Source organism: Nocardioides sp. NPDC006273 (assembly GCF_040613495.1).
GTDB lineage: Bacteria > Actinomycetota > Actinomycetes > Propionibacteriales > Nocardioidaceae > Nocardioides.
Genome location: NZ_JBEXSD010000004.1, coordinates 57,672 through 113,310, shown reverse-complemented (window position 1 = coordinate 113,310; position 55,639 = coordinate 57,672). Strand labels below are relative to the sequence as shown.

55 protein-coding genes and 1 tRNA gene (2 of these 56 only partly in view) are annotated in these 55,639 nt (G+C 69.3%); 32 read left to right on the top strand and 24 right to left on the bottom strand.

Going from position 1 to position 55,639, the window contains the following annotated elements; translation table 11 throughout:
* On the top strand, positions 1-476 hold the 3' portion of the coding sequence (locus ABZZ22_RS03410; protein WP_354926823.1) for a rhomboid family intramembrane serine protease. 331 nt of this gene lie to the left of the window's left edge; only the last 476 of its 807 coding nucleotides appear in the window; its start codon lies beyond the left edge, outside the window; the stop codon is at positions 474-476.
* 144 nt (positions 477-620) lie between these two features.
* Here the strand turns inward: ABZZ22_RS03410 and ABZZ22_RS03405 are convergent, their stop codons facing one another.
* Entirely contained in the window at positions 621-1,082 is a 462-nt protein-coding gene (locus ABZZ22_RS03405) for a cell division protein CrgA (RefSeq protein ID WP_354926821.1), read from the bottom strand.
* Between the two features lie 50 nt (positions 1,083-1,132).
* Here ABZZ22_RS03405 and ABZZ22_RS03400 point away from each other — a divergent pair, with 50 nt between their 5' ends.
* Positions 1,133-1,912: a DUF881 domain-containing protein gene (locus tag ABZZ22_RS03400; protein WP_354926819.1), complete on the top strand. Its 780-nt coding sequence runs from the start codon at positions 1,133-1,135 to the stop codon at positions 1,910-1,912.
* A 126-nt stretch (positions 1,913-2,038) separates the two neighbouring features.
* Here ABZZ22_RS03400 and pknB read toward each other — a convergent pair whose 3' ends face one another.
* The 7 genes from pknB to ABZZ22_RS03365 all read right to left on the bottom strand — a co-directional run bounded on the left by pknB (position 2,039) and on the right by ABZZ22_RS03365 (position 10,927).
* A complete protein-coding gene (pknB, locus tag ABZZ22_RS03395; protein ID WP_354926817.1) occupies positions 2,039-3,832 on the bottom strand; it encodes a Stk1 family PASTA domain-containing Ser/Thr kinase in 1,794 nt (597 codons plus the stop codon).
* On the bottom strand, positions 3,825-5,390 hold the full coding sequence (locus ABZZ22_RS03390) for a protein kinase (protein WP_354926815.1): 1,566 nt from the start codon (positions 5,388-5,390) through the stop codon (positions 3,825-3,827). The genes pknB and ABZZ22_RS03390 overlap by 8 nt, the downstream gene beginning before the upstream one ends.
* Positions 5,387-6,856, bottom strand: coding sequence for a penicillin-binding protein 2 (locus ABZZ22_RS03385; protein WP_354926813.1), 1,470 nt, complete (start codon positions 6,854-6,856; stop codon positions 5,387-5,389). The genes ABZZ22_RS03390 and ABZZ22_RS03385 overlap by 4 nt, the downstream gene beginning before the upstream one ends.
* Positions 6,853-8,286 (bottom strand): FtsW/RodA/SpoVE family cell cycle protein, encoded by a 1,434-nt coding sequence (locus tag ABZZ22_RS03380; RefSeq protein ID WP_354926811.1) that lies wholly within the window; start codon positions 8,284-8,286, stop codon positions 6,853-6,855. Before ABZZ22_RS03380 ends, ABZZ22_RS03385 begins: the two co-directional genes overlap by 4 nt.
* Positions 8,287-8,329: 43 nt before the next feature.
* Entirely contained in the window at positions 8,330-9,664 is a 1,335-nt protein-coding gene (locus tag ABZZ22_RS03375; protein ID WP_354926809.1) for a protein phosphatase 2C domain-containing protein, read from the bottom strand.
* Positions 9,661-10,140 (bottom strand): FHA domain-containing protein, encoded by a 480-nt coding sequence (locus ABZZ22_RS03370; RefSeq protein WP_292649482.1) that lies wholly within the window; start codon positions 10,138-10,140, stop codon positions 9,661-9,663. Before ABZZ22_RS03370 ends, ABZZ22_RS03375 begins: the two co-directional genes overlap by 4 nt.
* A gap of 79 nt (positions 10,141-10,219) precedes the next feature.
* Complete coding sequence (locus ABZZ22_RS03365; RefSeq protein WP_354926807.1) at positions 10,220-10,927, bottom strand: DUF3662 and FHA domain-containing protein; 708 nt, start codon at positions 10,925-10,927, stop codon at positions 10,220-10,222.
* Positions 10,928-11,168: 241 nt separating this feature from the next.
* Here ABZZ22_RS03365 and ABZZ22_RS03360 point away from each other — a divergent pair.
* Positions 11,169-11,252: transfer RNA gene (locus tag ABZZ22_RS03360), tRNA-Leu, on the top strand.
* Positions 11,253-11,326: 74 nt separating this feature from the next.
* On the opposite strand, the gene ABZZ22_RS03355 is transcribed toward ABZZ22_RS03360, so the two are convergent.
* Complete coding sequence (locus ABZZ22_RS03355) at positions 11,327-11,539, bottom strand: hypothetical protein (RefSeq protein ID WP_354926805.1); 213 nt, start codon at positions 11,537-11,539, stop codon at positions 11,327-11,329.
* Between the two features lie 2 nt (positions 11,540-11,541).
* Between ABZZ22_RS03355 and ABZZ22_RS03350 the strand changes: the two genes are divergently transcribed.
* Complete coding sequence (locus tag ABZZ22_RS03350) at positions 11,542-11,961, top strand: helix-turn-helix domain-containing protein (RefSeq protein WP_354926803.1); 420 nt, start codon at positions 11,542-11,544, stop codon at positions 11,959-11,961.
* The gene (locus ABZZ22_RS03345) at positions 11,864-12,550 is read left to right on the top strand and encodes an MBL fold metallo-hydrolase (protein ID WP_354926801.1); all 687 of its coding nucleotides are present in this window, start codon (positions 11,864-11,866) and stop codon (positions 12,548-12,550) included. The genes ABZZ22_RS03350 and ABZZ22_RS03345 overlap by 98 nt, the downstream gene beginning before the upstream one ends.
* A gap of 27 nt (positions 12,551-12,577) precedes the next feature.
* On the opposite strand, the gene ABZZ22_RS03340 is transcribed toward ABZZ22_RS03345, so the two are convergent.
* Entirely contained in the window at positions 12,578-13,042 is a 465-nt protein-coding gene (locus tag ABZZ22_RS03340; RefSeq protein WP_354926799.1) for a cupin domain-containing protein, read from the bottom strand.
* Between ABZZ22_RS03340 and ABZZ22_RS03335 the strand changes: the two genes are divergently transcribed.
* Positions 13,035-13,352 carry a hypothetical protein gene (locus tag ABZZ22_RS03335; protein ID WP_354926797.1) on the top strand — a complete coding sequence of 106 codons (318 nt, stop codon included), beginning with the start codon at positions 13,035-13,037 and terminating at the stop codon, positions 13,350-13,352. The two genes, ABZZ22_RS03340 and ABZZ22_RS03335, sit on opposite strands and share 8 nt — an antisense overlap.
* A 12-nt stretch (positions 13,353-13,364) precedes the next feature.
* On the opposite strand, the gene ABZZ22_RS03330 is transcribed toward ABZZ22_RS03335, so the two are convergent.
* Positions 13,365-13,844 carry an Rrf2 family transcriptional regulator gene (locus tag ABZZ22_RS03330; protein ID WP_354926795.1) on the bottom strand — a complete coding sequence of 160 codons (480 nt, stop codon included), beginning with the start codon at positions 13,842-13,844 and terminating at the stop codon, positions 13,365-13,367.
* A gap of 83 nt (positions 13,845-13,927) precedes the next feature.
* Between ABZZ22_RS03330 and ABZZ22_RS03325 the strand changes: the two genes are divergently transcribed.
* Positions 13,928-14,857, top strand: a complete 930-nt coding sequence (locus ABZZ22_RS03325) for an NAD(P)H-binding protein (protein WP_354926793.1) — start codon at positions 13,928-13,930, stop codon at positions 14,855-14,857.
* Complete coding sequence (locus tag ABZZ22_RS03320) at positions 14,854-16,380, top strand: helix-turn-helix domain-containing protein (RefSeq protein ID WP_354926791.1); 1,527 nt, start codon at positions 14,854-14,856, stop codon at positions 16,378-16,380. Before ABZZ22_RS03325 ends, ABZZ22_RS03320 begins: the two co-directional genes overlap by 4 nt.
* 7 nt (positions 16,381-16,387) lie before the next feature.
* Here ABZZ22_RS03320 and ABZZ22_RS03315 read toward each other — a convergent pair whose 3' ends face one another.
* The 3 genes from ABZZ22_RS03315 to ABZZ22_RS03305 form a co-directional block, all read right to left on the bottom strand.
* Positions 16,388-17,635 carry an FAD-dependent oxidoreductase gene (locus tag ABZZ22_RS03315; protein WP_354926789.1) on the bottom strand — a complete coding sequence of 416 codons (1,248 nt, stop codon included), beginning with the start codon at positions 17,633-17,635 and terminating at the stop codon, positions 16,388-16,390.
* Positions 17,636-17,815: 180 nt separating this feature from the next.
* Entirely contained in the window at positions 17,816-17,947 is a 132-nt protein-coding gene (locus ABZZ22_RS03310; RefSeq protein ID WP_292649456.1) for a methionine/alanine import family NSS transporter small subunit, read from the bottom strand.
* Positions 17,944-19,497 carry a sodium-dependent transporter gene (locus tag ABZZ22_RS03305; RefSeq protein ID WP_354926787.1) on the bottom strand — a complete coding sequence of 518 codons (1,554 nt, stop codon included), beginning with the start codon at positions 19,495-19,497 and terminating at the stop codon, positions 17,944-17,946. The genes ABZZ22_RS03310 and ABZZ22_RS03305 overlap by 4 nt, the downstream gene beginning before the upstream one ends.
* Before the next feature lie 227 nt (positions 19,498-19,724).
* Between ABZZ22_RS03305 and ABZZ22_RS03300 the strand changes: the two genes are divergently transcribed.
* Positions 19,725-21,086: a zinc-binding dehydrogenase gene (locus ABZZ22_RS03300; protein WP_354926785.1), complete on the top strand. Its 1,362-nt coding sequence runs from the start codon at positions 19,725-19,727 to the stop codon at positions 21,084-21,086.
* Positions 21,086-21,694 carry an MBL fold metallo-hydrolase gene (locus ABZZ22_RS03295; protein ID WP_354926783.1) on the top strand — a complete coding sequence of 203 codons (609 nt, stop codon included), beginning with the start codon at positions 21,086-21,088 and terminating at the stop codon, positions 21,692-21,694. Before ABZZ22_RS03300 ends, ABZZ22_RS03295 begins: the two co-directional genes overlap by 1 nt.
* Here the strand turns inward: ABZZ22_RS03295 and ABZZ22_RS03290 are convergent, their stop codons facing one another.
* A complete protein-coding gene (locus ABZZ22_RS03290) occupies positions 21,695-22,267 on the bottom strand; it encodes a PadR family transcriptional regulator (RefSeq protein ID WP_354926781.1) in 573 nt (190 codons plus the stop codon). It abuts the gene before it with no gap.
* Between the two features lie 16 nt (positions 22,268-22,283).
* Between ABZZ22_RS03290 and ABZZ22_RS03285 the strand changes: the two genes are divergently transcribed.
* The 3 genes from ABZZ22_RS03285 to ABZZ22_RS03275 all read left to right on the top strand — a co-directional run bounded on the left by ABZZ22_RS03285 (position 22,284) and on the right by ABZZ22_RS03275 (position 25,350).
* Entirely contained in the window at positions 22,284-23,093 is an 810-nt protein-coding gene (locus ABZZ22_RS03285; RefSeq protein WP_354926779.1) for an alpha/beta hydrolase, read from the top strand.
* A gap of 121 nt (positions 23,094-23,214) precedes the next feature.
* Positions 23,215-23,574, top strand: coding sequence for a hypothetical protein (locus tag ABZZ22_RS03280; RefSeq protein ID WP_354926777.1), 360 nt, complete (start codon positions 23,215-23,217; stop codon positions 23,572-23,574).
* Positions 23,575-23,643: 69 nt separating this feature from the next.
* A complete protein-coding gene (locus tag ABZZ22_RS03275) occupies positions 23,644-25,350 on the top strand; it encodes a sodium:proton antiporter (RefSeq protein ID WP_354926775.1) in 1,707 nt (568 codons plus the stop codon).
* Between the two features lie 10 nt (positions 25,351-25,360).
* Here ABZZ22_RS03275 and ABZZ22_RS03270 read toward each other — a convergent pair whose 3' ends face one another.
* Both ABZZ22_RS03270 and ABZZ22_RS03265 read right to left on the bottom strand, forming a co-directional pair.
* On the bottom strand, positions 25,361-27,013 hold the full coding sequence (locus ABZZ22_RS03270) for a multicopper oxidase domain-containing protein (RefSeq protein ID WP_354926773.1): 1,653 nt from the start codon (positions 27,011-27,013) through the stop codon (positions 25,361-25,363).
* Positions 27,010-27,441, bottom strand: a complete 432-nt coding sequence (locus ABZZ22_RS03265; protein ID WP_354926771.1) for a hypothetical protein — start codon at positions 27,439-27,441, stop codon at positions 27,010-27,012. Before ABZZ22_RS03265 ends, ABZZ22_RS03270 begins: the two co-directional genes overlap by 4 nt.
* Positions 27,442-27,696: 255 nt before the next feature.
* Here ABZZ22_RS03265 and ABZZ22_RS03260 point away from each other — a divergent pair, with 255 nt between their 5' ends.
* The 3 genes from ABZZ22_RS03260 (at position 27,697) to ABZZ22_RS03250 (ending at position 30,263) form a co-directional block, all read left to right on the top strand.
* Entirely contained in the window at positions 27,697-28,560 is an 864-nt protein-coding gene (locus tag ABZZ22_RS03260; protein ID WP_354926769.1) for an alpha/beta hydrolase, read from the top strand.
* Between the two features lie 69 nt (positions 28,561-28,629).
* Positions 28,630-28,992: a non-heme iron oxygenase ferredoxin subunit gene (locus ABZZ22_RS03255; RefSeq protein ID WP_354926767.1), complete on the top strand. Its 363-nt coding sequence runs from the start codon at positions 28,630-28,632 to the stop codon at positions 28,990-28,992.
* Positions 28,989-30,263, top strand: coding sequence for an FAD-dependent oxidoreductase (locus ABZZ22_RS03250; protein WP_354926765.1), 1,275 nt, complete (start codon positions 28,989-28,991; stop codon positions 30,261-30,263). The genes ABZZ22_RS03255 and ABZZ22_RS03250 overlap by 4 nt, the downstream gene beginning before the upstream one ends.
* Before the next feature lie 191 nt (positions 30,264-30,454).
* Here the strand turns inward: ABZZ22_RS03250 and ABZZ22_RS03245 are convergent, their stop codons facing one another.
* Complete coding sequence (locus ABZZ22_RS03245) at positions 30,455-30,985, bottom strand: DNA starvation/stationary phase protection protein (RefSeq protein ID WP_354926763.1); 531 nt, start codon at positions 30,983-30,985, stop codon at positions 30,455-30,457.
* Between the two features lie 135 nt (positions 30,986-31,120).
* Here ABZZ22_RS03245 and ABZZ22_RS03240 point away from each other — a divergent pair, with 135 nt between their 5' ends.
* The 7 genes from ABZZ22_RS03240 (at position 31,121) to ABZZ22_RS03210 (ending at position 38,068) form a co-directional block, all read left to right on the top strand.
* Complete coding sequence (locus ABZZ22_RS03240) at positions 31,121-32,095, top strand: AraC family transcriptional regulator (protein ID WP_354926761.1); 975 nt, start codon at positions 31,121-31,123, stop codon at positions 32,093-32,095.
* A 256-nt stretch (positions 32,096-32,351) separates the two neighbouring features.
* A complete protein-coding gene (locus ABZZ22_RS03235) occupies positions 32,352-33,644 on the top strand; it encodes an ABC transporter substrate-binding protein (RefSeq protein WP_354926759.1) in 1,293 nt (430 codons plus the stop codon).
* Positions 33,641-34,432: an ABC transporter ATP-binding protein gene (locus tag ABZZ22_RS03230; RefSeq protein WP_354926757.1), complete on the top strand. Its 792-nt coding sequence runs from the start codon at positions 33,641-33,643 to the stop codon at positions 34,430-34,432. Before ABZZ22_RS03235 ends, ABZZ22_RS03230 begins: the two co-directional genes overlap by 4 nt.
* Before the next feature lie 220 nt (positions 34,433-34,652).
* Entirely contained in the window at positions 34,653-35,372 is a 720-nt protein-coding gene (locus ABZZ22_RS03225; RefSeq protein ID WP_354926755.1) for an ABC transporter ATP-binding protein, read from the top strand.
* Positions 35,372-36,238: a branched-chain amino acid ABC transporter permease gene (locus ABZZ22_RS03220; protein WP_354926753.1), complete on the top strand. Its 867-nt coding sequence runs from the start codon at positions 35,372-35,374 to the stop codon at positions 36,236-36,238. The genes ABZZ22_RS03225 and ABZZ22_RS03220 overlap by 1 nt, the downstream gene beginning before the upstream one ends.
* A complete protein-coding gene (locus ABZZ22_RS03215; protein WP_354926751.1) occupies positions 36,235-37,251 on the top strand; it encodes a branched-chain amino acid ABC transporter permease in 1,017 nt (338 codons plus the stop codon). The genes ABZZ22_RS03220 and ABZZ22_RS03215 overlap by 4 nt, the downstream gene beginning before the upstream one ends.
* A 157-nt stretch (positions 37,252-37,408) precedes the next feature.
* Positions 37,409-38,068, top strand: coding sequence for a hypothetical protein (locus tag ABZZ22_RS03210; protein WP_354926749.1), 660 nt, complete (start codon positions 37,409-37,411; stop codon positions 38,066-38,068).
* Here the strand turns inward: ABZZ22_RS03210 and ABZZ22_RS03205 are convergent.
* Positions 38,040-38,696, bottom strand: a complete 657-nt coding sequence (locus tag ABZZ22_RS03205) for a hypothetical protein (RefSeq protein ID WP_354926748.1) — start codon at positions 38,694-38,696, stop codon at positions 38,040-38,042. The two genes, ABZZ22_RS03210 and ABZZ22_RS03205, sit on opposite strands and share 29 nt — an antisense overlap.
* On the bottom strand, positions 38,686-39,150 hold the full coding sequence (locus ABZZ22_RS03200) for a hypothetical protein (RefSeq protein WP_354926747.1): 465 nt from the start codon (positions 39,148-39,150) through the stop codon (positions 38,686-38,688). Before ABZZ22_RS03200 ends, ABZZ22_RS03205 begins: the two co-directional genes overlap by 11 nt.
* Positions 39,151-39,218: 68 nt before the next feature.
* On the opposite strand from ABZZ22_RS03200, the gene ABZZ22_RS03195 reads away from it, so the two are divergent.
* The 4 genes from ABZZ22_RS03195 to ABZZ22_RS03180 all read left to right on the top strand — a co-directional run bounded on the left by ABZZ22_RS03195 (position 39,219) and on the right by ABZZ22_RS03180 (position 44,104).
* Positions 39,219-40,070 (top strand): alpha/beta fold hydrolase, encoded by an 852-nt coding sequence (locus ABZZ22_RS03195; protein ID WP_354926745.1) that lies wholly within the window; start codon positions 39,219-39,221, stop codon positions 40,068-40,070.
* Positions 40,071-40,189: 119 nt separating this feature from the next.
* Positions 40,190-41,983, top strand: coding sequence for an FAD-dependent monooxygenase (locus ABZZ22_RS03190; RefSeq protein ID WP_354926743.1), 1,794 nt, complete (start codon positions 40,190-40,192; stop codon positions 41,981-41,983).
* Positions 41,984-42,158: 175 nt separating this feature from the next.
* Positions 42,159-43,211 (top strand): maleylacetate reductase, encoded by a 1,053-nt coding sequence (locus ABZZ22_RS03185; RefSeq protein ID WP_354926741.1) that lies wholly within the window; start codon positions 42,159-42,161, stop codon positions 43,209-43,211.
* Positions 43,211-44,104: a dioxygenase gene (locus ABZZ22_RS03180; protein ID WP_354926739.1), complete on the top strand. Its 894-nt coding sequence runs from the start codon at positions 43,211-43,213 to the stop codon at positions 44,102-44,104. The genes ABZZ22_RS03185 and ABZZ22_RS03180 overlap by 1 nt, the downstream gene beginning before the upstream one ends.
* An 86-nt stretch (positions 44,105-44,190) precedes the next feature.
* Here ABZZ22_RS03180 and ABZZ22_RS03175 read toward each other — a convergent pair whose 3' ends face one another.
* Together ABZZ22_RS03175 and ABZZ22_RS03170 are read right to left on the bottom strand one after the other, a co-directional pair.
* Positions 44,191-44,952 (bottom strand): Clp protease N-terminal domain-containing protein, encoded by a 762-nt coding sequence (locus ABZZ22_RS03175; protein ID WP_354926737.1) that lies wholly within the window; start codon positions 44,950-44,952, stop codon positions 44,191-44,193.
* A gap of 124 nt (positions 44,953-45,076) precedes the next feature.
* Positions 45,077-46,426, bottom strand: coding sequence for an FAD-dependent oxidoreductase (locus ABZZ22_RS03170; protein WP_354926735.1), 1,350 nt, complete (start codon positions 46,424-46,426; stop codon positions 45,077-45,079).
* 462 nt (positions 46,427-46,888) lie between these two features.
* On the opposite strand from ABZZ22_RS03170, the gene ABZZ22_RS03165 reads away from it, so the two are divergent.
* Positions 46,889-48,883 carry a glycosyltransferase family 39 protein gene (locus ABZZ22_RS03165; RefSeq protein ID WP_354926733.1) on the top strand — a complete coding sequence of 665 codons (1,995 nt, stop codon included), beginning with the start codon at positions 46,889-46,891 and terminating at the stop codon, positions 48,881-48,883.
* Positions 48,880-50,088, top strand: a complete 1,209-nt coding sequence (locus ABZZ22_RS03160; protein WP_354926731.1) for a glycosyltransferase — start codon at positions 48,880-48,882, stop codon at positions 50,086-50,088. The genes ABZZ22_RS03165 and ABZZ22_RS03160 overlap by 4 nt, the downstream gene beginning before the upstream one ends.
* On the opposite strand, the gene ABZZ22_RS03155 is transcribed toward ABZZ22_RS03160, so the two are convergent.
* Positions 50,060-50,914: a helix-turn-helix transcriptional regulator gene (locus ABZZ22_RS03155; protein ID WP_354926729.1), complete on the bottom strand. Its 855-nt coding sequence runs from the start codon at positions 50,912-50,914 to the stop codon at positions 50,060-50,062. The genes ABZZ22_RS03160 and ABZZ22_RS03155 overlap by 29 nt on opposite strands.
* Before the next feature lie 101 nt (positions 50,915-51,015).
* Here ABZZ22_RS03155 and ABZZ22_RS03150 point away from each other — a divergent pair, with 101 nt between their 5' ends.
* Positions 51,016-52,032, top strand: coding sequence for an aldo/keto reductase (locus tag ABZZ22_RS03150; protein WP_354926727.1), 1,017 nt, complete (start codon positions 51,016-51,018; stop codon positions 52,030-52,032).
* A gap of 8 nt (positions 52,033-52,040) precedes the next feature.
* Here ABZZ22_RS03150 and ABZZ22_RS03145 read toward each other — a convergent pair whose 3' ends face one another.
* Positions 52,041-53,120, bottom strand: coding sequence for a citrate synthase (locus ABZZ22_RS03145; RefSeq protein WP_354926725.1), 1,080 nt, complete (start codon positions 53,118-53,120; stop codon positions 52,041-52,043).
* Positions 53,121-53,254: 134 nt separating this feature from the next.
* Between ABZZ22_RS03145 and ABZZ22_RS03140 the strand changes: the two genes are divergently transcribed.
* Both ABZZ22_RS03140 and ABZZ22_RS03135 read left to right on the top strand, forming a co-directional pair.
* Entirely contained in the window at positions 53,255-54,247 is a 993-nt protein-coding gene (locus tag ABZZ22_RS03140) for a DUF2332 domain-containing protein (RefSeq protein ID WP_354926723.1), read from the top strand.
* 239 nt (positions 54,248-54,486) lie between these two features.
* Positions 54,487-55,639, top strand: the 5' portion of a protein-coding gene (locus ABZZ22_RS03135) for a Re/Si-specific NAD(P)(+) transhydrogenase subunit alpha (protein WP_354926721.1). The gene runs 377 nt beyond the window's last position; the window shows 1,153 of its 1,530 coding nt (coding positions 1-1,153); it begins with the start codon at positions 54,487-54,489; its stop codon lies beyond the right edge, outside the window.

Sequence of the window (55,639 nt, the reverse complement as noted above, 5' to 3'; positions counted from 1 at the left end):
CCTCGATGTTCACGCACGTCTCGTTGATCCATCTGGCCGTGAACATGTTCTCGCTCTACCTGCTCGGCTCGTTCCTCGAGCCGATCGTGGGCCGGCTGCGATTCCTGGCCTTCTACGTGATCTCCGGCCTGGCGGGCTCTGCCCTGATCGTGTGGGCATCGGCACCGGCCGGGTCGACCGTCGGCGCCTCCGGCGCGATCTTCGGTCTGCTGGGTGTCCTCGTGGTGCTCTTCGTCAGGGCTGGACAGTCGCTCGCCCCGCTGCTGCCGATTCTCCTGATCAACGCAGGCATCACCTTCTTCGGCAACGGCATCTCCTGGCAGGGGCACCTCGGTGGCTTCATCGGGGGCCTCGTCGTCGCGGGCATCTTCACCTCGCTCCGCGCCGAGCGGAAGGCGCCGTTGCAATGGGCCGCCTTGGCGGGCTTCACGTTGGTGTTGCTTGCCCTGGTCGGCGTACGAATGGTGTCGTTCTGACGCCTTGAGGTCGGGTGTTTTCGGAACGTTTTCACGGCGTGGACAAATCCACAGCTGTGGAGGAGCCTGTGGAGAACTACACCGGCGTAACGCGAAGCGGCGCAACCCAAAGGATTGCGCCGCTTTCGTGGCCTACGGGTAGGGCTACTCCCACTTCGTGGCGAAGGTGAAACCCACCGCCATGAAGCCGATGCCGACCAGAAGGTTCTTCTGGGCCAGGTCGTTGAAGACCGGGATCTTGTCCAGGTGGTCGTTGGCGAAGACGTAGAAGACGCAGATCCAGATCAGGCCGATCAGGAAGCACCCGAGCATGCCGACCACGACGCCTCGGCCACGGCCGAGCGGGGTCTTCGGGTGGGCGGCGATCGCCAGGCCTGCGAAGAGAAGGAGGAAGCCGATCAGGTAGTTCCACCCCTCGAGCTTCTGCACCGGCTTCGGCCCGGTGAAGTCGCCGCCGACCTCGTTCGGGCGCACGCCGAGGTAGTAGTAGGCGATCCAGCCGATGCCGAGGGCGATCAGCAACAGGGCGACCCCGAAGCGGGGAGTGAAGATCGGATCCTTGGGCAGGTCGAGATCACTCTTCTTCGAGAGCTTGAGCTTGGCCACGGGTGATGCTCCTCAGACAAAATGTGATTGCTGCGCATACCCTAGTGCTCGTGAGCTCCGGAACCCAGGCTAACCCCACCCGAAAGCGAAAGCCGTGGTCCCGTGCGACGTCGTGGCGGGTCGGCACGCCCGTCGTGGTGCTGCTCTGCGGCGGCCTGCTGGCGGTGAGCTTCGTCAACGCGGACGGCACCGATCTGCGTCCGGGCCGCTACGACGACCTGGCCACGCTCGTCGACGGCGAGCGGATCCGCTACAACCGTCTCGAGGCCCAGCTGACCGGCCTGCAGGGCGAGGTGGACCAGCTCACCAGCGGCGTCACCGACAAGGACGTCAAGAAGCTCCAGAACCAGTCGGCGAAGCTCGCCGATCCGGCCGGCACCTCCGACCACAGCGGAGCCGGCATGCAGATCGTGCTGGGCGACGCGCCCTCGGAGGTCCAGGAGAGCTACACGGGCGACGACCCCAACTCGCTCGTCGTGCACCAGCAGGACATCCAGGCCGTCGTCAACGCACTGTGGTCCGGCGGCGCCGAGGCGGTCACCATCGCCGGCAAGCGGATCATCACGACCACCGGCATCAAGTGCTCCGGCAGCACGGTGCAGCTCGACGGCGTCCCCTACCCCCAGCCGTACGTCATCGAGGCGGTCGGCGACCCCGATCGGCTGCAGGCCGCGATCGACCGCGACGACCACGTGCAGAACTACCGTGCCGACGCTCGCGACCCCAGCGTCCAGATCGGCTGGTTCCTCAAGCCGTTGACCTACCTCACCGCGCCTGCCTACGACGGCCTGCTCGACGTGAAGTACGCGAAGCCCCTGCCTCAGCAGTGAGGGCTGGTCGAGCCGCGAGCGCCAGCGAACGTGTCGAGACCAACACCGTCGTCTATCGAGCGCGACAGGACTGTGTTGGTCTCGACACGCCTTCGCCTAGCGGCTCCGGCGGCTCGACCAGCGCGGCTACGGCGCCGCCGGGGTGCTCGGCGGCAGTGCCGGGTCACAGGTCGGCGGGTCGCCGGGCTCAGCGGTCTGGGTCGCCGATGCCGAGGGGTCGGCCGGGTCTGTCCCCGGCACGAGGGTCTGACAGCTCGGCAGGGCCTCTTCCTTCGTCGAGACGAAGATGATCACCTCGCCGTTCTGCGCGAGCGGGGTGCCCTTGCCCGGAGACTGCTCGACGACGGTGTCCTTGGGCTTGTCGGTGTTCGGCTCGTCCTTCTCCACGGGCGTGAAGCCTGCGCTGCGGAGGATCTCCTTCGCCTCCTCGGCCGTCTTCCCGACGACGTTGGGGACCTTTCTCGGTCCCTTGGAGACGGTGAGGGTGACCACGGTGGACTTGCCGGTCGTGACGCTCTCGCCGTCGACCGGGTCGGTCTCGATCACAGTGCCCTTGTCCTGGTCGGAGTCGGTCGTCTCGACCTTCACCGTGAAGTTGTAGGGATCGTTCTCGAGCAGCTGTTTGGCATTCTTCTGCGGCGACCCGACAACGTTGGGCATCTGCCGGTTGGGTGGTCCGGTGGAGACCGTCAGGGTGACGGTGCTGCCCTCCTCGACATCCTGTCCGGCAGGAGGGCTCTGGGAGATCACCACGCCGACCGCGACCGTGTCGCTGGACTCCTGCTTGACCTCACCTTTCAGCTTGGCCGTGCTCAGCTCGGCCCTCGCCTTCTGCTCAGTCAGACCGGTCACGTCGGGGGCCGGCGTGGTCTGCGGGCCGAGTGCCGCTGGCAGGAAGTAGGCACCCAGCCCGATCAGCCCGACGATCACGAGCCCGAGCAGGATCAGCACCCATGGGCGCGGACCTTCGGACCGGTCGTCCTGGGGCGGGTAGAAGTCGCCATTGGAAGGACCACCAGGGACGGCCTGGGCGACCTGGGTCTGGTCGAAGCTCGGCGGCACGGTCGCCTGGACCGGACGCCCGGCGAGGAAGCGCTCGATGTCGGTGCGCATCGCCTGCGCGGACTGGTAGCGGTCCTCGACCCGCTTGGCCAGCGACTTCATCACGATCGCGTCGAGCTCACGCGGCAGCGACGGGTCGTGGGCCGAGGGAGGCTGGGCGTGCTCGCGTACGTGCTGGTAGGCCACCGAGACCGGTGAGTCGCCGACGAACGGCGGCCGCCCGGTGAGCAGCTCGTAGAGGAGGCAGCCGGCCGAGTAGACGTCGGAGCGGGCGTCGACCTGCTCACCGCGGGCCTGCTCGGGGCTGAGATACTGCGCGGTGCCGACGACAGCCGCGGTCTGGGTCATCGTCGACTGGGCGTCGTTGAGCGCCCGGGCGATGCCGAAGTCCATCACCTTGACGTCGCCGGCGGGTGTCAGCATGACGTTGCCCGGTTTGATGTCGCGGTGGATGATCCCGTTGCGGTGGCTGTAGTCGAGCGCGTTGAGCACATCGGAGCTGATCTCCAGCGCCCGCTCGGGCAGGATCTTGCGACCCTCGCGGAGTACGTCGCGCAGCGTGCGGCCGGCGACGTACTCCATCACGATGTAGGGCTGGGCGACGCCGTCGACCGCCTTCTCCTCGCCGGTGTCGTAGACCGACACGATCGAGGGGTGGTTGAGCTTGGCCGAGGACTGCGCCTCACGGTGGAAGCGGGCCTGGAAGGTTGGGTCGCTGGCAAGGTCCATCCGGAGCCGCTTGATCGCGACCACTCGGCCGAGCCGGTGATCGGTGCCCTTGCGGACCTCCGCCATCCCGCCTCGGCCGAGCAGCTCGCCGACCTCGTAGCGGCCGGCGAGGAGAGGTCCCTCAGCCATTGCCGCCCCCGTTGCCGTTACCGTTGCCGCCACCGTCGGTGTTCTCGTCGCCGGGAAGCTCCGGGAAGCCCCAGTCGTCGGTCGGGTCTGCGTCGGGCGGCTCCTCCTCGTCGCTCTCCTCCTCGTCAGGCTCCTCCTGGGTGGGAGGAGGGGGCTCGACCTCAGGACGCTCGCCGTAGTAGCGAATGGTGATCGTGTCGCCCTCGGAGAGGTTGCGGGTCGGGTCGAGGCTGGAGACCGTGTCGGGCTCGTGGCTGCCGTCGTTGTCCTGGACGGTCGCATCGACCTTGAGCCCCATGTCCTGTAGCTCACGGCGCACCTCGTCCACGTTGCGCCCGACGTAGTCGTCCTCGTTGATCTCGACGGGCTTCGGCTCCTCCTCGGGCTCCTCCGACGGGGTCGGCTTGGCCGTGACCGACGGGGTGGTGGACGCGTCGCTCGCCGGCGCGGTGTCCGGGTTGCCCGCGAGGGTGGAGATGATCCAGATGATCGCGACGATCACAGCGACCAGCATCACGATCACGACGATGTTGAACGGCTTCTTGTACCAGGGCCGCTGGTCGTCGTCCTCGTCGTAGCGGTCGTAGGGGTCCTGGTAGCGGGGCGGGGGACCGTCGGGACCGGGGCCGCCAGGGCCGCCCTGCATGCCGACGTAGTTCTGAGTGGGCGAGGGCACCGGGTCCATGACCGACGTCGCGGTCGCGTCACCGGGCGCGGCGGCTACGACGGTGGTGGCATCGGCGTCCGGGTCGGCGGCGGCACCTTGACCGACCATCGCGGTGGTGAACGCGGCGGCGTCGGCGTAGCGGAGAGCCGGGTCCTTCTGCAGGCTCCGCATCACGATCGCGGCCAGTTCGGCGGGAACGTGGTCGGGCAGCGGGGGGACCGGGTCGTGCAGGTGGGCGATCGCGGTCGCGACCGGAGTCTCCTTCTGGAACGGCCGGTAGCCGGCCAGGCACTCGAAGGCGACCACGCCGAGGGAGTAGACGTCGGAGGCCGGGGTGGCCTTCTCGCCACGGGCCTGCTCGGGGCTCAGGTATTGCGGGGTGCCCATCACCTGGCCGGTGCCGGTGATCCCGGTCGACGCCTGGGCGCGGGCGATGCCGAAGTCGGTGACCTTGACCTTCCGCTCCGGGGTGACCAGCAGGTTGGCGGGCTTCACGTCGCGGTGCACGATGCCGGCCCGGTGCGCCGCGGCCAAGGCGTCGCCGGCCTGACCGAGCAGGTCGCGGACGACCTCGGGGGCCAGGGGACGACCGTCACGGATCAGCTCGGAGAGCGGCTTGTGGTCGACCAGCTCCATCACCAGGAACGGCCGCATCAGGCCGGACGCGGTCGGCATCTCGCCGACGTCGTAGACGGCCACCACGTTGGGGTGGTGGAGCGCGGCGGCGTGCTTCGCCTCGGACTCGAAGCGAGAGCGGCCGATCGGATCCTCGGCGTGCTCGGGCTTGAGGAGCTTGATCGCGACCTCGCGGTTGAGGGTCGTGTCGGTCGCCCGCCACACCTCGCCCATCCCGCCGGTGCCGATGAGCTCGTGGAATACGTAACGACTCATGAGATCGCTGCCTCCATCATGGCCTTCGCGATTGGTCCGCCCAGCCGACCGCCGGCGATCTCGCTGCGTTCGGTGCCGCTCTTCTGGACCATCACGGCGACCGCGATGGACGGGTTCTCCGCGGGGGCGAACGAGGTGAACCAGGCGTACGGAGGGCGGTCCGGGGTGGTCTGGGCGGTGCCGGTCTTGCCGGCGACGCTCACGCCGTCGATCGCAGCCGCCGTGGCGGTGCCGTTCTCGACGGTGCTGACCATCATGTCGGTCAGGATCTCGGCGGTGTCCTGCGAGACCGCGGGCTGGTTGTCGATCGCCGTCGGGTTGCCCCGGTCGATGACGTCGAGCGAGGAGGAGGTGACCCGGTCGACAAGGTAGGGCTTCATGACCTCGCCGCCGTTGGCGATGCCTGCCGAGACCATCGCCATCTGGAGCGGGGTCGCGATCACGTCCTGCTGGCCGATGGCGGCACGGGCCTGGTTGGCCTTGTCGCCGCCGTTGCCGGGGTACTTGCTGACGGCCAGCGGGCCGAGGTCGTCGAGGTAGTCCTGGCCGAAGCCGAACCCCTCGGCCTGCTCCTGCATCTGCTCGTCGGTGAGCTCCATACCGAGCTGGCCGAAGGCGGTGTTGCACGAGACCTCGAGCGCCCGGGTCAGGGTGATCTGCTCGCCGCCGCAATTGGTGCCGTTGAGGTTGGGCAGGTTGACGTCGGTGCCGGGGAGGTCGAGCGTGGCGCCACCGTAGACCTTGCTGTCGCCGTCCATGCCGAGGTTCTCGATCGCCGCGGCGGCAGTGACCAGCTTGAAGGTCGAGCCCGGCGGCAGCGCGGTCTGGATGGAACGGTTGAGCAGCGGCTCGGCGTCGTCCTTCGAGAGCTGGTCGTAGGACTTCTGGGTGGCGGCGATGTCGTTGTTCGCCAGCCGATCCGGGTTGTAGGTCGGCGTGTTGGCCATGGCCAGGATCTGGCCGGTCTTCGGGTCGATCGCCACCGCCGCCGCCTGGACGTCCTCGCCGAGCGCGGTCAGGCCCTCGTACGCAGCGTTCTGGACCTTCGGGTCGATGGTGAGCTCGACGTTGCCGCCGGCCGGCTCCGAGTTGGTGACCAGGTCGACGAGGCGGTTGGTGAAGAGCTTGTTGTCCTTGCCCGACAGCACCGAGTCCTGGGAGCGCTCGATCCCGGTCTGGCCGTAGGAGTAGGACATGAACCCCGTGATCGGGGCGTACTTCTTGCCGCCGGGGTAGGTGCGCTGCCACTCGAACTTGCCGTCGCTCGGCACGCTGGTGGCGACCGCCTTCTTGCCGACCAGGATGTCGCCGCGCTGCTGCGAGTAGGCCTCTTCGGTGACCCGTCGGTTGTCGCCGCGCTCGTTGTACCAGTTGGCCTTGAAGAACTGGACGTACGTCACGTTCAGCATCAGCGCCACGAACAGGATCAGGCAACCGACGCTCAGCGTGCGGATAGGGCGGTTCATCTGTTCAACGCCCCTTTGTCGAGCTTGACGATCTGGGTCTCCTCAGCGGCGAGGTCTTCATCGGACGGTGCTGTCGGCAGTGGACGGCGGGACTGGTCCGAGACGCGCAACAGCAGGGCCACGATCACCCAGTTGGCGACCAGCGAAGAACCACCATACGAGAGGAACGGTGTGGTCAGACCAGTCAGCGGAATCAGCCCGGTCACGCCACCGACGACCACGAAGGTCTGCAGGGCGACCGAGGTTGCCAGGCCGACGGAGAGCAGCTTGCCGAAGTCGTCGCGGGCCACGATCGCGGTGCGGAGGCCGCGCTCGACGATCAGGCCGTAGCAGAGCAGCAGCGCGAGGAGTGCGGTCAGGCCGAGCTCCTCACCGATCGCCGGGATGATGAAGTCGGAGTTGGCGTAGGGGATCCGCCAGGGCTCGCCGGAGCCGAAGCCACGGCCGATCATGCCGCCCCAGGCCATCCCGAACAGCCCTTCGACCAGCTGCCCCGAGGAGGTCACGCCATCATCGCCCACGGGGTAGTACTTGAACGGGTCCAGCCAGGTGAACACCCGGACGCGTACGTGGCTGAACAGGGTCAGAGCAGCGAAGACACCACCTGCGAAGAGCAGGCCGCCGACGACGATCCAGCCCTTGCGCTCGGTCGCGACGTACAGCGTCACCACGAAGATGCCGTAGAAGAGCAGGCTGGAGCCGAGGTCGCGCTGCAGCACCAGGATCGCGAGGCTGATCGCCCACATCATCAGCAGCGGGCCGAGGTCGCGACCGCGGGGCAGGTCGATGCCGGCGAACCGGCGCCCGGCCAGCGCGAGAGCATCGCGGTGGACCGCGAGATAGCCGGCGAAACAGATCACCAGCAGCACCTTGGCGACCTCGCCGGGCTGGAAGCTGACCGGGCCGATGTTGATCCAGATCCGCGCGCCGTTGATCGTCTTTCCGATGAACGGGAGCATCGGCAGGATCAGCATGACCACCGCGCCGAGGCCGGCGGTGTAGGTGAACCGCTGCAGCATCCGGTGGTCGGGGACCACGAAGAGCGTGATCAGGAACAGCACCACGCCCAGCGTCATCCAGATCAGCTGCTGGCGGGCGAAGGCGTCGGACTCGCTCGCTCCCGCGGCCAGGTCCAGTCGGTGGATGACGGCCAGGCCGACCCCGTTGAGCATCGCCACCAGCGGGAGCAGCACGGGATCGGCGTACGGCGCCATCAGGCGTACGCCGATATGGGCCGCCATCAGGAGCACGACCAGCCACGTGCCGTAACCGACGATGTCGACCGGGATCTTCCCCTCGACGCCGAAGCCGACCGCGGTGTAGGCGCCGATGCCGACCGCCACGGCCAGGATCATCAGGACGAGTTCCGCACCCCGGCGTGACCGGTGGACGAAGACGGGCGTCGCGCTCGCCGGAGTGAACCCGCTCATGCCGCCACCGCCGCGGCGCCTGTTATCGCTCGTTGCCGCTCGCTCATGACCCGCTGCCCGCGTCCGCAGCGCTCTGGTCCGCCAGCGACTGCACCTTCTCCTGGGCGCCGGCCAGGTCCTTGCTGTGGATGCCGTCCTCGAGCTGGTTCTGATAGGTCTCGGCGAGGTCGGCGACCTTCAGGTCAGAGGTCTGGTAGGGCTCGGAGAGATCGAAGCCGACCATCGTGGTGGGTACGCCACGGAAGATCGTGACGTTGCCCTCCTGCTCGCCGATGTACCACTGGTTCTGCGACCAGACGTACCCTGTCGCGACCGCGATCCAGACGACACCGAGGAATGTCATCAGCCCGAACGTCCAGCGCAGCTTCGGGTGCTTGCTCGGCGCCTGGAGTGCGTAGCGCATCTCCTCCGGGTCGGAGGCGATCGCGCCGTCGGGGATCTCCTCGTCGATCGGGTCCAGCTCGCCGGTGTCGCCCATCCGGTGACCGCGGAACAGGGCGGTCATCTGGCCGGTCTTGGTGGTCCTCCGCTTGAGCTCGGCCGCCGCACCCACCATCTGGGCCTCGAGGCCCGCGGACGGCATGGTGTCGCTGGGCACCACATCGGCGACCACGCAGGTCACGTTGTCGGTGCTGCCGGAGTCGAGAGAGACCCGGACCAGCTCGACCGCTGCGAACTCGGGCGTGCCGGTCGCCAGGATGTCGGCGATCCGCGGGTCGTCGACGTAGCCGCAGACGCCGTCGCTGCAGAACATCAGCCGGTCGCCAGCGGCGAGGTCGACGATGAACAGGTCGGGCTCGAGCTCCCGGGTCCCGTCGAGGGCCTTGAGGATCAGGTTGCGGTGAGGGTGGGTCTTGGCCTCGTCCTCGGTGATCCGTCCCTCGTCGAGAAGCGTCTGCACGAAGGTGTGGTCGTGGGTGACCTGGTGGATCGCGCCGTTGCGGAGGAGATAGGCGCGGCTGTCGCCCACGTGACCGACGGTCAGCTTGGCGCCGTCGAAGAATCCGACGGTCGAGGTCGTGCTGGTGCCGTTGAGCGTCGGGTCGTGGTCGACCAGGTGGCCGATCTCGTCGTGGGCCATGTGCAGCGCGTGGGAGACCAGGCCGATCAGGTCGTCGTCGACCAGCCCGAGGGCCGGCTCCTCGTCGAGCTTGCGCAACTGCTGGACGGCGGTGCTGGAGGCGATGTCACCGCGGGCCGCGCCGCCGACACCGTCGCAGACGGTCAACAGCCAGGGGCCGGCGTAACCGCTGTCCTGGTTGTCCTTGCGCACCCGGCCGACGTCGGAGACCGCCGCGAACTCGAGGCGGAAGGGTCGGCCGTCGACAGGCCTGGGGTTGGGTGCGGGGTCAGAGGTTGGATCGGTCGCAGCGGTCACTTGCGCAACTCCAGGATTGTCTTACCGATGCGCACCTGGGTCCCGAGAGAGATGGCTGTCGGCTGATTGATCCGGACGGACCCGATGTAGGTGCCGTTGGTCGATCCGAGATCCTCCACGAACCACTGGTCGCCAGAGACGGCGATCCGGGCGTGGCGGGTGGAGGCGTAGTCGTCGTCGAGGATGATCGCGGCATCGCTGCCGCGGCCGATGACGATGGGGGCTTGCGAGAGCGGCACGGTCACACCGGCGTTGGAGCCGGTGGTGACGGCGACATGCGTGGGTACGCCGCGCCTCGGCGCCCTCGCCGCGGGGGCCTTGCCGCGAGCCGGCGGCGCCGCGGGCTGGCCCGCGGAGGCGTTGGTGACCCGCGCGCCGAACATGTCGGAGCGAATCACCGACAGCGCGGCCAGCACGAAGATCCACAGAATCGCCAGATAGGCGACCCGGATGAGAAAAAGGGTGAGCTCGCTCACGCCGCCACCTCCGTTGCGCAGGCGCCAGGGTACGGACGTGGCGCCGTGAGGGTCTGAATGGTCGCTCGCTTACGCTCGCTCAACTGCGCTCCTCAACGATGTGCGCGGTGATGACGGTGGTGCCGATGCGCACCTGAGAGCCGTCGTCCAAGGTGGCACTCGCCATCTTCTGCCCGTTGACCAGCATGCCGTTGGTCGAGCCGAGGTCATAGACCTCGACGCGCACACGGTCGCCGGCCTGGTTCGAGCGGAACTCGATGTGGCGGCGGCTGATGCCGGGGTCGTTGATGCGCAGATCGGCGTCGGTGCCTCGGCCCACGACGAGGTTGCCGTGCAGCGGGTGCCGGGTGCCGTTGATCTCCAGGTAGGCCTGGGCGCGGCTGACCTGGGTGTCGCTCATGTCGGCGCCGGAGACGGCGGCCTGGGCGCGGCTGCGCACCCGGAACCGGCCGATGGTCAGGTCCTTCGCCTCGCCGAACTCGATGCTCACCCGGCCGGGGAAGACGAACCCCTGTGCCTCGGCGTGGTCCATCAGCTGCCGCTTCAGCTCTTCCTTGAGGTGGGGCCCGTAGGACTCCAGCTTGCCCAGGTCGCTGGCGGACAGCTCCACGAAGAAGTCGTTGGGGACCAGGCGCCGCTGGCGGCTGAGCACCTGGGCGTTGTTGTCGATCTCGCGCTGGAGCGCGGCGACGATCTCCACCGACTTCACCTCGGACCGGAACGCCTTGGCGAAAGCGCCTGAGATGAACTGCTCCAGCTTCTGCTCGAACTTCTGCAGGCCGCTCACGTCAATGCTCCTCTCAGGTGCCGGGTGGGCCGGTCGGGTCGGGTGGTCAGTCGCGTACGGGCACAGTGGTGCCCCCGGATTCGGCCCGATCGTATCGGTGCACCCTAGGGGATCTGCCACTTCTCGCATTCTGCGTGGTTTCGATCCTCCCACGATCCGGTGACCACCAGCGTCAAGGCGGGCGGGGTGCCGTCGTTTTGGGGCGGCGGGCGCGCGTGGGCTAACGTTTCCTCTGCTGCACGCGCGAGTGGCGGAATAGGCAGACGCGCACGGTTCAGGTCCGTGTGTCCGAAAGGACGTGGGGGTTCAACTCCCCCCTCGCGCACGTGAGTAGCCCCAGGGATCACCTGGGGCTTTACTCATTTTCGGAGTCGGCTGCCGACGCCCAAAGGGCGCGGTTCAGCGGCGCAGCTTCCGGAGGGCCGCAAGGGACGCGAGTGCGCCGGTGAGTATTGCCACCACGCCAGCCAGCTGCCAGACCGGTTGGTGCCCCACGACCGGTTCGCAGTCGGCGGCGCACAGCACGGGCTGGATGTGCACCAATTCCGACCCCTGGAGGAACCAGAGGGCTCCGAGCGCGATCACGCCCAGCCCCGTCAGCAACAGGATCATCCATGTCCAGCGCAATGCAGGAGGCCCGGGCACGGGAGCGCACCCGCGTCATGCGAGACGTCTCGGCGATCGCGGTGCGGCTGTTCGCCGAACGCGGCTACGGCAACGTGCGGATGGAGGACGTCGCCGAAGCCTCGGGCGTCTCCGTCGCGACCCTGTACCGCAGGTTCACGACCAAGGAGAACCTCGTCTGTTGGCAGGCCGACGAGCAGGGCGGGATGGCCATGCTGCTGGCGGCCGTCAGATCCGGCCGCCGGATCAGCGACGCGGCCATGGAGCTCGCTCGGACCCTGCCCGACGAGGCTCCGGCACCTGGCAGGCAGGGTGTGGCTCTATCCCCATCATCCCGACGAGAGCCGGACCCAACTCTGTGTCGCCCTGGTGGATCTGGGCGACCGGAGCGTGCTCATCGACGCCGGTAACGGACCCGCACACGCACGGACCGTGCGCGCCGCCGCCTTGGCCGAAGGGCTGTCACCGGTGAGCACGATCGTCTACACCCATCACCACTGGGACCACGTGTGGGGCGCGAGTGTGTGGGGAGTCAATGACATCGTCGGTCACGCAGCCGGACTCGAGGTCCTTCGCGAGGACGCGGCGCGGCCCTGGTCGGAGGCGTACGCCGCACAGGTCGTGCGTGACCACCCGCGGATGGCACGCAGCGTCGCTGCCCGCTCTCGCGCCGTACCGGATTGGGCCGAGCTCGTGGTGGTGCCGCCAACCCGCACGTTCGACCACGAGCTGCTGGTTGCGCCCGGCCTCGTCGTGCGTCACGTCGGCGGTCGCCATGCCCCGGACTCGGCGATCGTCCTCGACACGGAGTCCGGCGTGGCCTTCCTCGGCGACTGCTTCTATGTGCCGCCGGTGCACCTGCGCGGGGACGACGACACGCACGACCACGCCATGCTCCACCAGCTGACCCGGCTTCCCGTGAACTGGCTGGTGCACGGCCACGGACCACCCCAGCGGCCACCAGACTCCGCCCGACGTGGTGCCCGACGACCGGAATGACACCGGGCAGCCGGAAACGGTCGCGGCCTATCCCTGACGGGGACGGTGTGTGGTTCGGGCTCTGAGGTGTGCCCGTTCGCCCCGTCCGCCGAAGAGGCTGAGGATCTCGACGTCTCCCTTGCCGGTCGACCCGAACCAGTGGGGTTGTTGCGTGTCGAACTCGGCGACCTCTCCTGGGCCGAGAGTGAGGTCGTAGTCGCCGAGGATCAGGCGGAGCCGGCCACTCAGCACGTAGAGCCACTCGTAGCCTGGGTGGGTGCGGGTGGCCGGGGCGGACTCACTGGCGGGGATGGTGAGCTTGTAGGCCTTCGGCTCGCCCTGGTTCCTGGACAACGGGACGATGACGCGACCACCGCTTCGTTGGGCCTTCTGGGGCATTCGCGGATCGACGATCCGCGGCGCGGCGACGATCTCGTCGAGCGGTACGCCCATGGCTGCCGCGATGGGCAATGTCACCCGAATCCCCGATGCCTGGATCGCTGCCGTGCTCATCGCATCCCTTGCCACGCAGGCACTCGCCGTCATCCCGCTCGTGTTCCTGCTCGGAGTATCCGGCTTCGTGATCAACCCCGCCCTCTACGGACGCGTCTTCGCCCTCGCCGCCAGTGCCCCGACTCTGGCCGGAGCCACCACCGTGTCCGCGTTCCAGCTCGGAATCAGCTTCGTGCCCCTCATGGCCGGCGTCGTACTCAATGCTGGTGCGTCCATCACGGCCGTGGCCTGGATCGGCGCCGCGCTCGCTGCCGTCACAGTTCCCCTCGTCCTCGCCGAACGCAGCGCGACACGGGCGGGAGAGCCGTGAACAACGACGCCGCTATCGACCTGACGATCCGGTCATCAGTCGCCGGGTGCGCGCCGGCGCCGTCGTCGGGAGGGCAGCGAGGACGCCGTCGAGAGTCACCTGGGCGAGGCTGCTTCGCCAGGCCTCGTGGGCCTCGGCCATCTTCTCGGCCAGGATGCAGGTGGTTCGGCAATCTTCGGGTGGCAGCGCGCCTCGTCCTTGCTGGCGGATCTCGCGACACTCGTACGGCACGGACTCACCATCGACGGCCTCGACGATCTCCAGCAGGGTGATCTGCGTGGCAGGCCGTGCGAGTCGATATCCCCCGCGCGGGCCGGTGGTGGCGGCCAGGACGCCTCCCTTCACCAGCGCCTTGAGCTGCTTGGCCAGATAGGGCGCGGGGAGATCGAAGTACTCGGCCAGCTGCGCGGTCGAGACGCTGGTGCCTGGGTCGAGCTGCGCCAGGCTCGTGGCGCAGTGCAGGACCCATTCGGTGCTCAACGGCAGCTTCATGACTTCATCCTATCATCGATATTGTGGACCTTTGATGTCGGTGATAGCGTCACGGAGACCCATTCGTCGAAGAGGGAGTTGTCATGCGTATTGCGGTTGCTGGAGCAACAGGGAACATCGGGTCACTGGCGGTGGCGGCGCTCGAGCGTGGCGGTCACGAGGTCACGCGGATGAGTCGTGCGCTGGGGGTCGACCTGTCGACCGGCGAAGGGCTCGACGAGGCGCTGGCCGGGGTCGAGGCGGTCCTCGACGTCACCAACGCACCGGCCGCGGACGAGGTCGAGACCGTGTCGTTCTTCACCGACACGACCAGCAATCTGCTGGCCGCGGAGCAGCGACACGGTGTCCGGCACCACGTGCTGCTCTCGATCGTCGGCATCGACCGGGTCGAGGGCAACGCTCACTACGCGGGCAAGAGGGCGCAGGAGCGGCTTGTTTCCGCGGGGCCGGTGCCCTGGACCATCGTGCCGGCCACCCAGTTCCATGACTTCGCCGAGATGGTGGCCGGCTGGACCGAGCGCGACAGGGTGGCCACCATCGCGCCGCTGCTCGTGCAGCCCGTCGCGCCCGCCGACGTGGCCGATGTGCTCGCGCAGGTCGTCGCCGGCGAACCCCGGGGGCGCCACGTCGACGTCGCCGGGCCCGACCCGCACGACCTGGTCGACATGGCCCGTCGTACGCACCAGGTGCGTGGCCGACACGTTCGGCTGGTGCCGACGTGGTCGGGGATCTTCGGCTCGGCCATGGCTGGCGACGTACTACTGCCCGGAGCGGACGCCCTCATCGCCCCGACATCCTTCGACGCCTGGCTCGCCCCGCTGGTGGCGGACGCTGACCCGGCAGGTGACAGGAGCAGTGACATCGGCCGAGGCCGCTCGGCACCTGCGGGGCCTCGTCCGTTTTTCTGGCGAGTTCCAGGCGTGAATGCGTGCTTCCGCGCAATCTGGACGGCTCTGCCTGTGCCGATGTCACGGGAGGCGAGCGCGGCGGACAGTGGCACAGTGGCGCTGTGATCACCGCCGCTGGCCTGGCCGAGGCCCTGCCTCGAGGGTTCGTCGAGGTCGTCGTGGCGGGCGAGTCTCGACCGATCTTCGGGCTTGAGATCACCGAGGTGGGCGAAGAGGCTGCGGCAGGACGTGGCGAGCTGGTGACGGTGGTCGGGGCCACGGAGGCCGGACAGGTGCTGGCGATCATCTCGGCCTGCGCCGACGCCTCTGGCCTGCTCGTGCGCCGCTCGCTGGCCGACGATGCAGATGTCGCCCGGCGGTGCGCCGAGGCCGGCCTGCCGTTGCTCGGGATGGTCGAGGGGGCGTCGCTGAGCTCGGTGCTCGCAGTCGTCCGCTCGGCCATCGAAACCTCCTCGGCGCCTGCACGAGGGTCGGCCGACCACCTCCACGACGATCTCTTCGACGTCGCCGACCGGATCAGCTCGCTGCTGGACGCTCCGGTGACGATCGAGGACGCGAGCTCGCACGTCCTGGCCTACTCCCGTGGTCAGTCCGACGTCGACGATGCCCGGACGGCGACCATCGTCGGCCGCCGGGTGCCTCGCGAGGTGCGCGACCACTTCCGCTCGCTGGGAGTCTTCCGACGGATGGCACGGTCCGACGCCCCCTTCTTCGTGCCCGCGGGCGCCGGCGGTGTCAAGGCGCGCTACGTCGTCCCGGTCCGTGCCGGCGGGGAGTGGCTGGGATCGATCTGGGCGATCCCCGCGAACCCGCTCGCGCCCGGGCACGAACGTGAGCTGGAAGCGGCCACCGAGCTCGTCGCCCTCTCCCTGCTCAGGCTGCGTGCGCAGGCCGAGCTCCACCAGCAGGTCCAGCTCGACCAGGTCCGGTCCGTGGTGCGCGGGGCGGCGACCGAGCAGCCGGAGTGGCTCGAGGACGGTCCGTGGCGGGTGGCTGTCCTGGCCGGACCGGCAGACCTGCAGGCGGAGGCCCGCTGTCAGCTGTGGCAGGCGCTCTGCCGCCGACGTGGCTGGCGTAGACCGGTGGTCGCCGATCTCGATGACCACGTCTACGCCGTCCTCCGCGACGGAGCCTCAGGTCCTGGAGCGGACGGTTGGCTTGCCGACCTGGTCCGTGGCGAGGGCCGGACGAACGCTGCGGTGCGGATGTACGTGGGCACCGCCGTGGCCACTCCACGCGAGCTCGAGGACTCGCGGTCGACCGCCGCGGAGCTCGCCGCTGCCGGAGGCGACGGCGCTCCTGTCGTCACCGTCGCCGAGGGGTGGCCGTCGGTCGTGTTGACGCGGGCGGTTCACGGACAGGAGAGCCGTCCGTTCGTATCGCCGCTCCGGGAGCTGCTCGACCACGACGGCGCGACCTTCCTGGTCGACACGCTCGAGGCGATGATCGACTTCTGGGGTGAGCCGAAGCGTGCCGCCCGATCGCTCGGGGTGCATCCGAACACCGTCAGGAACCGGGCGACACGCATCGTCGCGCTGTGCCCGATCGACCTCGAGGACCCCCAGCAGCGGCTCGGGCTCCGTCTGGAGATCGCCCGACTCCGAGCGCGAGACGGCCGCGAAGGATGAATCGCGCTCAGCGCAGCGGGTCGACGGCGCGGAGCTGCTCGGGGCGTACGCCGGAGACGATCTGCTCGGCGAGCAACCGTCCGGTCACCGGGCCGAGAGTGACGCCCCACATCCCGTGACCTCCGGCGATGAAGACCCGCGGGTCCCGGGAGGCGCCGATCAGAGGCAGGCCGTCCGAGGTGCAGGGCCGCGCGCCGACCCACTCGTCCTCGCGCTGGTCCAGGTGCGCGCCCTCGAGCAGGGTCCGGGCCGCCCCCACGAGAGCGTCGATCCGGCGCGGGTCGCGCGGTGCGTCGGCATCGCGGAACTCCATCATTCCGGCGATCCGCAGCCGGTCGCCGACCGGAGTGCAGGCCAGCCGCTGGGTCGGGAAGTAGACCGGACCACGCGGAACGTCGTCGACCTTGACCGTGAACGAGTAGCCGCGGCCGGCCTGGACGATGCGCCGGACCCCGAACTGCCGTCCGTGAGCGCCGATCCAGGCGCCGGTCGCGACGACGACCGCGTCATAGGGCTCGCCCGCGACGACGACCTCGCCTTCGCTGGACCGGATCTCCTCGACCGGGGTCCCGGCCACCAGCCGCCCGCCCCGCTTCTGCACCGAGTCTGCGATCGCGTGCACGTACGCGGCGGGATCGATGAATCGCTCACCGTGGATCCGGATGGCGGTCTCGATGCTCCCGGCGAGGGCGGGCTCCTCGGCCCGTGCCCGGTCACCGTCGACCACCTCGAAGTCCACCCGCTGACCGCACGCTTCGATGTGCTCGAACTCGTCCAGCAGCGCGCGACTGTCCTCGACGCTCCGGAACGCGGCAGTGAACGGGCTCGCCGCCTGGGTCCGCGCCTCGACGCCACCCCGCTCGAGCTCTTCGTACGCAACCAGCGCGTCGTTGTTGAGCGGGATCAGCGCCCGCATCGCCTGCTGCCAGCGCGCGGGGGTGCAGTTGCGGGCGAACTGGGCGAGGAAGCGCAGGAGCCGGGGGTTCGCGGTGGGCGGCACGTAGACCGGTGACGACGGACTGAGGACCGCGCGCAGGCCGTACTGCAGAACCGACGGCTCGGGAAGGGGCACCGCGATGCTCGGCGTCAGCCAGCCGGCGTTGCCCCAGCTCGACCCGGCAGCGACGCCGTCGCGGTCCACGACCGTGACATCGACGCCGGACTCCTGGAGAAACCACGCGGTGGACAGACCGACCATGCCGGCGCCGACGACGGCGACTCGGCGCGGCGAAGAGGTGCGAGCGGCTGAGTTCATGGGTTCATCGTCGCCGCCCGGGCCGGCGAGGCCGCTGCCCGTTCGCGACAACTCAAGGTCCGCCGATTGTGTCCAGAGCCCAACCGGCGGAGCTCGCCGACGCGACAGGGCCTGTCCCCGAGGTGGCGTCGCGCCACGCTCAGAGACAGGCCCCTGTGTCTGGGTCCGGTCAGTCGACCGTCAGAGGTCGCGCCGGACCTCGTCCGCGTGCGGAAGGTCGGGGCTGCGTCGCAGGTTGACGATGGCCAGAGCCAGGCCTCCCCAGATGATCAGCATCGCGACGAGCATCATGACGATGGCTGCACCACTCATGACTCTGCTCCCTTCTTGTTGATGTGAACCTCGGACAGGATCTCGGGGTCTCGCCACTTGGCCCGAGCGGCCAGGAACCCGAAGACGATGACGGCACCGGCAGCGCCCCAGCCGAAGACGGCGAGCATCCAGCCCGGGTTTCCGCCGTAAGGGGTCTTCACGTCCTCCCAGAAGGAGAGCCCGAGGACGAGGATCAGGCCGATCGGGGCGACGATGCTGACCAGGATCCGCCACCAGGCACCGACTGTGATGGAGCTGCCGTCGGACAGGTGGTCACCGAGCGCCGGCAGGACGCGCAGCCCCCAGCTCAGGACCAGCATGGAGATCACGGCGACCAGCAGGATGCCGAACTGGTTGATGAAGTGGTCGAGGATGTCGAGCACGTAGAGCCCGCTCGTCGTGGAGAAGAACACCAGGCTGAGCAGGGCCATCGGCACGGTGACCGCGATGGTGGCGCCCTTGCGGGTCATGTCGAACTTGTCACGCACACCGGAGATCACGACCTCGACGATGGACACCATCGAGGTGAAGCCGGCGATGACCAGAGAGACGAAGAAGAGCACCCCGAGCAGGGCACCTGCCGGCGCCTCGCTGATGATCGCGGGGAAGGCGACGAACGCCAGTCCGACGCCAGAGGTGGCGACATCGCCGACAGCGACACCGCTGGCCTGCGCCATGAACCCGAGCGCGGCGAAGACACCGATACCGGCGAGCAGCTCGAAGCCGGAGTTGGCGAAGCCGACCACGAGTCCGGAGCCCGGCATGTCGGTGTGCTTGTGGACGTAAGAGGAGTAGGTGATCATGATGCCGAAGCCGATGGACAGCGAGAAGAAGATCTGTCCGTACGCCGCAGCCCACACCGTCGCATCGGTCAGCGCGCCCCAGTTCGGGGTGAAGAGTGCGTCCAGGCCTTCGCCCGCACCCGGGAGGAACAGCGAGCGAACGACCAGGATCCCGAAGACCACGACGAGCACCGGGATGAAGAAGAAGGCGGTCCGGCCGATGCCCTTCTGCACGCCGAGCAGCAGGACGGCGACGATCGCGATCCACACCAGCAGCAGCGGGATCAGCACGCCCCATACGGGGGTGGCGTCGACGCCCGGGTCGCCCACCTGGAGGAACTTGCCGAAGAAGAAGCCCTCGGGGTCGTCTCCCCAGGCCTCGGTGACGCTGAACATCGCGTAGCGCACGGCCCACGCCATCACTGCTGCGTAGTAGACGGCGATCATGAAGCAGATGCCGACCTGCCACCAGCCCAGGCCCTCGGTGCCTTTACGGAGGCGTGCGAAGGAGAGCGGCGCGGAGCCCCGGTAGCGGTGGCCCAGAGCGTAGTCGAGGAAGAGGAACGGGATACCCGCCGTCAGCAGCGCCACGATGTAGGGGATGACGAACGCGCCACCGCCGTTCTCGTAGGCGACGTAGGGGAAACGCCAGATGTTGCCCAGGCCCACGGCGGAGCCGATCGCCGCGAAGATGAAGACTTGCCGCGACGAGAATGCTCCACGTTTTGCTGCCGCACCGTCTTGCACGCCCTCAGGTGTCGTGCTCATTTACGCCTCCTTGCTCGATACTTCTTGTGACGCCGATCACACAACAATAGTGGTCGGACTGTCTTCGGTTGACGCGGGGTTCGCGACGGCCGCCGCAGAGGCTACACACAAAGACTTCCGGGCTCGGGGGGCTGTGGCACCAACTACGTCCCGCCACGGGTGTGGTCGGTGTCACGATATCTCGCCGCGCCCTTGGCAAAACTGCAGTCCTGTTGAGTGTATGAGACATGCCGGGCGAGATGTCTCATCGGTCGATCGAGTACGTCGCGCCGACCGGGGAGACCTGGGCCGACCCGTGGCGGATGTACGCCGCGCTGCGGGAGCACGACCCGGTGCACCATGTCGCCCGAGGCGACTACTGGGTCCTGACCAGGTATGACGACGTCCTCGCGGCAGTCCTCGACCACGAGACGTTCAGCTCGACCGGCGGGTTGACGACTGCTCAGGACGAGCTGGCGCGGGACGACGTCCCGGCCGCAGTCGAGGAGCTGCTGCGGACCACCACTCGCGACGTCACGATCCACGACGTCACCATTCCCGCGGGGAGGAAGGTCCTGCTCTGCTACGCCGCCGCCAACCGGGATCCGCGCGCCTTCGGTGCCCTGATCCAGGCCTTCGCCCACCGTGAGGCGCGGCTGATCACCACCCAGGTCGCCCAGGCCACCGCCGACCTCTCGGACCCCCGCCGACGCGTGGTCGAGGCGGTCATCGCGTGCCTCGCCGCCGTCCGCGAGCGGCCCCATCTGGCCGCGTGGTATGCCGGGGACAGCTGCCGGGCCTGCAAGCGCGGTGAGCCGCAGTACTGCTTCGCGACGTTCAACGCGACCCAGAAGATGACGCTCGAGGACGGCACGGAGCTGTCGCCCGCGTTGGGCATCGGCGCCTTTGCGGAGAAGACGCTGGTCGCTGCGGGGCAGTGCACGAAGGTCGACCCGGAGGCGCGGCCTGCCGCTGTCGGCCTGCTCGGCTGTGGCGTGATGGCCGGTATCGGCGCCGCCATCAACACCGGCGGCGCCACCCGCGGCAGGTCGGTGGCGGTCATCGGGTGCGGTGGAGTCGGGGTGGCGGCGATCGCCGGTGCGGCGCTCGCGGGGTCGAGCCCGGTCATCGCCGTCGACATCGACCCCAAGAAGCTCGAGCGCGCCGCGGCCATGGGCGCGACGCACACCGTGGACTCCTCGCAGACCGACCCGGTCGAGGAGATCCGGCGGATCTGCTCGGAGACGTACGAAGGTGCCGACGGTGCCGACATCGTCGTCGAGGCGGTCGGACGCCCCGAGACCTGGAAGCAGGCCTTCTACGCCCGCGACCTGGCCGGCACCGTCGTGCTCGTCGGCGTGCCCACACCCGACATGACCGTGCCGCAGATCCCGCTCATCGACGTCTTCGGTCGCGGTGGCGCCCTAAGATCCAGCTGGTACGGCGACTGCCTCCCCAGCCGTGACTTCCCGATGCTGGTCGACCTCTATCGCCAGGGACGTCTCGACCTGGACGCCTTCGTGAGCGAGGAGATCGGGATCGAGGACATCGAAGCGGCTTTCGAGAAGATGCACCGCGGCGAGGTCCTGCGCTCGGTGGTGATGCTCTGATGACCGTACGTGTGGACCACGGTGTCACGAGCGGCACCTTCAGCCTCGACGGCGAGACGCATCAGGTGGACAACAACGTCTGGGTGATCGGCGACGACCAGGAGTGCCTGGTCATCGACGCACCGCACTCGGTGGAGGACATCTTGGCGGTGGTGGACGGTCGCCGCGTGAAGGCGATCGTCTGCACGCACGCCCACGACGACCACGTCGGGATGGCACCGGCGCTGCGGGAGATCGTTCAGGCCCCGATCCTGCTGCACCCCGACGACCGGCCGCTGTGGGAGCTCGCCCACCCCGACGAGCTGTGGGACGCCGATCTCTCCGACGGACAGGTCATCGAGATCGGCGACACCGACGTGACCGTCCTGCATACGCCTGGTCACGCGCCGGGGGCGGTCTGCCTGTCGGTGCCCTCGCTGGGGTGCGTCTTCACCGGCGACACCCTGTTCCAGGGCGGTCCCGGGGCCACCGGGCGCTCGTTCAGCGACCGGCCGACCATCGAGTCCTCGATCCGGGCCAAGCTGTTTCCGCTTCCCGGCGAGACGGTCGTCCACACCGGGCACGGCGACGACACCACGATCGCCGCTGAGGTCTCCGGCCTGGGCTGATCAGCGCTCGGCGGCCGCGAGCTCCGCACGCATCCAGGCGCACCACTCCAGTGCCGTACGCCGTGACCGGATGCCTCCCTCGAGCGTGATCCGGCTCGCGAACAACGGGTTCGAGGGATCGCGGGTGCCCGGACTGTCGGAGATCTCGGCCAGCTCCTCGAGGTAGCGGTCGAGGGCGCTCTGGTGGGCGCCCTCGAGCCGCCCGATCAGATCGTGGGCGGCGTCGGGGTCCACGGTCCAGATCGACCACAGCCGGAGGATCTCCAGGTCACGGACCGGCTGGGGTTCGAGGTCTCCGACGACCCAAGCCGCCAGGGCGGTCTGGCCGGTAGGGGTGATCCGGTATCGCTTCGTCGGCCGGGGCCCGGCTCCCTCGATGACCTCGTGCTCGACCAGTCCGACGGCGTCGAGACGGTTCAGCTCCGGGTAGATCTGCGAGTGGCGGGCGGTCCAGAAGTAGCCGATCGGCTTGCGCATCCGCTGCGCGACCTCATAGCCCGTGCTCGCCCGTCGCGCAAGCAGGCCGAGGATCGCGAAGCCGAGGTTGGAAACGGGTGCTGCGGAGTCTGGCATATGTCAATATTGACATATGCGGAGCGTGAAGAGTGCAGTGGCAGGGGTAGCGGTCATCGGGATGTTGCTGACCGGGTGTGGGGCGGAGAACGGTGTCGAGGATCCAGGGGAGGCGAAGGAGTCCGGACCCGCGCTGCCGACCGGCGGGCCGTACATCCAGGGTGAGCTGACCTCGTGCTTCCTGCCGGAGACCGACGTCGGGGTGGAGCCGATGCAGGTGTCCGGCGCGGAGCTCGACCTGCCGGCCATCCGCTTCTCGCCGCCGGGTGGCCGGGAGCCGTCGGCGGTGCTGGTGATGCTTCATCAGACCGACGGGGACCGCTGCGGCTGGGGTGACTTCGCGACGCTTGCGGCTCTGGAAGGCGTCGCCGGTCTCTCCTTCGACCAGTGTGGCTACGGCGCGGCCGACTGCGGGATCAAGGACCTCGACGACCCGGTGCCGCAGGTGAGGGCGGCGCTGGGCGAGGTCAGGAAGCAGTGGCCGGACACACCGGTCGTGCTGGTCGGTGCCTCGATGGGTGGTAGCCAGACCGTGCGGGCCGTTGCCGCGGGGTTGGACGTCGACGGCTGGGTCGACCTCTCGGGACCGTCGATCTGGGCCGGCGTCGATCTGGCCACGGTCGCCGACAAGATCCAGACGCCTGGCATGATCGCCATCTCGGAGGACAGCGACGGGCCCGAGGAGGCCGACGCAGCCCGCGCGCTGGCGGAGGCCACGTCCTCGGAGTTCGTACCCGCCGAGTTGGGCCACGGTTGGGACCTGGTGGTCGAGGAGGGCAGGCTCTCGCCGATCGGACAGCAGGTCGTCGCGTACGCCACGAGGTGATGACACTCGCCCGGGATCGCTGACGATGAGAACCCAACGTTTCCGCACTTCTGCGCACTTATGTGGACAGTCCGCGAGCGACCTGACGATGATGTCGAACATGAAGATCATTGTTCGCCGCATGGCGTCTGCCGTTGCCGTCCCCGTGATGCTCCTGGCCACGGCCACCGCGTGTGGTGGCTCCGAGAGCGAGGAGCCGAACGCGAAGCCCGCGGCGGAGGCCGAGGCCGCGAACAGCGCCGAGGCTGCGCCGTCCGTGCCGGCTGCCGGGGACGTCCCCGACCCGAGGAACGACCCGGACGGCTTCGAGGACTACCTCACCGAGATGTACGCCAAGGCGGGCATGACCGACGACCAGGCGAGCTGCATGTCGGCTGCGTTCATGGACAACGTGGACATCGACGCCATCACCGACTCGGCGTCAGTCTCCACGTTGATGGGTGACGAGAAGCTCACGGAGGCCATGACGAAGTGCGTGTGACGGCCAGGTTGGCTGATCGCCGGTCGCCGCTCCCTGATCTGGCAGCCGGTCACACCTAGACTCCCGAACGTGGAGCATCAGGTGTTGCTGATCGGCGGGGCGGCGCTGGCGATCATGATCGCCGCCTCGGTCTTCTCGCGGCGTACGGGGGTTGCGGCGCCGCTGCTGCTCGTCGGGCTCGGGATCGGGGCGAGCTACCTGCCGGGGGCGCCGGAGATCGAGCTCGATCCGGAATGGATCCTGGCCGGCGTACTGCCGCCGTTGCTCTACTCCTCCGCGGTCAACCTGCCGGTGATCGACTTCCGGCGGAACCTCCGGCTGATCAGCTGGCTCTCGGTCGTGATGGTGATCGTCTCCGCGGTGGTGATCGGTGCGGTCGTCCACTTGCTGTTCCCGGCGATCTCGTTCCCGCTCGCGGTCGCGCTCGGTGCGGTCGTCAGTCCCACCGACGCGGTGGCGGCGACGGCGATCGGGCGCCGGGTCGGGCTGCCGCCGCGGGTGATGACGGTGCTGGAGGGCGAGAGCCTGGTCAACGACGCCTCCGCGCTCGTCGTCCTCCGGACGGCCGTCGCCGGGATCGCCGCGACCAGCTCGTTCTCGCTGGGGCGTACGGCCCTGGAGTTCGGGTGGGCGGTGCTCGGTGCGCTCGTGATCGGCGGTCTCGTCGGCTGGCTCACGGTGCTGCTCCGCCAGCGCCTGGACGATCCGGTGCTCAACACCACGATCTCCTTCGCGGTGCCGTTCATCGCCTACTTCCCGGCCGAGGAGCTGAACGCGTCCGGGGTGCTCGCCGTCGTCGTCGCCGGTCTGGTGACGGGCGCGCTCGGCAGCCGCCGGTTCAGCGCGCGCGACCGGCAGACCCAGGCCACCACCTGGACGACGTTCAACTTCATCCTCGAGAGCGGCGTCTTCCTGGCGATGGGCTATCAGCTGCCCGCGCTCGTCGACGCCGCCCGGGGCGAGACCACTCCGAGCGAGCTGGCCGGCCTCGTCCTCGTCGTCTTCGTCATGCTGGTCCTGCTGCGGTTCATCGGGCTCGCCGGGCCGGTGTTCCGGGATCGGCAGCAGAATCCGGACCAGGTACGCGCCCGCCTGGACGAGTTCGAGGAGAAGCTCGATTCGCTGACCCCTGCCGACGACCGGGAGGACTCCCGGATCACCTCGGCGCGCCGACGGCTGGCGCGGGGCCGTGCGGACATCGACTTCGAGGAGCGCGAGCCGATCACGACCCGCGGCTTCGTGACGATCGGCTGGGCCGGGATGCGTGGTGTGGTCACAGTCGCCGCCGCCCACACCATCCCGGTCGGCACCTCCCAGCGCGCGACCGTGGTGCTCGCCGCGTTCCTGGTCGCACTCATCACGCTCGTGCTCTTCGGTCTCACGCTTCCGGCGGTGATCCGCCGGATGCGTTTCCCGGGCGAGTCGTCGGCGGATCGTCGCGACGCGGTCCGGGCGCTGCTGCGTCAGGTCGGCGAGGATGCGATCGACAACCTCGGACCGTTGGAGTCGCAGACCATCGACGGCGAGCCCATCGACCCGCAGCTGGTGACGAAGCTGAAGGACCGGATCCTCCCGCGGGTGCTCGCGGGCGTCCGCGAGGCACCCACCATCAGGCCCGACGTGATGGAACAGACGGTGATCCTGCAGGTGCGCTACTTGGACGCCATGCGCGACGCGCTCGCTGCCGAGCGGGGCATCGGCGCCTACGGCTCACACACCTACCGGAAGGTCGAGGCGATGCTCGACGACATGGAGAAGCGGCTCGACGCGAGCTGAACCCTCGACCTCAGATCGTCTCGAAGCCGGCCATCATCGCCATGTCCTCGTGCTCCAGGTTGTGGCAGTGGATGAGGAACCGACCGGCGTACTTCTCGAACCTCACCCTGACCCGGACGGCCTCGTAGGGACGTACGTCGACGGTGTCCTTCCAGCCGTGGTCCATCGGTCCCGGGCCGCGGTTGCCGCGGCGGAGGACCTGGAAGGGCGAGAGGTGGACGTGGACGGGGTGGTGGGCGTCGGTGAAGAACTCCCAGATCTCGGTGTTGTCCAGTGGCACCTGGGCCTGCGGCACGGCAGGGTCGAACGGCTTGCCGTTGATCCCCCAGCCCATGCGGCCGTGCACGGCCTCGCGGCGGAAGTGCCACTTGCGGACGACCGCGCCCTCGGGCTTCTCGGGCTCGGGTACGTCCGCGAGCCTCTCGGCCAGTCGATCGGCCAGTCGATCGGCCAGTCGATCGGCCAGCCGATCGGCCAGCCGGACGTCGTCGGGCGCCCGGCGGGCGATGCGGAACCTCATCACCTGTGCGGTCCGGCCGGTGCCGAGGTCGTTGCGCAGCTCGACGGTCGTCCCGGGCGCCAGCGAACGGAAGTCGACGACGACGTCGAACCGTTCGCCGGAGGCCATCGTGACCACGTCGTGCTCGACCGGGCGGGCCAGCAACCCACCATCGGAGCCGATCTGGGTGAACGCCACCGGCTTCCCGTCGGCGGTTCGCAGACGCAGCGCATAGCGGCGGGCGTTGGAGGCGTTGAGCAGGCGCAGCCGGTATTGCGCCGCGTCGACCTCCGCCTCCGGCCAGGGGGCGCCGTTGACGAGGATGACGTCGCCGAGCACACCGGCCATGTAGCGGTCCTCGACACCGGGTTGGCCGAGCAGCTCCGGGTCGAGCGCGGGATAGCGCAGCGCGCCGTCCTCGTCGAAGGCGCGATCGGCGATCATCAGCGGGATCTCCCGCTCTCCCCGAGGCAGTGAGAGCGCGTCCTCCTCGTCGTCGCGGATGATGTGGAATCCGGCCAGCCCACGCCACACCTGCGGGGCGGTGAAGTCCATCCGGTGGTCGTGGTACCAGAGCGTCGCGGCCGGTTGCTCGAGCGGATAGCGGTAGTCCCGTTTTCCGGTTGTGACCTGAGCTCCCGGGTCGTGCATGGCTTCGGGGCCGCCGCCATGTCCGGCGTGTCCGGCGTCGTGCCCGCCGTCGTGCCCGGAGTGATCGGCACCGGGCTTCTCGGCCGCAGGCGGCTCGAACCCGGGCGGCAGCAGCAGGTCGGTCGGCCAGCCGTCGCTGTCCGCGGGCGTGTGCCCGCCATGAAGATGTGTTGCGGTCGGCAGCGTGAGGGAGTTGGTGTGGCGTACGGTCACGGCCTGGCCCCGGCGGGTCTCCAGCGTAGGGCCGGGGAAGACCCCGTCGTACGTCATCATCTCGGTCCTCAGCCCGGGCAGGATCTCCACCGTCGCGGGGCGCTGCGCGATCTCGATGAGATCGCCGGAGGGTCGCTTGACCGGCGGCAGCGGCAACGGTGTCGCGTACGCCTCGGGCAGTCTCGCCGCGCTGCGCAGCATCCGCCCGGTCTGCTCGGGAGCCTCGCCGCAGGCGGCCAGCGATCCAACGAGCGGCGCGGCCAGTCCCGCGCCCAGGAGGGTGCGTCGTCCGAGTCTCATCGCCGGGCCTCCCGCGGGCTGCCGGCGCCGCGGCGCAGGGAGGCGATGGCCAGGGCGACGGCCACACCGACGGTGAGCACTCCGATCGGGACGTGGAGGTCGAGGGCTCGGGCGTAGCCGAGGGCCGCCTGGGTGTGAATGAGGAGGAAGAGCGTGACCGACCAGACGAGGAACCACCAGCGCCCGTGCATCGCGACGACGGCGACCGCGGCGATGGGAAGCAGCAGGCCGAAGAGCTGCAGCGCCGCCGCGCCGGCGGAATGGAGGCCCAATGCCTCGAACGTTCCGGAGAAGTAGGAGCCGATGAAGATCGGTTGCCCGATCGCGAAGAGCGCAACCACGACAGCCACAGCCCGGAAGCAGAAGAGGCTGATGTGTGGTCGACGCTCGCGTGATGGGCGAGCGGTGGGGGTCTCTGTCGTGGTCACACCCCGACAATAGGTAGCGGCGGTACGTATGGCATCGGGCTTTCCCCTGAGATCGCCCGGCTGCCGTCAGGGTCGAGGACGATGCGGACCTGCGTACGCCGTGTTTCTGATTGCCGCGGTGTTTCTGTTTTGTGACATCCGCCCAATGAGGTTCTGCCTCCGTGCCGGTGCCCGATGCCCGGCCGCGCCCCTACCTTCGAGTAGCAACCGGAACCCCGGACAGCCCGGGGACGGACGGACGAAGGAGCATGCTCGGTGCTCAGATCACTTTCACTCCGAATCGCCGCGGTCGCCGCGGCAGTCACTCTCCCCCTCTTCGGACTGGTCGCGCCATCCGACGCGGCGAGCCCCTACGAGCGCGGACCGAACCCGACCTCGGCCAGCGTTCTGGACAACGGCACGTTCTCCCTCTCCACCACCTCGGTCTCTTCATGGGTGTCCGGGTTCGGTGGCGGGACGATCTACTACCCCACCTCCACCACCCAGGGGACGTACGGCGGTGTCGTGCTCGCCCCCGGATACACGGCCTCCTCGTCCTCCTACTCCGCCGTCGCGCGCCGGGTGGCCTCCCACGGGTTCGTGGTCTTCGCCATCGACACGAACTCCCGCTACGACCAGCCCGACAGCCGTGGGTCGCAGATCCTGGCTGCGGTCAGCTACCTGAAGAGCAGCGCCTCCTCCGCGGTCGCCTCGCGTCTGGACGAGTCCCGGATCGCGGTCTCGGGCCACTCCATGGGCGGCGGTGGCACGCTCGCCGCTGCCAACCAGGACTCATCGATCAAGGCCGCGGTCGCGCTGCAGCCCTGGCACACCGACAAGACCTGGCCCGGCATCCGGATCCCGACGATGATCATCGGCGCGGAGAACGACTCCATCGCGTCGGTCAGCTCGCACTCCATCCCCTTCTACAACTCGGCCACCGGGGCCCCGGAGAAGGCGTACGGCGAGATCAACAACGCCGGGCACATGATTGCTGCCACCGATGACGACTGGCAAGGGCGCCTGTTTGTCACCTGGCTGAAGAGGTACGTCGACGACGACACCCGCTACTCGCAGTTCCTGTGCCCGGCGCCGACCTCGTACTACCTGTCCGACTACCGCGACACCTGCCCGGACTGATCCGGTCCTGACGCACGAAACGAGCCGGCCACCTCTTCGGAGGTGGCCGGCTCGTTAGAAGATGGAGTCATGACCGGAAATAGTGGAAACGACGGAAACAGCACAGGCATCCGCGTCGCCTCCCTCGACGACATCCCGGAGGGTGAGGGGATCGCCATCTCCTCCGACGTCACCGGGACCGAGGACGACATCGCGATCCTGCGCGACGACGACGGCACCTGCTGGGCCCTCAACGACACCTGCACCCACGAGACCGCATCGCTGGCCGAGGGCTGGGTCGAGGAAGGCGACGTCGAGTGCCCCCTGCACTCCTCTCGGTTCAACCTCAAGACCGGCAAGGTCGACGGGCTCCCGGCCATCCGGGACACCGTGCCGCACCGCGTCGAGGTGCGTGACGGCGAGGTCTACCTGTATCCGGGCGAGCGGCCTTGACCGTCTCCTCCGTTCTCGTCGTCGGTGGTGGGATCGCCGGTGTGTCGACGGTCGCGGAGCTCCGGAAGAACGGGTACGCCGGTGAGCTGACGCTCATCTCCGCCGACGCGCTCCCCTACGACCGCCCGCCGCTGTCCAAGGAGTATCTCGCCGGTGGCCGCGACCTCGAGTCGATCGTGCTGCAGCCGAAGCAGTGGTACGCCGACCAGGAGATCTCGCTGGTCGGGGGAGCCGCCGCGGTCGCGATCCGCCCGGCCGCCGGCGAGGTCGAGCTCGCCGACGGACGGGTGCTTACTGCCGACAAGATCGTGCTCGCCACGGGGGGCCGGGCCGTGCTGCCAGCCGTCGCTCAGGTACGACGGGACGTTTCGGTCGGTCTACCGGTGAGTAATGGACAAAATCGCCCCGTCGTACCTGACCGATCGCCGATCCATGTGCTGCGGGAGGTCGCTGACGCCGACCGGCTGCGTACGCAGCTGGTGCCCGGGGCTCGCCTGCTGATCGTCGGGGCGGGACTGATCGGCGCGGAGGTGGCCTCGACCGCGCGTGGTCTGGGGGCCGAGGTCGTGCTGGTCGACCCGCTCTCGCCGCCTCTCGCCGCTGCGGTCGGGATCGAGGCGGCCAGGTGGCTGCACGGCCTGCACGCCGCACATGGGGTGGAGGCGTTGACCACCACGGTCGAGACGGTGCTGGAGACGTCGACCGGCGTCGCGGTGCAACTGAAGGGTGAGCCGGACTCGCGTGAGTTCGACGCCGTGCTCCTGGCCGTCGGCCTGGTCCCCGAGACCGGGCTCGCCGAGGCCGCGGGCCTGGAGACCTCGCGCGGCATCCTGGTCGACGCTGGTCAGGTGACCAGCCACCCGTCGGTGCTCGCGGTCGGAGACTGCGCCCGTCTCCGCGACCACCACCGCGCCGAGCACTGGGAGGCCGCCCAGTTGGACGGTGCCCGGGCGACGGCGACGATCCTCGAGACCGAGCCGCCTCCCGTCACCGCGCCCTGGTGGTGGTCGGACCGCTACGGCCTCCATGTCGAGGGGGTCGGCGAGATGCGGTCGCCTGATGCTGAGCATCAGACAGTCGTACGCGGAACCCTCGGCGAGCCGCCCTTCTCGGTGTTCACGCTCCGCGGTGAGCAGGTCATCGGCGCGGTCGCGGTCGACGACCCGGCTGCCGCCAAGACAGCCCGTCGCCTGATCGACCGAGGTGTCGACGTACGTCCTGCTGATCTCGCCGACCCGACTCAGAACCTACGAACCCTGCTGCGCAGGTAAGGGTCTTCGCGCCGAGTCGGCGCGTCCTGACCAGAATCTGTGTCGAGCCGGCTCGTTCTGACCGGTTTTCGCGCCGAGTCGGCGCGTTAGAACGAGCCGACTCGGCGGGTTGTGTGGTCAGAACGAGCCGACTCGGCGATACACAACGAGGCGCCCCGCGAGCAGCGGGGCGCCTCGTGAGTGAGGAGGTCTCAGACAGTGAGCTGAGCCGGCTTGGACTGGTTGGCGACACGGTTCTCGGAGTCGATGAACCAGGCCAGCTGCTCGATCCGGGTGATGATCGCGTGAAGCAGGTCGGCGGTGGTCGGGTCCTCGGAGTCGATGTCGTCGTGGATCTCACGCGCCGTCTTCGAGGTGGCGTAGAGCGCGGCGGCGGCGAGGTCGGCGGCGGTCGCGGTGTCGACCTCGGTCGCCGGGAGCGGCGCGAGAGTCGTGTCCTCGGAGACGGTGCCGGTGCGGCCGTCGGGGAGGATGTAGAGCGCGCGCATCCGCTCGGCGACCTCGTCGGTGAAGTCACGGGCGGCGTCGACGACCTCGTCGAGGACGAGGTGCATGTCGCGGAAGTTCTTGCCCACGACGTTCCAGTGCAGCTGCTTGCCCTGAAGGCTGAGCTCGGTCAGATCGACGAGCAGGCGCTGCATCTGGGTCGCGAACGCCGGGCTCGGCACGAACGCCGGGTGCGAGGTGTGGGTGGCGCTGCTGGTGTCGGTCTTGGTGGTCATGTTCGGCTGATCCCCCTGGGTTGTGTTGGTCTCTGCTACTGATCTCAACTGTGTCACCTTTTCTTGAACGATTCCAGAAAGGTAAGTCTTCCCTAAGTCGTCGCCGAGTTTCTCCGTACGCAATAGAGTCGGTCCGTGCCGTCAGTCGGAGACGCCTCAGCTCCCCTCGTCGCGAGAGTTCGTCGTCCGGCGGTCTTCGACACCACCCGGTTGAGCGCGGACGTCCAGATCGAGGCGTGGGAACGCCACAACGCCAGCGCGTTGGTCGCGCTCTCCTGCCGGCCGATCGACGGCCACGGGTTCGATGCGCAGGAGGTCAACCTGCAGCTCGACGAGATCCATCTGGCGCGGGTCCGGGCCACCCGCCACGTCGTCGAGCGGCCGGCCAGTCTCGTCAAGGAGATGCCGGCCCGATCGATCGCCGTCTACGCCAGCCTCCGTGGCGAGGCCATCCTGGAGTACGCCGGTCGCCGGAAGGTCATCCGGCCCGGGCAGCTGATCGTCTGCGACGTGGACGCGCCGTTCCTGCGCGGTTTCGGACACGGGCTCGAGGAGCTCGCGATCAAGGTCCCGGTGTCGGCCTTCACGGCCCGCACCGGCATGGCGTCGATGCCGGCGCCGCTCGTCCTCGACGCAGGCCGGGACCAGGACCCGCACGGCCGAGCCCTGGTCCAGATGGTCGGCCGAGCGCTCCGGGTCAACGACCCGATGCCCGCCGACGAGAATGCCGTGCTCGACCTGATCTCCGTGATCGCGACCGCCGGAAAGGTATCGCTGGCCACCGCCCATCGGGCCGCGGCGAAGACGTTCATCGAGGACCATCTCGCCGATCCCGGTCTCTCCGCCCCGGCCGTCGCCGCGGGCGCCGGCATCTCCGAACGCCATCTGTCCCGGCTCTTCGCCGACACCGGCACCAGCGTCCCGCGCCACATCCTCGCCCGCCGCCTCGAGCTCGCCTACGCGATGCTCGCCACCGGCTCGGACCCGAGCACCCGCACCGTCGACGTCGCCGAGAAGTGCGGCTTCACCTCCGCCTCGTACTTCTCCCAAGCCTTCCGCAAGCGCTTCGGCGTCGCCGCCGGAGACGTACGCCGCGCCGCCCACCCCTGACCCGTCCAGCCGAGACGTCACCCCCGTCGGCCGAAGCGTCACTCCCGTCGGCCGAGTGGGCATTCGAGTGCCAACTCGGCCGACGCGAGTGACTTCTCGACCGACGTGAGTGACTTCTCGGCGCGAAAGGGTGACAAGTCCACCAAAAGTCCGATAGGTCTTCCATGCCGTTTTCCGCCAACTGCCCCTGCGTCCCACCTGCAGGCGGCGCTGACGGACGACACTCCTCAACACCCCACTCTCTAAGGAGACGTACGTGCCCAACGGACTCACCACCGGACGCGGCCTGAGCATGGCCGCCGCCGGTGTCGCAGCGATGGCGCTGACCCTGACCGCATGCGGGTCGGGCGGCATCGACGACGAAGGCGGTGGCGGCGAGGACACGCTCACCATCGGGTTCGTCTCGACCGAGACCGGCTCCTCGGCTCCGTTCGGCGAGGCGAACAGCTTCGTCGTCGATGAGCTGGAGACCTACTTCAAGGACAACCCGGTCAAGGCCGGGGACAAGGAACTGGATGTCGAGATCGTGGTGCGTGACGCGCAGAGCGACACGACGAAGGCCGGGGCGGTGGCCGGTGACCTGATCAACAAGGACGGCGCCGACATCATCGTCGCCTCCTCGACGCCCGACATCGTCAACCCGGTCTCGGAGCAGTGCGAGGCCAACTCGATCCCGTGCATCACCACGGTCGCCCCGTGGCAGCCGTTCGCGATCCGCAGCGGCGACAAGCCGGCCGAGCTGAAGTACAGCTACCACTTCTTCTGGGGCCTCGAGGACGTCTCGACGGTCTACGCCGACATCTGGGGCAAGGTGCCCAACAACAAGAAGGCCGGCGGCCTGTTCCCGAAGGACCCCGACGGCGAGGCCTGGGGTGCCAACTTCCCGGCGCTCACCGAGGCGTCGGGCGTCAAGATCGACAACCCGGGCAACTACCCCAACGGCACCAAGGACTTCTCGGCCCAGATCAGTGCCTACAAGGGCCACGACGTCCTGGTCGGCGTCCCGATCCCGCCGGACTTCACCACGTTCTGGCAGCAGGCGAAGCAGCAGGGCTACAACCCGAAGGTCGCGACCATCGGCAAGGCGCTGCTCTTCCCGAGCAGCGTCGAGGCGCTGGGCCCGATCGCCCACAACCTCTCCACCGAGGTCTGGTGGACCCCGACCGCTCCCTACGAGTCCTCGCTGACCGGCGAGTCCGCTCAGGAGCTCGCTGAGGCGTACGAGGAGAAGACCGGCAAGCAGTGGACCCAGCCGCTGGGCTTCGCGCACGCGCTCTTCGAGGTCGCGACCGCTGCGGTGACCGAGGCGGGCTCGACCGATGCCGACGCGATCACCGAGGCGCTGGCCGGCCTCGAGGTCTCCACGGTCGTCGGTGACGTCGCCTGGGGCAAGGACGAGAACGTCCCGCCGTACGTCGCCAAGACCTCCCTCGCCGGTGGTCAGTGGCGCCAGGTCGAGGGCGGGGAGCACCCGTTCGAGCTGGTCGTCGTGCAGAACTCGCTGGCTCCCGACGTACCTCTCGGGGGCGAGCCCGAGGCGCTCAAGTGACCTCTTCCCCACCCTCGGGAGAGCCATCGGTCGAGGCCTCCGGCAGCGCGCCCCGCGGCGCGCTGCTGGAGGCCGAAGGCCTGGCCAAGGCGTTCGGCCAGGTCGTCACCGCCCGCTCGGTCTCCTTCCACGTGGCCCCCGGTGAGGCGCTCGGCATCGTCGGCCCCAACGGCGCCGGCAAGTCCACGCTGCTGAACCTGGTGACCGGTGCCCAGCCGGTCGACGCCGGGACCATCCGGTTCGACGGCGCCGACGTCACCCGGGTGCCGGCCGCCCGGCGTACGGCTCTGGGGATCGGGCGTACGTTCCAGATCCCCCGCCCCTTCGAGGGGCTCACCGTCTTCGAGAACGTGCTCGTCGGCTCGACCTTCGGCGCGGGCGCGCGCCGGAAGGCGGCCGGCGAGCAGGCCTGGCAGGCGCTCGAGACCGCCGATCTGACCCACCTGGCCAACACGCCGGCCAGCTCGCTGCGGCTGCTCGACCGCAAGCGGCTCGAGCTCGCCCGCGCGCTGGCCACCCAGCCCCGGCTGCTGCTCCTCGACGAGATCGCCGGCGGCCTCACCGAGCACGAGCTGCCCGCGCTGATCGAGACCATCTCGGCGATCCGTGACGGCGGCACCGGCGTCGTCTGGATCGAGCACATCGTGCACGCGTTGTTGCAGGTCGTGGACCGGTTGATGTGTCTGGCCCAGGGCGACGTCGTCGCCACCGGCGACCCGCGTGAGGTGATGGCCTCGGACGCCGTCGCCGCCGTGTATCTCGGCTCCCCCGACCTGGAGGGCGAGTGAGCCCGGCGAATGCTCACCGAGATAACTCGGTCGGCGCGCACTCCCTTTGTGGAGTTCCGCGAAGAAAGTGCGAGTTCGGCGAGGTACCTCGGTCGACATCCCAGGGCGACCCGGCGAACGCTCACCGAGTTACCTCGGTCGGGGGCCACTCCCCTCGCGGAGTTCCGCGAAATAGGCACCCCTTCACCGAGTTACCTCGGTCAGCATTCGAGGAAGGCCGATGACCAACCTGCTCGAGGTCGACGCGATCGACGTCGCCTACGGCGACTTCCGCGCCCTGCACGGCATCACCCTGACCGTCGCCGAAGGCGAGACCTTGGCGGTGATCGGTGCCAACGGCGCCGGCAAGTCGACCCTCCTGAAGACGATCGCCGGCCTGCTCCGCCCGAGAGCGGGGCAGATCCGTTTCAGCGGCCACAACGTCTCTCACACCTCCGCCCACCGGCGGGTCCGCGAGGGCATCGCGCTGACGCCGGAAGGGCGGCGGATCTTCGGCTCGCTCACCGTCGAGGAGAACCTCAAGGTCGGTGCGTACGGACGCCGCCCCGGTCCCTGGAACCTCACGACCGTCTACGACGCGTTCCCGCTGCTCGCCGAGAAGCGCTCGCGCAAGGGAGCGCACCTGTCCGGCGGCGAGCAGCAGGCCACCGCGATCGGCCGGGCGCTGATGTCCAACCCGAGGCTGCTCCTCCTCGACGAAGTCTCCCTGGGGCTCGCCCCGGTGGTGATCGCCGACATCTACAAGGCGCTGCCGACGATCACCGGAAAGGGCACGACGGTGCTCGTGGTCGAGCAGGACCTCACCCAGGCGCTGACGGTCGCCGACCGGGTGCAGTGCCTGCTCGAGGGCCGCACGGTCCTCGAAGGCGCCAAGGCCGACGTCACCCGTGAGCAGGTCCAAGCGGCGTACTTCGGGGTCGACGAGCAGGAGGTGGGCTGATGGACTGGATCAACGCGGTCCTCCAGGGCCTCCTCCTCGGCGGCCAGTACGCGCTCCTCGCCTGCGGACTGAGCCTCATCTTCGGCGTGATGCGGATCGTCAACCTCGCCCACGGCGTCCTCGCGGTCGCCTCGGCCTACCTCGCGCTCTGGCTCGTCCAGCAGACCGGGATGCCGTCGTTCCTGACGCTCCTCGTCGTGATCCCGGTGCTCGCCGCGGTCGGCTACGCGATCCAGCGCGGCCTGTTCAACCCTGCGCTGCGCCACGGCGAGCTGTCGCCGCTGCTGGTCTCCTTCGGCCTGGCCGTCATCGGCGCCAACCTCCTCCAGGAGGTCTTCACCGCCGACTCCCGCAAGATCTCGATCGGCACCCTGTCGACCTCGGCGGTCGACCTCGGCGGCCTGCGGCTCGGTGTCTTCTCGCTGCTCACGCTCGTCGTGGCGGTCGGCGTCATCGTCGGCCTGCAGCTCTACCTCTCGCACACCCGCATCGGCCGCGCGATGCGCGCGACCAAGGACGACCCGGAGGCGGCCACGCTCATGGGGATCGACGAGAAGCACATGTACGCCCTGGCCACCGCGATCGCGATCGGCACCGTCGCCCTGGCCGGTGTCTTCCTCGGCATGTCGACACAGTTCAGCCCGACGTACGGGGATCTCGTTCTCATCTTCGCCTTCGAGGCGGTCATCATCGGTGGTCTCGGGTCGCTGTGGGGCACGCTCCTCGGCGGCCTCGTGCTCGGCGTCGCGCAGACCGTCGGCGCCCAGATCGACCCGGCCTACGGCGTCCTCGCTGGTCACCTGGTCTTCCTGGTCGTGCTCCTGTTCCGGCCCCAGGGCCTGCTCCCGAAGGCGGTCGTCGCATGAGCTCAACGACAACCCTCGCCAGACAAGACCTGAAGGTCGTACGCGGCGGCTGGCCCTCGCTCGCGGGTGGCGGCGTCCTCGCCGCGATCGTGGTCTTCCTGGCCGCGGCGCCGTGGTTCGTGTTCAGCCCGGGCGACGTGACCAACCTGGTCACCCTCTTCGCGCTGATCATCCTGGGCACGACCTGGAACCTGATGGCCGGCTACGGCGGGCTCGTCTCGATCGGGCAACAGGCGTTCATCGGCGCCGGCGGCTACGGCGTGATCAAGCTCGCCGACGTCGTCGGGCTGCCGATCCCGGTTGCCGTCGTGGCGGCCGGCGTGGTCTGCGCCGCCCTGGCCATCCCCACCTCGTTCCTGCTGTTCCGGCTGGTCGGAGGCTACTTCGCGATCGGCACCTGGGTAGTGGCAGAGGTCTTCAAGCTGGTCACCCAGGAGCTCCCGGGCTTCGGTGGCGGCTCCGGCCTCTCGCTCACTGCCTTCCAGGGCGTCGACCGGGTGACCCGGATCGCGACCGTCTACTACCTGGCGCTCGTGCTGGCCGTGCTCGTCGTGCTCGCGACGTACGTCCTGATGCGCTCGCGCGTCGGGCTCGGCCTGACCGCGATCCGTGACGACTCGGTGGCGGCGGCGTCGCTCGGGGTCGCGGTGCGGCGCTCGCAGCGGATCGTCTACGTCGCGGCTTCCGGTGGCGCCGGTCTGGCCGGGGCACTGATCGCGGTCAACGGCCTGCGGGTTTCGCCGGACTCGATGTTCTCGGTCCAGTACACCGCCTTCATGATCTTCATCGTCGTCATCGGCGGCCTGGGGACGATCGAGGGCCCGATCCTGGGCGCGGTGATCTTCTTCGCGCTGCAGCAGCTGCTGGACTCCTACGGCACCTGGTACCTCGTCGCGCTCGGAGCGGTCGCGATCGCCGTCGTGCTGCTGGCGCCGCGCGGGTTGTGGGGGCTGGCGGCGCGGGGTCGCTACGAGATATTCCCGGTCGGTCACACCGTTCATTCATCGGCCTAGAAAGTTATCCACAGGTTTGTCCACAAGGGGGGTCGGCTGTGGAAAACTCGACTCATGGTGCCGCCACTACGTCTACCATCGGGCTTGCGGGATGCGGCGGGAGACATTGACGACGCGATTTTCTGATGGGCTGACTGCTGTGCTCAAGGTTGGCGCCATGACTCTCACAGGGCTCATCGGTGCCGCCCCGCTTGCGACGGCGTTATTGCTGCCGGGGAGTCTTCCTGAGCGCGTCGCGATGGGGCTGTTCGGCGCCATCTCGCTGATGTCTGTGGTCGCTGCCGCGGTGGTCTGGTTTCCGCGAGCGCGGCGCCCGGATACGTACGTCATCCACGACGGCTCTGCCGTCACCCTCTCGCTGCGCAGCCGACGGCAGGTGCCGGCGGTCCTCATGCTGGTGCTCCTGGTCGTCCCTGACATGGTCAGAGGCATCATGCGGCGGCCTGCTCTGCGTCTCGACTCCACCGGAGTGCAGTGGCGTGGTCCAGTTCAGGATGTTGAGATCGCCTGGCACGACGTGCTCGAAGTGAGTCAGACCCGCATTGACGCATCGACACCAGTGATCCGGGTCCTTGGCCGTGACGGAGCAGCGTCCTACGTGCACACGAAGCGCGGGATTCTTTTCAGGAGGCGGTTGGCGCACCCTCAGCTGGATGTTCCCGCGGTGCTGGTCGATGACCCTTTCGGGATGTACGTGATCCTCAACGGCCTGGCGATGGCTCGCGACGACGAGCGGCCGGGCAGGGTCGCCGCCATCCCGGAACTCCTCCAGGACCGCGCCAACGGCATCAGGCCGGAGAGCCAGTCGCGCCGCTGAGACTCCGCGATTCGCTCGGCCTGCTGGTCAAGCGGGTGAGCTGTCGGAACACGGCGGTGCTGGTGGTCGGCATGAGCCCGGGCCCGTCGCCGGCCGAGGTGAGCAGCGCGTCGCGGCGTACCACGGCGGTGAGGTCGAGCTGTCGGTCCCCGGCCGCCCGGATGCGCCAGGCCAGGTCTGAGCGCAGCTGGGCGAGAGCGTTCGACCGTCGGGCCTGGTCCTGGGCGACGAGGTCGGTGACGATCTGGTCGTCCGCCGGCTCCGGCGGTCCCATGTGCCCGCCGGGAAAAGGCCTCAGGCTGACCGCCTGGGCAAGGCCTGATGCGGCGAAGGCCCGAGATGCCGGGACCAGGCGCAGAGTGCTGTCGCTCACCGCGATCAGCGCGGCCCCCGAGCCCGCGTCATACGCGAACCGGTGGCGGCGCCTGGTCGGCGCCGTTGCTACGTCGACCGTGACCGTCAGGTCGGGGCTGCGCAGCGCGTCGAGCAGGTCGGTGAGGCCAGGCGGGACCGAGCCGAGGGCGGACCTGACCGCCGCAGGGTCGGTGCCTGGCCGGAGGAGGTGGTTGAAGATCTCGTAGTCGAGCTGCAGCGCGGTGCCTCCGGTGGGACGGAACTCAACCTGCACCGGCGGCCACCTCCGCCGGGTCCCAGCTCTGCGCCGTCGTGGCGACGATGTCAGCGAGCGTGTCGTAGCGATCGGTGGCCAGCGTCGCGGTCAGCGTGTGCCCGGCCGATCCGTCGACGTACTCGACGATCACGAACCACTGCTCCAGCACCAACGCCTCGTCGTTGGGCCCCGTGTGGTGGGCGAGCCGTCGACCGCCGGGCTGACCGGCGACTCCCAGGCGCTCCAGGTCGATGAGCAGGTAGCCGCGGAGCGCGGCACTGATCAGCTCTTCGGTCTGGTGCACCCACTGGCGCAACCCGATCTCGGCGCCGAGCGGTTCGACCGTGTGGGCCAGAGTGCCGCGAAACCGGTCGTGGTCGACGCCGTGATTCTCGACCGCCATCCAGAGGGTCTCGCGCGGAGGGCGAGCCAGCCTGTCCCAGTCCGGCGGAATCGGCGGTAGCACCGACACGTCGTTCCTCCTCGGTCAACAGCAGCCGCGGGAGAGCGTACGCTGCTACTGGTAGGTAACATGATGCCATGACTGAGTCCTGCGCCCGTGCTGCGACCACCGAGACGTACGCGATCGAGCGCACCGAGGGCACCAGTTTCACACTGACCGTGGCGCGCGCGTCGGATCCGGGCGCGCCGACCCTGCTGGTCGTGCCCGCGATGGGCATGCCGGCGGGCTACTACGACAAGCTGATCGTGGCCCTCGCGGAGGCGGGGATCAACGCCGGCCGGATGGAGCAGCGTGGCCACGAGGAGGTCGGCGGACGGGTCGCCGGCTGGTCCTACGACTTCGGCTACGCCGACCTGGTCGACGACATCGCGGCCGCCGTCGACCGCCTTGGCGAGTTGATCCCGGCCTCGGCCGGCGCGACGTACGTCCTCGGGCACAGCCTCGGCGGCCAGGCCGCCAGCGCCTACGCAGCGCTGCACCCCGACCGGGTCGCCGGCCTGGTCTACGTCGCCTCGCAGACGCCCTACTGGCGCAACTACGGCCCGGGCTTCCTGGTCGCCAGCCAGGCGATGGGCCTGGTCGGGCGGGTCGTCGGCCACTTCCCCGGCAAGCAGCTCAAGTTCGCCGGCCGCGAGGCCCGGACCCTGATGAAGGAATGGGCCAGGTACGCCCGCACCGGCCGCCTCCGCTTCGGCCGTCCGGCCCGCGACGTCACCGCCGCGATGCGAGCCCTGGCGAAGCCCGCGCTGATCGTCTCCATCGACGGTGACTGGTTGGCACCGAGCGCGACGGTCGACGAGATCCACCGCCGGCTGCCCGGGCTCGAGGTCGCGCGCGTCCACCTGGACGAACCCGGCATCGACCACTTCAAGTGGGCCCGGAAGCCCGACTCGACGATCGCGGCCGTTCAGGAGTGGCTCGCGCGCTAGTCGCGTACGCTTTTCCGCCAACCAGCGCCCCTACCTTTGATGCCGCCCGAGCGGGCCGGTAAGACTCGCCTCTGAGACTGCGATCCCACACCCCACCGCGGTCTCGGAAAGGTGAGGAAATGCCAGTCTTCGACGACGGTCAGCAAGAGACCGAGGTCCCCGAGACCGAGGATGTGGTGACCACCGACGTCCTCGTCGTGGGATCCGGCCCGGCCGGCGCGTCCGCCGCGCTCTTCCTGAGCGAGCTCGGTGTCGACAACATCATGATCACGAAGTACCGCTGGACCGCGAACACCCCGCGGGCGCACATCACCAACCAGCGCGCGATGGAGATCTTCCGCGACCTGGGCATCGAGGAGCAGGTGCTCGCGGACGCGACGCCGCACGAGCTGGTCGGTGACACCGTCTTCTGCACGAGCATCGCCGGCGAGGAGATCGGCCGGATCCGCACCTGGGGCACCCGCCCCGACCGCGAGGCCGACTACCAGCTCGCCTCGCCGTGCCTGACCGTCGACATCCCGCAGACGTACCTGGAGCCGATCCTGGTCCGCAACGCGACCGAGCGCGGCACCCAGACGCGGTTCTCCACCGAGTACCTGAGCCACACCCAGGACGACGAGGGCGTCACCACGATCGCCCGCGACCGGCTGACCGGCCACGAGTACAAGATCCGCTCGAAGTTCCTCATCGGCGCGGACGGCGCCCGCACTCAGGTCGGCGCCGACATCGACCTCCCGCTCGAGGGCGCGATGGACATCGCCGGGTCGATGAACATCACCTTCAAGGCCGACCTCTCCGAGCTCGTCGACCATCGCCCCTCGGTCCTCTACTGGGTCATCCAGCCGGGCTCGAACGTCGGCGGCATCGGCACCGGCCTGGTCCGCATGGTCCGCCCCTGGGACGAGTGGCTGATCGTGTGGGGCTACGACATCAACCAGCCGCCGCCGGAGCTGACCGAGGAGTACGCGGTGAAGGTCATCCGCGACCTGCTCGGGATGCCCGACCTGGAGCCGGACGTGACCGGCTACTCGCTGTGGGGCGTCAACGAGATGTACGCGACCCACGCCCAGAAGGGCCGCGTCTTCTGCGCGGGCGACGCCATCCACCGGCACCCGCCGTCGAACGGCCTCGGCTCCAACACCTCGATCCAGGACTCCTACAACCTGGCCTGGAAGCTCGCCGCGGTCCTGCAGGGCTACGCGGAGCCGTCGCTCCTGGACTCCTACTCGACCGAGCGCACCCCGGTCGCGAAGCGCATCGTCACCCGCGCCAACCAGTCCGCCCGCGAGTTCGGCGAGCTCTTCGAGGCGCTCGGTGTCGTCGGCCTCGAGGGCGAGGAGATGGCCAAGGCCATCGAGGAGCGCAAGGCCAACACCCCCGAGGGTGCCGCCAAGCGCGCCGCGCTGGTCACCGCGATGGAGCGCAAGAACTACGAGTTCAACGCCCATGGAGTCGAGCTCGGCCAGTTCTACGAGTCCAACGCGATCGTCTCCGACGGCACCCGGCCCGCGCCGACCGGCGACGAGGACCTCTATCACCGGATGTCGACCTCGCCGGGTGCTCACCTCCCGCACGCCTGGGTCGGCGACAACGTCGAGAAGCACGCGATGCTCGACCTCGCTCCCTACACGCAGTGGACGCTGATCACCGGGGTCGCCGGCGAGGCGTGGGAGGACGCGGTTGCCGCGGTGAGGTCCCGGGTCGGGATCCCGCTGCAGGCGGTCGTGATCGGGCCGGGCCGACGGGTCACCGACCTCTACTTCGACTGGGCCAAGCTCCGCGAGGTCGAGGAGTCGGGCGCCATCCTGGTCCGCCCCGACAAGCACATCGCCTGGCGCTCCATTTCGCTTCCCGAGGACCCTGCCGCCGCGCTGGGCGAGGCGGTTGCAGCGTTGCTCGGTCGGTCGGCATGATCCCGCTCCCGCTGGTCGAGGGCCACTTCGTTCAGACCCTCGCGCCAGCGAGCGTGTCGAGACCAACACAGTCCCATCGAGCGCCGCGGAGGACCGTGTTGGTCTCGACACGCCTCCGCCTAGCGGCTCCGGCGGCTCGACCAGCGGTGGCCACTCGAGCGGCGGGGGCACCCTCGTGAAGTTCACGCACGAGTCGCTGCCGCAGCGGGTCCGCTTCGCCGCCGGCGAGGCGCCCGCTGCGGTGGCAGCGGAGATCGACGAGCTCGAGGCCAGGCGGGTGATGGTCATCGCCGGTGAGCGCGAGGCCGAGCTCGCCGCCCGGGTGACCGCCGATGTCCCGGTCGCGCTGCGTCACGACGAGGTCGTGATGCACGTGCCGGTCGAGGTCGCCGAGCGGGCTCGTGAGTGCGCCGCCGAGTCCGCCGTCGATGCGCTGGTCTGCGTCGGCGGCGGCTCGACCACCGGGCTCGCCAAGGCCGTCGCTCTCACCACGGGGCTTCCGATCGTGGCGGTCCCGACGACCTACGCCGGATCCGAGGCGACCAACGTCTGGGGCCTGACCTCGGGCGAGACGAAGACGACCGGCATCGATGCCCGCGTGCTGCCGCGGTCGGTCGTCTACGACGCCGCGCTGCTGACCACGCTGCCCGGGGAGATGACCGTCGCCAGCGGGCTGAACGCGCTCGCGCACTGCGTCGATGCCATGTGGGGTCCGCGGGTCGATCCCATCGACCAGGTGTTCGCCGCCGAGGGGATCCGGGGGCTCGCCGCCGGCCTGCCGCTGGTCAGGTCCGACTCGGAGAGCATCGAGGGGATCGAGCAGACCCTCTACGGCGCCTACCTTGCGGCGGTCTCGTTCACGTCGGCCGGGTCCGGGATGCACCACAAGATCTGCCACGTGCTCGGCGGGATGTTCAACCTGCCCCACGCCCAGACTCACGCGGTCGTGCTCCCGCACGTGCTCGCCTTCAACGCGCCGTCCGCTCCCGAGGCGGAGGCACGGATGGCGTCCGCGTTCGGGGCACCGAGCGCGGTGGCGGGGCTGGCGGCGCTGCGTACGACACTGTCCGCGCCGAAGGCGCTCGCGGACTACGGCATGCCCGAGGACGGCATCGCCAAGGCGGTCGCGCCGATCATGGCCGCGATCCCGGACAACAACCCGACCCCGGTCACCGAGGAGAACCTGACCGCGCTGCTGACCGCGGCGTGGGCGGGAGAGGAGAGCTGATGAGCGACGTACGTGGCGTATCGCCGGAGCAGCAGGCGGTCGAGCAGACCCTGGTCGACACCGTCGTCGCGTCCTTCGACGCCTGCGAGGACCCGCGCCTGAAGGAGGTCATGGTCTCGCTGACGAGGCACCTGCACGCCTTCATCCGCGACGTACGCCTCACCGAGGACGAGTGGAGCGCGGCCATCGCGTTCCTGACTGCCGCCGGCCACATCACCGACGACGTACGCCAGGAGTTCATCCTCCTCTCCGACACCCTCGGCGCCTCGATGCAGACGATCAACATCAACAACCAGGCGTACGCCGATGCGACCGAGGCCACGGTCTTCGGGCCGTTCTTCGTGGAGAACTCCCCGGCGATCGAGCCGGGTGGAGACATGGCCTTCGGTGCTCCGGGCGAGCCGTGCTGGGTGACCGGGACGGTCACGGGAACGGACGGGAAACCGCTGGTCGGAGCGAAGATCGAGGTCTGGGAGGCGGACGAGGACGGGCTCTACGACGTCCAGCGCGATGCGGGCGCGAGGGCGGCCCGGGCGCACCTGTTCACCGACGCCGAGGGCGGCTACCGGTTCTGGGGGCTGACGCCGACGCCATACCCGATCCCCGACGACGGCCCCGTCGGCAAGATGCTGGCCGCGGTCGGGCGCTCGCCGCTGCGCGCCTCGCACCTGCACTTCATGGTCACCCACGAGGGCTGCCGAACGCTGGTCACCCACATCTTCCCCGAGGGCGATCCGATCGGCTGGAAGGACACCGTCTTCGGGGTCAAGGAGTCGCTGATCAAGAGGTTCGAGCGGCAGGCCGCCGGGACGCCGACGCCGGACGGCCGCGTCGTCGACGGCACCTGGTCGAAGGTGCGGTTCGACATCGTCCTCGCGCCCAGCGGGGTCTAGGCGCCAAGCCGTCCACACAGTCGTCCCTGGCGCGTCCGGGCACAGGGGTGTGGGCCGTACGCGCCAGGGCGCCAGGTGATGGTGAGCTACTCCGAGGTGTCGGCGTCGTCCGAGGCGCCGCCGATCTCGAGCGCGGCGAGGATCGAGTTGATGCTGGACTCGGTCGCTTCCTTGTCGACGCCGGCCTCGTGGAGGATTCCGGTGCCGGCCTCGTGCTCGAGGAGGGCGAGCAGGATGTGCTCGGTGCCGACGTAGGAGTGCTCGAGCCGCAGGGCCTCGCGGAAGGTCAGCTCGAGGACCTTCCTGGCATCGGCCGTGAACGGGATCATCTCCCCGACCTCGCCGTAGGGCTCCGGGATGGCAGCGGTCGCCGCGGCGCGGACCGCGTCGAGGGTCACGTCCTGGGCCCTGATCGCGTGGCCCGCGACGCCCTCCGGCTCGGCGAGGAGACCGAGCACGAGGTGGGGTACGCCGGTCTCCGCGTTCGCGGCCTTCCGTGCCTCCCCCTGGGCGGCGACGACCACGGTCCGGGCACGCGGGGTGAACTTCGCGAACCCGGCGTTCGGGTCGAGCGGCTTGTCGCCGGCCTTGGGGACGAACTTCTTCTGCGCCGCCTGCTTCGTCACCCCCATCCGGGTCCCGATCTCGGTCCAGGATGCGCCGGAGCGGCGAGCCTGGTCTACGAAGTGCCCGATCAGATGGTCTGCCACCTCACCCAGGTGCTCGCCGACCACCATCGCGTCGGCCAGCTGGTCCAGAGGCTCGGGCCGAGCCTTCTTGATCGAGTCGATCAAGGTGTCGAGGCGTACGGCCTTGAGGGCAGGGTCTGCATCGCGGGGAGTCGTCATGCGTCAACTGTAGGTTGACGGACGCGTTCCGTCAACCTTTGGTTGACGATCTTCTGGCATTGGTGGGAAATGCCAGCGGGCCGGTCATCCGTGTGGATGACCGGCCCGCTTCGTACGGCGTGCGTCAGTGGCAGTGGTTGGAGATCTGGATCATCTCGTCGCGGGGGACGACCTTGATCCGCTCGCGGCCCTGGGCCTCGCCCAGGGAGCGCTCGTGGTTGTCGAGCTTCTCCCAGCCCTCGATGGTGGTGAACTCGACGCCCTTGCCGGACAGGTGCTCGAGGACCGCCGCGGTCGTGCCGTGCTCGGGCGGCGTGAGCTTGTCGAGGTCCTGGAGGAGGTAGTCGATGGTCTCCTTGGCGTCGGACTTGGTGTGGCCGATCAGGCCGACCGGTCCGCGCTTGACCCACCCGGTGACGTAGGTGCCGTCGATGTGGTCGCCGTTGAGGTCGAGGACCCGGCCGCCGGCGTTGGGGATGACGCCGTTCTCGCTGTCGAAGGGCACGTCGGGGAGCGCCTCGGAGAGGTAGCCGACGGCGCGGTAGACGGCCTGGACCGGAGTGTCGGTGAACTCGCCGGTGCCGGAGACGGTGCCGTCGCCGTTGTACTCGGTCTTCTCGCTGCGCAGCGCGACCACGCGGCCGTCCTCGCCGACGACCTCGACGGGGTTCTGCATCATGTGGATGACGATCTTGTGGGGCTTCGCGCCGACAGGTGCATCCATGTACTTCAGGAGGATGTCGGCCACGAGCTTGGTCGCCTTGTGGCTCTGGATCGCCTTCTCGCCGGCCTCGTCGATCTCGAAGCCCTCCTCCTTCACGACCACCTCGACAGAGGGAGAGTGGGAGAGCTCGCGCAGCTCCATCGGGCTGAACTTGATGTGCGCCGGGCCGCGGCGGGCGAAGACGTGGATCGTCTTGGCCGGGTTGTTCTTCAGGCCCTGGTAGACGTTGTCGGAGACCTCGGTGACCAGCTGCTCGTCGGCAGGCTTGGCCAGCATGCGGGCGACATCGAGAGCGACGTTACCGGCGCCGAGGACGGCGACCTCCTCCGCCTCGAGAGGCCATTCCCGCGCCACGTCGGGGTGTCCGGCGTACCAGCTGACGAAGTCGGCCGCACCGTAGGACTGAGGCAGGTCGATCCCCGGGATGTCGAGCTCGCGGTCGGCCATCGCGCCGGTCGCGAAGATGACGGCGTCGTAGAAGCGACGCAGATCGTCGAGCTTGAGGTCGGTGCCGAAGTCGACGTTGCCGATGAACCGAATGCTGTCCTGGTTCAGGACGCGCTTCAGCGCCTTGATGATCTCCTTGATTCGCGGGTGGTCCGGAGCCACGCCGTAGCGAACCAGACCATAGGGAGCAGGCAGGCGCTCGATGACGTCGACGCGCGCACCAGGGTGCTCCTTCGTGAGGATGTCGGCAGCGTAGATGCCGGCCGGGCCAGCACCGACGATCGCAACGCGGATGTCACGCATAAGGGAGTTCACCTTCCGTGGATGTACTAAGGCAAGCCTAAAGGGGGTCGTGCAACCCTCCGAATCCGTTCCACCAGGTGGTTGCGTGGCGTACGCGGGTCTCACGCTCAATTCTAGAATGCGTTCTCGTTCAGGACGGATGCGAGGACGTGATCTCCGACACGTACGGCGCGTCGCGTTGCTGTGCTTTTCATGGTGACTGTTCGCTGCCGACCCTTTCGTTGAGGGTGTTCTCGTCGGCTCCCGGGGTCAAGGCGATGTATCGAGCTTGTCGAGATGACGGCCTGCGGCCGCCGGCTTCGCCGGCCGCTGTCGCGGTCCTTGACCCTGTCATCCTTCGAGGATCTCGGCTGGCTATCGGCCCGGTGGCGGGGTTTGGTGCAGCGGATTCCAGAGCGACCCATAGCCACACCACAGTCTCGATGTACGGCCAGCACAGCGAACCGCACAAGCCTGGCCGTCATGACCACACTTCTCGAACCCCAGTCGCCCAGCCGGCCAACTCCGGCCCCGAGACGATCCTGGCGCCCGACCCCCGAACGGGCATCGCTCATCATTCTGCTCGCGGTGACCGCGTTGGCGTACCTGTGGACGCTGTCGGAGTCCGGCTACGCCAACCAGTATTACTCCGCGGCCGCCCAAGCCGGCGGCGAGAGCTGGGCGGCGTGGTTCTTCGGGGCGCTCGATGCGAGCGGCTCGATCACGGTCGACAAGCCGCCGGCGTCGCTGTGGGTGATGGGCCTGTCCGTACGCGTCTTCGGGCTGTCCTCGTGGAGCATCCTGGTCCCGCAGGCCTTGATGGGTGTGGCCACGGTCGGTCTGACCTACGGCCTCGTCAGAAAGGTCGCGCCGTGGCAGGCGGCGCTCGCGGCGGGGGCGTTCACGGCGCTGGCTCCGGCGGCGGCGCTGATGTTCCGGTTCAACAACCCGGACGCGCTGCTGCTCATGCTCCTGGTCGGTGCAGGGTTCTCGACGCTGAAGGCGATCGAGACGGGCAAGGGCAGGTGGATGGTGCTGGCCGGTGCGCTGCTCGGCTTCGCCTTCCTCACCAAGATGCTGCAGGCGTTCCTGATCATCCCGGCGATCGCGGTCGTCTACCTGATCGCAGGCAAGGGTTCGTTCGGGAAGAGGATGGCGCACGGCATCGCGTGCTTCGTGGCGATGGTCGTCAGTGCCGGCTGGTACATCGCGATCGTCGAGCTCATGCCCGAGTCCTCGCGCCCCTACATCGACGGCTCGACCGGCAACTCGCTCCTCGAGCTGACCCTCGGCTACAACGGCGTCGGCCGGCTCAACGGCGGCGACTACGGCGGCCTCGGCAACGCGGGCTTCTCCAGCGCGGCTGGGATCCTACGCCTCGTCCAGGGCGTCTCCGGTGGGATGGTCTCCTGGCTGCTCCCTGCGGCCCTGCTCGTCCTCGTCGCCGGCCTCGTCGCGCTGCGTAAGGCGCCGCGAACCGACCTGACCCGTGCTGCCCTGATGCTCAGCGGCGCCACCATGCTCGTCACGGGGCTCGTCTTCTCCTTCATGGCGGGCATCTACCACGACTACTACGTGGTCGCCTTGGCTCCGTGGATCGCGGTCACCGCGGTCGTCGGCACGGTGATCATGTGGCGCGACCGGGACGATCTCACTGCCCGGATCACCCTGGCCATCGCGATGGCCGGCAGCGCGGTATGGGGCTGGTTGCTCCTCGGGCAGTCGGGTGAGCAGCCGTACGACGCGCTGCGCTGGCCCGTCCTCGTCACCGGGCTCGGGGTCGCTGCCGGGTTCGTCTTCGCCGACCGGTTCACCAGCCGGGCCGCAGTCGTGCTCCTCGCGGCGGCAGCCGTGACCCTGGGCATCGGACCTGCCGCGTACGCGATCCAGACGATCGGCACCGCACACACCGGCTCGATCGTGACCGCCGGTCCCTACCAGGGCGGCGGCATGGACGGACCCGGCGGCGGTCGCGCAGCTCGGTTCGGCGGCCCAGGAGGCCAGAACGGCGCCCCACCTGCCGGGCAGATGCCGGGCACCCAGATGCCGGGGCGAGGCAACGGCGGTGGCATGCCCGCCGGCGGCATCGGCGGCCCGACGGGCGGCGGCCAGGTCGACGACGAGCTCGCCGAGGCAGTGAGCACCAACGCTGCCAACTTCACCTGGGTGGCCGCGACGATCGGGTCCCAGACCGCGGCCGGCCTGCAGCTCGAGACCGGCGAGGCCGTGATGGCGATCGGTGGCTTCAACGGCACCTCGAACAGCATCACCCTGGAGCAGTTCCAGGAGTACGTCGCCGACGGCGAGATCCATTACTTCATCTCCGGCGGCGGCGTGGGCGGTGGCATGGGCGGCAGAGGAGGCAGCAGCAACGAAACCTCCAGCGCCTCCGAGATCAGCGCCTGGGTGGCAGAGAGGTTCACCCAGACCACGATCGGCAGTACCACGGTCTACGACCTGACGGAGGGTGCCTCGTGACCGCCGAGCAGATGTCGCCCGGCCCAGGGACGGTCTCGACAACCCCGACCTCCGGGAGCGTCGGCACGGCGGTCGACCTGGTGATCCCGGTCTACAACGAAGAGCAGAGCTTGGAGGGGGCCGTCCGCCGGCTCGACGACTACCTTCGTCACCTGCCGTACGACGCCACGATCACGATCGCCGACAACGCCAGCACCGACGCCACCTGGCAGATCGCCCGACGGCTGGAGGTCGAGCTCGGCCGCGTACGCGCGGTCCATCTGGACGAGAAGGGCCGTGGCCGGGCGCTCAAGGCCGCCTGGAGCTCCTCACAGGCAGAGGTGGTCGGCTACATGGACGTGGACCTCTCCACCGACCTGGCCGCGCTCGCTCCCCTGCTCGCCCCGCTCCTGTCCGGGCACTCCGACCTGTCGATCGGCACCCGGCTGGCCACGGGCAGCCGGATCGTGAGGGGCCCGAAGCGTGACTTCCTGTCGAAGGGCTACAACCTGTTGCTGCGGGGAATCCTGTCCGCGGAGTTCACCGATGCTCAGTGTGGCTTCAAGGCGATCCGCCGCGACGTCGCCGAGAAGCTTCTCCCGCTGGTCGAGGACGACAGCTGGTTCTTCGACACCGAGCTGCTCGTGCTCGCCTCCGAGGCCGGGCTGCGTGTCCATGAGGTGCCCGTGGACTGGGTCGACGACGCGGACTCGCGCGTCGACATCGTCAAGACGGTCAAGGAGGACCTCGACGGGATCCGGCGGCTGCTGTTCGGGCTGGTCAGCGGCAGGATCGACCTCAGCGGCTTACGCCCTCCCGGACCCGCCCGGAGCCCGAGCCTGGCGGCGCAGGTGATCCGGTTCGGCGCCGTCGGGGTGATGAGCACACTGGCGTACCTGCTCCTCTACGTGCTGCTCCGCACTGCGGTCGGCGCCCAGGCGGCCAACCTGGTCGCGCTCTTGGTGACCGCGGTCGGCAACACCGCTGCCAACCGTCGGCTGACCTTCGGGATCACCGCACGGCAGGGCGCTGTGAAGCATCACGTCGCCGGACTGGCCGCCTTCGGGATCGGGCTGGCACTGACCTCGGGATCGCTCGCGCTCCTCCACCTGGCCGCACCGATCCCGGCCCGCGGGGTCGAAGTGGCGGTGCTGGTGGCCGCCAACGCCGCGGCCACACTGATCCGCTTCATCGCCCTCAGGTGGGTGATGAGTCCGCGTACGTGAGTCGCTGGTTGCCGATGACGCGGAGAAGTTCGAGCTTCTCCGCGGCGTCGGTGCCCTCGAGCGGGAAGTACGCGAGCAGCTTCACGTCGGCCTCCTCGGTGAGCAGGACCTCGCAGCGGACGGCGACCGCACCGACCTCGGAGTGGACGAACGTCTTCACATCGGCACGCCGCACGGCCACCTCGTGACGCTCCCACAGCCGACGGAACTCCTCGCTCTCGTCGAGGAGGTCATGCACGAGCGAGGTGATGTCGGGGTCGCCCGAACGCCGGGCGTACGTCGCTCGCAGATCCATCACGTGGCTCGCCGACATCCGGTCCCAGTCCCGCGGCGGCGCAGGCCGTAGGTCGGGCTGGGTGAACCAGCGCCACATCAGGTTGCGGCCCCGCCCAGGCCCGTCGGGCAGCGGGGGAAGCAGTGCCGTGGCGAGTTGGTTGAGCCACGCGAGCTCGCCGGTGTCGGTGCAGATCACGACCGGGATGTCGGTCAGCCGCCGGGCGAGCGCGATCAGGCCCGGACGTACGTAGTGACCTGATCGCCGCAGGGGCGGCGTCATCCCGGCGAGGTAGAAGAGGTGGTCGCGCCCGTCGAGGTCACACTGCAGCGCCCGCGCGATCGCGGAGAGCACCGACTCCGACGGCGCCGACCCGCGCGCCTGCTCCAGCCGCGTGTAGTGGTCGGTCGAGACACCGGCGAGCGAGGCGACCTCCTCCCGACGAAGCCCAGGCGTACGCCGCCGCAACCCGTCGGGGAGGCCGACGTCGGCGGGCCGGAGCAGATCTCGGCGACGGCGGAGGAAGTCGGCGAGCTCGCGGCGGTCGGTCACGCTCCCATCCTCCGTCGGTGAGGGCCGGTTATCCAGGGACAGCTCGTCCCTGGATGTGCCGTGCCTCCCCGGGACGCGACGGGAGTCGCAGGCTGGAAGGCATGACGACCCACAACATCAGATTCAGCAGCAGCCGACAGCTCGGTAAGAACGGCCCCACGGTCACCTCCCCGGCGCTCGGCGGGATGAGCCTCTCCGGCGCCTACGGCAAGGTCGACGACGAGGAGGGCGTACGCGTCATCCACGCCTACCTCGACGCGGGCGGCACCCTGATCGACACCGGTGACTTCTACGGTGCCGGCCACAACGAGATGCTGATCGCCCGTTCGTTGCGCGAGCGCGACCGCGACGACGTGGTGCTCTCGGTGAAGTTCGGCGCACTGCTGACTCCGGACGGGATACCGGCGGGCTTCGACGGCCGCCCCGAGGCGGTCAGGTCCTCCCTCGCGTACTCCCTCCAGCGGCTCGGCACCGACCACGTCGACATCTACCGCCCCGCCCGCCTGGACCCACAGGTGCCGATCGAGGAGACCGTGGGCGCGGTCCAGGAGCTGGTGGAGGCCGGATACGTACGCCACATCGGACTGAGCGAGGTCAGCGCCGACACGATCCGACGCGCCGCCACGGTGGCCCCGATCAGTGACCTGCAGATCGAGTACTCCCTGCTCAGCCGGGGGATCGAGAGCAACGGCATCCTCGACACCTGTCGCGAGCGGGGCATCGGCATCACCGCCTACAGCGTCCTCGGCCGCGGCCTGATCGGCGGCAGCGGCGCCGTCGACGGTTCGCTCGCTCGCATGCCTCGCTTCCAGGGTGACAACCTCGACCACAACCGCGCGCTGCTCACCGCTCTGCAGGAGATCGCCGCGGCCAAGGGCGTCACGCTTGCGCAGCTCGCGATCGCCTGGGTCGCCGCTCGTGGGGAGCACGTCGTGCCCGTCATCGGCTCGCGCCGAGTCAGCCAGGTCGAGTCCATGGCCGAGGCCGATGCGGTCGTGCTCGACGATGCCGACCTCGCCCGAATCGACGCCGCCGTTCCCGTCGGCGCTGCCCGCGGCGACCGCTATCCGAGCCAGTTCATGGCTCAGCTCGACAGCGAGCGGCCGGCCGCGGGCTGACCGGTAGGTCAGGCAGTGGGGTCGGTCGCCCGCCAGCGCAGCGGGTCCTCCGTGGACTCCTCAGCGATGTGCGCGGCGAGGCCGACCGTACGTCCGGTCTGGAAGAACACCTCGGCGGCGGTATCGGGCAGCCCACAAGTCACGATGAGCGCCGCGAGCGCCCCGTCGATGTTCGGCCGCCGACCGGCAAGAGAGGTGATCTCGGACAGTCGCGCCAAGACCGGAGCGGAGCCGTCGACGAGGGCGAGACGAGCGAGGATCGCATCGGCACGCGGGTCGCCGTCGGGGTGCCGCCAGTGACCGAAGCCGGGCACCGGGCTGCCCGGGGAGCCCGCCGGGCCGTCTCGCAGCACGGCGAGCGCGGACGGCCCGATGCCACCGTGCAGCCGCCCCGAGAGCGCGGCGTACCCCGCCACCAGGCAGTCGTACGCCGAGGCCCGCGCCGAGGCGGCGACCCTGGCCGCCACCACGGAGGCGGCCAGGCCGTGGTCGATGAGTGCGACCAGTGCGGTGTTGAGCGTCGCGACCTCTTGCGGGCTGCCGGGGCGCCCGGCGACCGCCGCGAAGATCCCCTCGGGGACCGGTCGGTCCGGCGCCACAGGGGCGCCGAGCGCGACCGGCGCCGCACCGAGCAGCCCCTTGGCGATGCCGACAGCTGCGACGGGCTCGACCCATTCGCTCTCGGAACCTGCCCACTGCGCGAGCGCGGGCAGCCGGCGGTGAAGCGGCAGCGCGGTCAGATGCGCCGGCGCAGAGACGACGACCCCAGCAGAAGGGCCGAGGACGAGATCGACGACCTCCGCCAACGGCTCGTCGGCCAGGTCGGCGAGCGGTACGCCGCGCAGGAACAGCTCTCCCTCGCGTACCTCGCTCACGTTCGAGCGGACCGAACGCATCGGGAGCACGCCGAGCGGAGAGCCGGGGTGGTGGCGGGTGCCGCCCAGCGCGTCGATCTCCGCCCGGTCGAACAGGCTCTCGCCTCCACTACGCCGCCGGGTGAGCAGGCCTCGGCTGACATAGGTGTAGAGGGTCGTGCGCTTCACCCCGAGGCGCTGGGCCGCCTCCCGGGTCGTGATCCACTCCGTCACGACGACACTCTCGCTCACGGACCGGCTCCGGCGCCATGTCGACTCGATCGACATCGCGCCGCCCCGCCCCGCGGCGTCACGGTGGGGTCTCGACAAGCTCGACCACCGGGACCTCATCCAGAAGGAGAGACGCCATGCTGCCGCTGACCGATCTGACCGACATCGAAGAGAGCTATCGGCTCTACGCCGGCGAGATGGCCACCTCGCCGTGCTACCACGCCTGGGCGAGCAGTGTCGCCGACGACCCGGAGGTTCTCCGGCTGCTGAGCGGCCTGCCCATCCTGAAGCAGCAGGCCAACCTCGTCTTCGCCGCGGCCCGCCGGCACGGGCTTGAGCCCGGCCCCTACGACGACCTGCGGGCCCTGCTCCTCGGGCCCGAGTGGCCGGCCGTACGAGCGACGATCCTCACCCGCCGGACCCAGACCAACGAGGTCGCTCGGCTGGCCGCACTGACCCCGGCGCTCGGGATGCTCGGCGACGGGCCGCTGGCTCTGGTCGAGCTCGGTGCCAGCGCCGGCCTGTGCCTCTACCCGGACCGCTACGACTACAACTGGGACGGCGCGGGCGAGCTCCGCGGTTCAGGCGGGCCGACGCTCCGGGTCCCGGCGACCGGCCCGGTCCCGGTGCCAACGGAGCCGCCGCGCATCACCGCTCGCATCGGAATCGACCTCAACCCGCTCGACGTCACCGACGAGGAGGACATGAGCTGGCTGCTCACCTTGATCTGGCCGGGCCACGACGAGCGTCGCGACCGCCTGGCCGCGGCGATCGCGGTGACCAGGGCAGAGCCGCCCCACCTCATCGCCGGCGACATGCTCGACCGACTGGACGGCGCGATCGAGCTCGCTGCTGCTTCGGGTGGCACTCCGGTGGTCCACCACAGCGCGGCAGCGGCGTACCTGGACGAGCGAGAGCGAGTCGAGCTGGACAAGCGCATGCGTACGTTGGTGGCGGCCGGCCGCTGCCACTGGATCAGCCTGGAAGGGCCGCGAGTGATCCCTTCCCTCGCGCCGGCGCCGAGCCTGCGAGATGCGGACCATCACTTCTGCCTGGCGGTCGACGGGCGAGCGGTCGGCTGGTTCCAGGGCCACGGCGCGGCACTCGGATGGGCGCAGACCGACGAGTAGGCACCCAGCTCGGAGGCCGGCAGTGAGACCGTGAGGAAGACCACAGGTCTTGGACCGATACAACCGGACAACCCTGGTGTCCACGGGCTGATCTGCCCTACCGTTACCGACCGGTAACCAGCACGGTGGGGGTTCCGGACCGGAGCCGGTCATGAATCGGTCACGCGCTGATCGGCTGACCGGGACGCCACCGTGCTGGACACTGAAGACACTGCGCAGCTAGACCCAAGGAGTCGAGGATGCTCATCGGAGTGACCCGAGAGACGAAGCCCGGCGAGACCCGGGTGGCGGCAACCCCCGCGACCGTCAAACAGCTGACCGGTCTGGGCTACGACGTCGTCATCGAGGGTGGAGCCGGCGAGGCGTCCAGCTTCACCGACGAGGCGTACGCCGAGGCCGGCGCCCGCATCGGCACGGCCGCCGATGCATGGGGAGCGGACCTGGTCTTCCGGATCAACGCCCCCTCGGTCGGCGAGGTCGAGCTGCTGAAGAGCGGCGCCACGCTGGTCGCCCCGTTGGCACCGGCGCATAGCAGCGAGCTCCTCGACGCCCTGGCCGCCCGCAAGGTCGACGCGTTCGCGATGGACGCGGTGCCGCGTATCTCGCGGGCGCAGTCCATGGACATCCTCTCCAGCCAGGCCAACATCGCCGGCTACCGCGCCGTGGTCGAGGCGGCCCACCACTTCGGCCGCTTCTTCACCGGTCAGGTGACCGCGGCGGGCAAGGTGCCGCCGGCGAAGGTGCTCGTGGCAGGTGCCGGTGTGGCCGGTCTGGCCGCCATCGGCGCCGCGAGCTCGCTGGGAGCGATCGTCCGCGCGACCGACCCGCGTCCGGAGGTCGCCGACCAGGTCAAGTCGCTCGGCGGCGAATACCTGAAGGTCGAGGTCGAGGTCGAGAAGTCGACCGACGGCTACGCCAAGGCGACCTCGGAGGCCTACGACCAGCGCGCCGCGGAGATCTACTCCGAGCAGGCCCAGGACGTCGACATCATCGTGACCACCGCACTGATCCCAGGCCGCCCGGCGCCGAAGCTGATCACGGCGGCGGACGTGGCGAGCATGAAGCCGGGCTCGGTCATCGTCGACATGGCCGCCGCGATGGGCGGCAACGTCGAGGGCACCGTCAAGGACCAGGTCGTCACCACGCCAAACGGTGTCACGATCATCGGCTACACCGACCTGCCCGCGCGCCTCCCGGCCCAGTCCAGTCAGCTCTACGGCACCAACCTGGTGAACCTGATGAAGCTGGTGACCCCCGAGAAGGACGGCGTGCTCGCCCTCGACCTCGAGGACCAGGTGCAGCGCGGCCTGACCGTCGTGCACGACGGTGGCGTGCTCTGGCCGCCCCCGCCCGTGCAGGTCTCGGCGGCTCCGGCCGCCGCGGCTCCGGCAG

Bases quoted from the DNA above. Each gene is read 5' to 3' on its own strand.
- pknB (WP_354926817.1), bottom strand. From the start codon at position 3,832: ATGGCTGAGGGACCTCTCCTCGCCGGCCGCTACGAGGTCGGCGAGCTG.
- ABZZ22_RS03390 (WP_354926815.1), bottom strand. From the start codon at position 5,390: ATGAGTCGTTACGTATTCCACGAGCTCATCGGCACCGGCGGGATGGGC.
- ABZZ22_RS03385 (WP_354926813.1), bottom strand. From the start codon at position 6,856: ATGAACCGCCCTATCCGCACGCTGAGCGTCGGTTGCCTGATCCTGTTC.
- ABZZ22_RS03380 (WP_354926811.1), bottom strand. From the start codon at position 8,286: ATGAGCGGGTTCACTCCGGCGAGCGCGACGCCCGTCTTCGTCCACCGG.
- ABZZ22_RS03355 (WP_354926805.1), bottom strand. From the start codon at position 11,539: ATGATCCTGTTGCTGACGGGGCTGGGCGTGATCGCGCTCGGAGCCCTC.
- ABZZ22_RS03350 (WP_354926803.1), top strand. From the start codon at position 11,542: ATGTCCAGCGCAATGCAGGAGGCCCGGGCACGGGAGCGCACCCGCGTC.
- ABZZ22_RS03340 (WP_354926799.1), bottom strand. From the start codon at position 13,042: ATGAGCACGGCAGCGATCCAGGCATCGGGGATTCGGGTGACATTGCCC.
- ABZZ22_RS03330 (WP_354926795.1), bottom strand. From the start codon at position 13,844: ATGAAGCTGCCGTTGAGCACCGAATGGGTCCTGCACTGCGCCACGAGC.
- ABZZ22_RS03325 (WP_354926793.1), top strand. From the start codon at position 13,928: ATGCGTATTGCGGTTGCTGGAGCAACAGGGAACATCGGGTCACTGGCG.
- ABZZ22_RS03315 (WP_354926789.1), bottom strand. From the start codon at position 17,635: ATGAACTCAGCCGCTCGCACCTCTTCGCCGCGCCGAGTCGCCGTCGTC.
- ABZZ22_RS03310 (WP_292649456.1), bottom strand. From the start codon at position 17,947: ATGAGTGGTGCAGCCATCGTCATGATGCTCGTCGCGATGCTGATCATC.
- ABZZ22_RS03305 (WP_354926787.1), bottom strand. From the start codon at position 19,497: ATGAGCACGACACCTGAGGGCGTGCAAGACGGTGCGGCAGCAAAACGT.
- ABZZ22_RS03300 (WP_354926785.1), top strand. From the start codon at position 19,725: ATGCCGGGCGAGATGTCTCATCGGTCGATCGAGTACGTCGCGCCGACC.
- ABZZ22_RS03295 (WP_354926783.1), top strand. From the start codon at position 21,086: ATGACCGTACGTGTGGACCACGGTGTCACGAGCGGCACCTTCAGCCTC.
- ABZZ22_RS03290 (WP_354926781.1), bottom strand. From the start codon at position 22,267: ATGCCAGACTCCGCAGCACCCGTTTCCAACCTCGGCTTCGCGATCCTC.
- ABZZ22_RS03285 (WP_354926779.1), top strand. From the start codon at position 22,284: ATGCGGAGCGTGAAGAGTGCAGTGGCAGGGGTAGCGGTCATCGGGATG.
- ABZZ22_RS03280 (WP_354926777.1), top strand. From the start codon at position 23,215: ATGGCGTCTGCCGTTGCCGTCCCCGTGATGCTCCTGGCCACGGCCACC.
- ABZZ22_RS03270 (WP_354926773.1), bottom strand. From the start codon at position 27,013: ATGAGACTCGGACGACGCACCCTCCTGGGCGCGGGACTGGCCGCGCCG.
- ABZZ22_RS03255 (WP_354926767.1), top strand. From the start codon at position 28,630: ATGACCGGAAATAGTGGAAACGACGGAAACAGCACAGGCATCCGCGTC.
- ABZZ22_RS03245 (WP_354926763.1), bottom strand. From the start codon at position 30,985: ATGACCACCAAGACCGACACCAGCAGCGCCACCCACACCTCGCACCCG.
- ABZZ22_RS03225 (WP_354926755.1), top strand. From the start codon at position 34,653: ATGACCAACCTGCTCGAGGTCGACGCGATCGACGTCGCCTACGGCGAC.
- ABZZ22_RS03220 (WP_354926753.1), top strand. From the start codon at position 35,372: ATGGACTGGATCAACGCGGTCCTCCAGGGCCTCCTCCTCGGCGGCCAG.
- ABZZ22_RS03215 (WP_354926751.1), top strand. From the start codon at position 36,235: ATGAGCTCAACGACAACCCTCGCCAGACAAGACCTGAAGGTCGTACGC.
- ABZZ22_RS03210 (WP_354926749.1), top strand. From the start codon at position 37,409: ATGACTCTCACAGGGCTCATCGGTGCCGCCCCGCTTGCGACGGCGTTA.
- ABZZ22_RS03195 (WP_354926745.1), top strand. From the start codon at position 39,219: ATGACTGAGTCCTGCGCCCGTGCTGCGACCACCGAGACGTACGCGATC.
- ABZZ22_RS03190 (WP_354926743.1), top strand. From the start codon at position 40,190: ATGCCAGTCTTCGACGACGGTCAGCAAGAGACCGAGGTCCCCGAGACC.
- ABZZ22_RS03180 (WP_354926739.1), top strand. From the start codon at position 43,211: ATGAGCGACGTACGTGGCGTATCGCCGGAGCAGCAGGCGGTCGAGCAG.
- ABZZ22_RS03175 (WP_354926737.1), bottom strand. From the start codon at position 44,952: ATGACGACTCCCCGCGATGCAGACCCTGCCCTCAAGGCCGTACGCCTC.
- ABZZ22_RS03170 (WP_354926735.1), bottom strand. From the start codon at position 46,426: ATGCGTGACATCCGCGTTGCGATCGTCGGTGCTGGCCCGGCCGGCATC.
- ABZZ22_RS03165 (WP_354926733.1), top strand. From the start codon at position 46,889: ATGACCACACTTCTCGAACCCCAGTCGCCCAGCCGGCCAACTCCGGCC.
- ABZZ22_RS03150 (WP_354926727.1), top strand. From the start codon at position 51,016: ATGACGACCCACAACATCAGATTCAGCAGCAGCCGACAGCTCGGTAAG.
- ABZZ22_RS03140 (WP_354926723.1), top strand. From the start codon at position 53,255: ATGCTGCCGCTGACCGATCTGACCGACATCGAAGAGAGCTATCGGCTC.